Below are 53,965 nucleotides of genomic sequence, written 5' to 3' on the forward strand. Positions count from 1 at the left end.
GCGAAGGAGTCGATTTGGATCACGACGCCATATTTGATTCCGCCTCCCGAATTGCTCGCGCTGTTAGAAGTCGCCGGCCGGCGTGGCATCGATGTGCGAATCGTCGTCCCCGGAAAAGGAGACGAATGGTTCAGCTTCCATGCGACCGAATATTATTTCGAACAACTGCTCAAACGGAACATTCGGATTTATAAATACAATCGCCATTTCATCCATGCAAAAACCGTCCTCATCGATGGCAAGATTGCGCTCGTCGGGACGGCTAACTTTGATTTTAGGAGCATGTATTTGAACCACGAGATGACAATCGCCCAGTATGAGACGTCGTCCATCCAACAGCTGCAAGAAGCGTTCTTGAAAGACTTTGATGAGTCGATTCTCATCGACTGGTCAATGCTTCGCAAGAAATCGAGCGGCAAGCGTTTCATCGAAGCGTTCTGTCATATCTTCTCACCACTCCTTTGAGACAAACGCCAAACCGCATACAGGACGATGAGCAACGCGATGAGACCGAGTTGCCAGCCCGCGGCCACGTGTAAGACCGCCGCGACCGCGAGCGCCTCGATCAACAATGCCGGCACTTTCCCAATCGTGCTCGCTACGGCGAAGGACGGGAGCGACATTCGGCTGAACGCGGCCGACAGCGTGACGAGTCCGGACGGTACGAACGGCATCAGCCTCAGCCCGAGGACAAGAAACCATGCCTCAACGCCATCTGCTTCGCGGAGCCGTTTCAAACGCTCCCCATCCGGTGACGTGAACCGGTGGAGCGCTTTGCGATAAAGAATAAAACTGAGCACAGCACCCACGGCCTCGCCGACGATAGAGACGGCGACACCCGGTCCAAATCCTAGCAGTTGCACGTTCAGTGCCGTCAAAAATGCGCTCGGTAATATACCGGCGACGGCGATGAGTGTATTCAATATAAGGCTGATGACAATGAACAACGGGAGCGGTAACACTTCCCATTCCATACAATTCCCTCACTTCAAGTGAAAAGGCTGGCCCGTCAATGACGGGTCAGCCTTCTGTTTATTTTGCTTCGACTTCATCCCACGCGTCTTCGTCGACAGGTGGAAGGTGTTTCTCTTCAAGTTTCGAGACAACGACCGCGCATGTCGCGTCGCCGGTAATGTTGACCGACGTCCGGAGCATGTCGAGAATACGGTCGACACCGATGATCAAGGCGATCCCTTCGACCGGTAAGTTGACCGACTGCAAGACGAGCGCGAGCATGATGAGCCCGACACCAGGTACACCCGCCGTCCCGATTGAGGCGAGTACTGCTGTAATGACGACCGTCACGAGTTCGGTCATCGTCAAATCAGCCGCGAATACTTGGGCGATAAAAATCGTCGCGACCCCTTGCATGATCGCCGTCCCGTCCATGTTCACCGTCGCGCCGAGCGGCTGAACGAATGAGGAAATGGAACGCGGCACGCCGAGTTTCTTCTGGGCGAGTTCCATCGATACAGGGAGCGTCGCGTTCGAAGACGACGTCGAAAACGCGAGCGTGATCGCTTCGTAGAAGTTTTTAAAGAAGAAGACCGGACTCATCTTCCCGAGCAGGACGAGCGCCCCGCCGTAGACGAGTACCGAGTGTAAAAATAGCGTCAAGACGACCGCGAACATATACCACGCCATCGCTTTGACAGCATCGAAACCGATCCCTCCGATGGCCGAGGCGATCAAAGCGAACGCGCCGTATGGGGCGAGCTTCATGACCAAGTGAATCAAGTGCATCATGATGCGGTCGCCTTGTTTGACGAAACGGCGCCACGTTTTGGCCCGTTCGCCGAGAGCGATCATCGCAAATCCGATGAGAGCCGCAAAGACGATGATTTGAAGCATGTTGCCTTCAGCGAGCGCTTGAATCGGGTTCGTCGGAATCATGTTGACGAATGTCTGCACGATGTTTGACGACTCTTCAGCCGCACCCGATTCGAATTCAAGGTTTGCCGTTTGGAAGTCACCACGTTCTCCCGGTTTGATGACCGAAGCGACACCCATCGCCAAGATGATGGCGAGCGCTGTCGTCGTCAAGAAGAAGAGGAGCGCCTTCGATCCGACCCGCCCGAGCTCTTTCGGGTCCCCGAGACCCATGACGCCGAGAATGATCGAGAAGAAGACGATCGGAACGACCAGCATTTTAATCAAGTTCAAAAATACAGTACCGACTGGGGAAAGGATATACGTATTGACGATGTCATATACGTTACCGGACAGACCGGCGAGCCCTAGCCCGACAAGGACCCCTAAGGCGAGACCAATTAAAATTTTCTTCGTTTCACTCATCGTGTCACCCTTTCTTTTTTGCACAGTGCGTTTAGTATAGCATAATGCTGAATATTCATACAATTACGGTGAAATCACAACATCATAACAAGTTCATGTTCCCATCTTCACTTGAACGAAAACAAAAAAGATTGGAGACCAAAACGGTCCAATCTTTTCACTCGGCATCGAGACGCGCAAGTTCGGTTTGAAGTTCGGTCGATTGCTCCCAAATCTCAGGACGATGTTCTTTCAGAAACGCGGCTAGCACGTTGCGTGACGGAGCGTCCATCATATCGATGAGAATATGGCCTTTGAGCGATTTGTCCATCTGGTTGACGTGGTACGGCAACAGCTTGTATCCGCGCCGCGCCTCGAGGTCGACCGACATATCACACGCCGCGACACCGCCATAATAGAACCCTTCCGGCTTCCGACCGACCGTGACCCAGACGATCCAATACGGTTTCCCGTTCGGCACCGCTTCTGGATCCGTCAAAAACTTGATACGTTTCTCAATCGCCGATTTGGCATGCATGGCCCCCATATCGATGACCGCGGTCCCCGCCTCGACATCGATGATGACGGGAGACATATTGTTCAAACTGAGCGAACCGACCCCAAAACCACCGTGGCCATCGGTCGAATCGTCAGCGACGATGTTAAAATTAATCTCTTTCATAGACTTCCCTCCCTCTCTACTGTACACAAAGACGAGGGAATGTGGCAATCCGGAACGTCAGCACCATTCAATCCGAAACGTCGTCCCCGGTCCGATGGCACGGATGAGCGGCCGGTCTGCCTCGATGACCCGGCCGAGAACGTTGACTCGTGCATCAGGCGGAAGATCCCGTTTCGTCACTTGCATCTCGCCGGCATAGCGCCCGTAATCCGCATTATCGACCGTGATCGTCCCAAGCGGACGCGGTCTCGCATCCATCGGTTCAAGCAAGCGGTCCCCAGGTCGGCCGTAAGCCCGAGACTCGACCGAACGGACGACGTCACGCGCCGGGTCCATCCGGTTCGTCTGGACGCGATAGAAGGCGGCCTCAATCGTCGTCTCCGCTTCGGCCCGGAGGACGAGCATCCCGTCGGCGTTTGAAGCGAACTGTTCAATCGTCTCGTCAGCAAGTCCCGGATCACCGATTAAAATGCGATCGACCGAATCGGCGAGGTCCAAGTAACAAGCAAACGTCGAAAACGTTCGATGGTCTTCGAGCGTCGGCAACCGTTCAAACAGCGGTCCGCGGAGTGACCCATCTCCCGGGATGAACGCTTGAACGCTCAATCCTTGGCGTTTCAACCAATCGTTCTTGTCGTCGAACCAGTTTCGATCAAGCCCCGTCTCTGGGTGCGGATAGAAGTTGTGCCATGCCTCGACGTTGTCCGTCACGAGACCGTGCCGCCTCATCTCCGCGAGCTCACTTTCTGTGAGCGTGCTCGCGTTCAAGGCGACCGTCATCCGCGTCGACAAGTCGGCGACTTGTTTTGGGGTCACGCCGTAATCGACGCGCAGTCCGGTCACACCCCACTCGACGAGCGTGTGGGCATCATCCCACGTTTTGCCGAGCGCGGCAAGCGACGTTGGCGCAATATCGGCGAACAGCTCCATGTCGAGTTCACGTGCGAGTATGCCGAGCTGTCGCAATCGTTCCGTATAAACGGATGGGTCGTCCTCTGGAATATGTAGGGACGTGAACATCGACGTAAAGCCAATCTCACGCATGCGTCCGACCCATGCCTTGAAGTTTGACGTGAGCGGTTCGCTCAAATATACCGATAATCCTTTCATCAGAAAACCTCCTCATTAAATGAAAAGGCGACTCCAAAGAGCCGCCTCGGTTGTTAAATTCCGTCCGCCATCTCTTCTTTGAATCCGAAGAAATATGTGAAGACGAAGCCTGCCGTGTACGAAATGACAAGACCTGCGATGTACGTCAAGTACATGCCGTTGTCGATGAGCGGTGTGAGCGAGAGACCCGAGACCCCAATCCCGAGTGCTGCCGTCTTCATCGTCGCTTGGAATGCGCCTCCGACCGCTGCTCCCATACAAGCCGTCAAGAACGGACGACCGAGCGGAAGCGTGACCCCGTAGAGGAGCGGCTCACCGATGCCAAGGAATCCGACCGGGATCGCCCCTTTGATGATGTTACGGAGGCGTTGGTTGCGCGTCTTCACAAAGATGGCAAGTGCTGCCCCGACTTGTCCGGCCCCGGCCATCGCCAAGATCGGCAAGAGTGCCGTGTTACCGACCGTGTTGAGCAACTCCAAGTGAATCGGTGTGAGTCCGTGGTGCAATCCGACCATGACGAGCGGCAAGAAGAATCCAGCAAGAACAGCCCCTGCGACCGGTCCACCGACTTCGAGCACGGCGTTAAGACCTTGCATGATACCGTCCGATAAGACGCCTGCGACCGGCATGATCGCATAGAGCGCCGTGAAACCGACGACGAGCACCGTGAGAAGCGGTGTGAAGATGATATCAACCGCTGTCGGCATGAAGCGACGGACATGTTTCTCGATGTACGTCATGAGCCAAGCGGCAAAGATGACCCCGAACAGTCCACCCCGCCCAACGACGAGCGGTTCCCCATAAATGGTGATGTCCGCGAGCACCGGGTTGAAGAGAATCCCCCCGGCGATGGCACCGAGTACCGGCGTCCCGCCGAACTCTTTTGCCGTATTCCAACCGACGAGAATGGCGAGATAGGCGAATACCGTACTACCGAGCAATAAGAGGATTTGCATCCACGTTTCCGTCGGGTCAACCCCGGCGTTCTTCGCGAAGTTGGCTCCTCCGTTAATGATACCTGAAGCGACAAGTCCTGGAATGAGCGGAATGAAAATATTCCCTAAGCGACGTAAGAAGCGCTTGAACGGCGACTTCTGTTTGTCTTTCACTTTTTGTCGTTCGATGGCGGCCCGTTCGTCCGGCGTCAAGTTCGCGTCGACCGATTCTTCTCCGATGGCGAGCCCCGTCTCGCGGCTGAGATGGTCCGCCACGCGGTTGACCGTCCCCGGGCCAACGACGATTTGCAACGTCTCATCATCGATGACACCCATGACACCATCGATTTGTTTCAAGGCGGCAAAATCCGCTTTCGTCGGATCCTTGAGCGCCAAACGCACACGTGTCATACAGTGCGCGAGTTGACGAATGTTGTCTTTTCCCCCGACATGCTCGAGTATCACATGCGCAAGAACCTCTTCTTTCTTCATCTCGATTCCCCCTTATAATGCGTCACGGACGAATCCGTTCGCACGCTCTAATCGCTCGACTGCCTCCGCATGCGGGACATCGGCTAAAATCATGACGATCGCCGTCTTGACGTGCCCACCGGATGAATCAAAATAACGCGCGGCCGTCTGTTCGTCGACCCCTGTCGCTTCCGCAATCATCCGTTTGGCCCGCACTTCCAACTTCTCGTTCGTCGGCTGCACGTCGACCATCAGGTTTTGATACACTTTCCCTACCCCAATCATCGATGCCGTCGAAATCATGTTGAGGACGAGTTTTTGCGCCGTCCCTGCTTTCAAACGGGTCGAACCGGTCAATACTTCCGGTCCCGTCTCGACCTCGATTTTATACTCGGCATGATCGCTGATTTTTGATCCTTTGTTACATGATAACGCAGCTGTCGTCGCCCCGACTTCACGGGCGTAATCGAGCCCACCGATGACGTACGGTGTCCGGCCGCTCGCGGCGATTCCGACGACCGTGTCCTTCTCGCTCAAGTGAAGCGCTTTCAAATCATTGACTGCCAAATCCTCGCTGTCTTCTGCTCCCTCGACGGCTTTGATGAGCGCACGCTCTCCTCCGGCGATGAGTCCGACGACCATGTCCGGTGATACGCCGAACGTCGGCACACATTCTGCCGCATCCAAGATACCGAGCCGTCCGCTCGTCCCTGCGCCGATATAAATCAAACGCCCGCCTTGTTTGAAGGATTCGATGGCACGCTTCGTCACTTCGGCAATGACCGATAGCTCTTCTTTAATGACGTGGGGGACCGATTGATCTTCCTCGTTCATCACCGCGAGGAACTCCTCGACCGCCATCTCGTCCAAGTGCATCGTTCGTTCATTCCGTCTTTCAGTAGCCAGTTTGTCTAACATCGCCACCATCCTTTCTTCTCTCTGATTTCATTGTACTAACTTGAAATTAAAAGTCAAACTTATTTAAAAAAATAAGGAAGTAAAATTTCATAAATGAAATGAGGATGTTACCCATTCCATAGAAAAAGCCCAGCCCATATCGGACCGAGCCCTTCATTCGACCAGTTTCTTCATCACGTGGACGTGGTCGCCCCGTGCCGTGACGGAATCTTTTTCGTACACATAACCTTGTCGTTCCCAAAAGTGATGTGCCCGTTCATTGTGCGGCAAGACACCGAGCCGAAACACCGTCTGGAAAGGGCGCATATACTCCTGTTCAAGTTGCTCATACAGCCGTTGTGCGACGCCGGTACCATGAAATCGTTCGTCGACGACGAACAGGCCGAGCCAGAGCGATCCGTCGACTGGATGTTCTTTCAACAAATCAGCGACCGCGATGACGTTTCCTTCTTCAAACACGAGGCTGACGGTCCCTTCGGCTTCAAAGTCGGTCAAATTCTCGTCTCGAAACGCTTCAGGCGTCTGTCCGTTCAAGCTCGCGAACGCCGACTGCCGCAACAAGAACGCCGCGACCTTGTCGCGCCACGTCGCATCATAAACGTGAATCATCGGCGCAACTTCACCATCTCGTCACGCGCCTCGGCGTAACGGTCAATCAAACTTTCGCCTTTTCGGTGCAACAGACCCATATAGAGCGTATCGATGATCGTCAACTGGGTCATCCGTGACGCGATGCTCGCGATCCGGAAGTCACGTTCGACGCTCGGCGTGCAAAGACGGACGTCCGCCTCCCGATAGAGCGGAGATTTATCGAGGTCCGTGATGGCGACGACCGGCACCCCTTTCTTCTTGGCGAAGCGGACGAGTTCGAGCACATCTTTCGTCCGACCCGACGTGCTGATGGCGACAAAGACGTCGTTCGGTCCGAGATGCGGGATGAGTGACAACATGTAATGGAAGTCTTGCGACGTCTGGGCCGCATAGCCAAGTTTCGTGAATTTGTACTGGGCGTCGTACGCCGCCGTCGACGAGCCGCCGACCCCATAAAACACGACCCGATTCGCTCGGGCGAACGTATCGATCGCATGCTCGAGCTCGCGTTTGTCCATCGCCTCGGCGCACGCCTCGATCGCCATCTTGTTCACATGAATGACTTTTTGAAACGAATCGTACGGTGTGTCTTTCTGCTGTAACACGTTGAAGTCGGTGAGTGTCGTCTCGGTGATGGCCAAGTCTTTGACGAGGGCGAGCTTGAACGCCTTGAAGCTGTCGATGCCGACGACGCGGGCGAACCGGACGATACTCGCCTCTGACACATCCGTCTTTTGAGCAAGTTCTTTCGTCGTCATGTTCGGAACGAGCGTCGAGTGGGTCAAAATATAGTCTGCGATTTTCTTCTCGACAGACGTCATCTCACTTTTAGCGAGTTCGATTTTTTTGAGTAAGGATTCCATCGGGTCATCCCCTTCCTACTTCTAGTTTCTGTTTCCATGATAGCGGATTCTTTCTGCACAAGCCAACTTGGATATGAAAAAGGCCAAGCCGAAGCTTGACCTGATCGTTATAAGTTTTTGGCATTGAACGTATCGCCGCCTTGAATCGTCCCGTTTTGGAACCCTTTATCGAACCAACGTTTTCGTTGCTCGGACGTCCCGTGCGTGAACGAGTCTGGCGTCACATAACCACGAGCCTGTTTTTGAAGCGTGTCATCCCCGATTTGGTGTGCTGCGTTCAGTGCCTCTTCGACGTCGCCGGCTTCGAGATACCCTAGCCCTTGGGCGTGGTGGGCCCAGACGCCCGCGTAATAATCGGCCTGGAGTTCGAAACGGACCAAATATTTGTTGAACTGTGTCTCACTCATCTCGTTGCGGAGCGGCATAATCTTATCCGACGTACCGAGTAGCGTCTGGACATGATGGCCGACTTCATGGGCAACGACATATGCCATCGCAAAATCTCCTGGAGCATTGAAGCGCTGACTGAGCTCATCATAAAAACTTAAATCAATGTATAGCTTTTGGTCACCTGGACAGTAAAATGGTCCGACCGCCGACCCCGCGATCCCGCACGCCGATTGGACTTGACCTTTGTACAGAACGAGTGTCGGTTCTCGATACGTCAGGCCGTTTTTTGCAAACAAATCGGTCCACACTTCCTCGGTATCACGAAGTACAACTGATACGAAATCCGCCATTTCTTCTTCACGTGCCGACCCCTCGTATGTTCCGACCGATTGCGGTTCCCCGATTCCGATATTATTGACGATGTCTGCCGGACTGCCTCCATTGAGCAATGTGAAGACGATAACTAGAATGAGACCGAAGCCCCCACCGACTCCTGCGATGCCTTTTCCTCCAACACGTTGCCCTCGTCGATCTTCGACGTTTCGACTTGCTTGTCTACCCTTCCATTTCATCCGTCTGTTCCTCCTACAACTAGTCTGTCCTTGTTTTATACCCCGTTTTCGATCGTTTCGCACCTGTATTTTTAAACCAAGCCTCGCACTCAATCGATTTTCTGCTTTCCACTCGCCCCACCTTTCACTAGAATGAAAGGGAACGAACTAAAAGGAGGAAATGTTATGCCATACGTAACTGTTAAAATGCTCCCAGGCCGCACGGTCGAACAAAAACGTGCCTTGATTGAAAAAGTGACGGACGCCGTCTCCGAGACGACGAACGCCCCGAAAGAAAACATCACCGTCTTTATCGAAGAGATGGACGCAACGCACTACGGCCAAGCCGGCGTTATGCACGCGGACAAGAAGTAATCGAAACGACCGCCCTTCCAAATCGGAGGGCGGTCGTTGTTTAGTCTTCTAAATTCACTTCAAACCGCTCGCTCGGGACGGTCGGTTTAATGAGGTGACGCGTCGCGCGCCAAATGTGATAGCCGATTCGGTCGAGCCAGAGGAGCGCCTGCACCTTTTGAATCGTTTGGTCCATCTCGAGTTGATTGGCCGCCGTCTCCTCGAGCAGTTCGGCCCGGTGCGCCTTCCGATACTCGGCGAGCTGTTTCGAGGCTGTCTTCCACTGCCGAGACTCTTCCGGTGGTGTATGATGATTGAGCGTGTCGACCATGTCGAGCTCATGCAGGACGAGCTGACGCGCGACCAGAAAATCTGTATCGCGGAGCGCATCAACCGGTTCGACTTCCCGCATGACGAATAGCCACCGCTCCAAGTGATCGATTGTATGGAGGAGTGACAGATGTTGGCCATAGTCGTTGCGTCCTCGCCCTTCTTCCAATTGAATCGTGCTCAAAAAGACACGGACGTCCCCGAGCGTCTTCTCCACGAGTTGGAGCTCGTCGTCGCGCTTTCGTCCTTCCGCTAGCAACAGTTTCGTCTCTTTGGCGAGATAGCGCTCGATTTCAATCAACGAGCGTCGGGCCGCTTCGAGCGCGACCGTCGGGATGCGAGCCATGTTCGGGTTCAAGAACCGGGTCAGCTTCTCAGCCCGGCTCGGGACCCACTTCAGCAACCGACGGCTGAACGCCTCGTGGAACGGCAAAAACGTGAACACACCGAGCAAATGGAACGAGGTTTGGAACAAGGCGAGCCGCAACAGTTCATTCCAATTGAGACGGTCGGCCACACCGTTGACGACGCCGAACAAGAGCGGGAAGGTTAGCCAGCCGATGAGTAAAATCGAGCCGTGGACGAGCACGTGCGCCAAGACGATGCGGCGGGCCGACTTCCAGCCTCCGATTGACCCGAGCACGACGACGAGACTTGTACCGGCACTTTGCCCTAAGACGAGCAGACACGCTTGGGCAAGGGTGACCGTATCGGTCGCGAGCGCCGTCATCGTCAAGACAAGACCGATGCTTGAAGACTGCAATAAAACAGTCATCAACAGACCCGTACCGAGAAGCGCAAGTTGGTGGAGCGGTGTGTCCGCTTCCCAACTGGCGAACGAGAACGTGACAACTTCCCGCATCGCCTCTTGGAGCGTTCCGATGCCGACAAAAATGAGGCCAAGTCCGACCGTGAGCATGCCGATGCGTTTGACGCGCCGGCCAATCAAGCGCAGCGCCATGCCGACCCCGATGAGCGGGAGCAACAGCTCGCGGATATCGACGTTGTAACCTAAGAGCGCCACGATCCATCCGGTCGTCGCGCTACCCGCGTTCGCTCCGATGACGAGTGTGAGCGCTTGGGTGAACGTCAGCAGGCCGGCACTGACAAAACTGATTGTCATGAGCGTCGTCACGGTCGAGGACTGAAACAACGTCGTCATCGTCGCTCCGAGAAAGGCACCCGAAACAGGTCCTTCAGCCAAGCGATTCAACCGTTGCCGGAGCCGTTCCCCGGCCATGCTTTTCAACGTATCCGTCAATAACATCATTCCGAGCAGGAAGATGCCGACTCCCCCGACCAATGTGCCGATCCCCATGGTGTCACTTCCTTTTCAACGATTCAATCGCCTCGTAACGTTGACAACATCCATGTTTTTTCTGATGCGTGATCTTTCAAGTTGAGCAGTACGTCCTCCGGATAATAGATTTTCTCGTCGGACTGTCGTGAGTTTAAAATCGATTGGACGAGCATCGACACTTCCGAAATTTCCCGGCGGTCGCCGTCATTCATCTTGAGATAGATGCCTTCGTATGTCCCGTGCCCTTTATACAAATCGTATGGCAATTGGCTGAGCTGATCCTCGAGCAAGTAGTAGCGGATCGGTAAACCGATTGCCTCCATCGTTGAACGCAAGCGGTCCATATAGCGGACGCGGTTCGCTTCCGGGAAGTTTTTATACTTCAACAAACGACGGTTGACGAAGCGGCTCGCAAGGTCGGCCAAAATCGGGTCTGCCTCATCCATCCATTCCTGAAAATAGAAATAGACGATCGTCTCATCGAGCTTCAAATAATGCTCGAGCGTCATGTCTTCATGGTTAAAAATCGGCAAGAAATGCTTTGGGGTCATCTCGAAAGAATAACCCGATTCGTATAGTTCTTGCGCCCGTTCGAGCACGGCTTTGAGTAATAAATCGCTCGATCGCGTCGCCGGATGCAAGTAGACTTGCCAATACATTTGATAGCGACGCATGATATAGTCCTCAATCGTATGCATCCCCGACTGTTTGACGACGACTTGATCTTCATCGGGACGCAACACTCGCAACATCCGCTCAAGATCGAACTTCCCATAACTGACACCGGCGAAATGGGCGTCGCGGAGCAGATAGTCCATCCGATCGACGTCGAGTTGCGAACTGAGGATATTGACGAGCAAGCGGTTCGGGTGCGTCTTATTGATGATGGCCGCTACTTCTTCCGGGAAACCAACGCCCATCTCCGACAGCACTTTGTTCACTTCCGTGTCGCCAAGGATGATTCGTTCGGTCCATACCTCGTGACGGACGGCGAAGACGTGCTCGAACGCGTGTGAGAACGGACCGTGGCCGACATCGTGCAGGAGCGCCGCTGCGAGCAACAGCTCCCGGTTGCGGTCGTCCCACTCTGGATACTCGTGAAATTGGTCAATCAGCTGCCGGGCGATCTCATAGACGCCAAGCGAATGATGGAACCGGGTATGTTCGGCGCCATGGAACGTCAGAAATGATGTCCCGAGCTGTTTGATGCGCCGTAAGCGTTGAAACTCTTTCGTGTTGATCAATTCCCAGACGAGATGATCGTAGACATATATATAGCGGTGAACCGGATCTTTGAACACTTTCGATCCTGACAATTGACCTCGTGACGTATACATGACGTTGCCCCCTACGTTTCATTAATGATTGGATTCGACTTCTAGCACGTTGTTCCTCCCATGTTATAATGGGAAGGAAATTATTTATTGAAAAGGAATTATGTATATGACCCATCCATTATTACGACAACCGACCTACCGTGTCATTGACCAGTCTTCGCTCGGTCCGGCGTTCCAAGCCGAGCAATCGTTCGCGACGGACGACACGCTCTGTGCGTCGACCGCAACGTCTGGTGCCGTCCTCAGGGCCTGGGTTCATCTAAACACGGTCGTGCTCGGCATTCAAGACGCCCGCCTGCCTCACTTGTCAGACGGTATCCGTTTTCTACATGAACATGGATTCCGTCCCGTCGTGCGAAATTCAGGAGGGCTTGCCGTCGTCTTGGATGAAGACGTATTGAACTTATCCCTGATTTTACCTGAAAAAGACGGGATTCAAATCGATAGCGGCTACGAGGCGATGACGTCGCTCATCCAACTCATGTTTCAAGACGTGACGACAGACATTGTCGCTGGCGAAATCGTTGGGTCTTACTGCCCCGGCAGTTTCGACTTATCCATCGGTGGCAAGAAGTTCGCGGGCATCTCACAGCGCCGTGTCCGTGGCGGTGTCGCCGTCCAAATTTATTTGAGCGTTCGCAAGAGCGGGAGCGAACGCGCCGCCCTCATCCGTGATTTTTATGAGCGCGCCATCCAAGGCGAAGCGACAAAGTTCACCTACCCGGCCATCGTCCCTGAGACGATGGCGTCACTCGAGGACTTGCTCGGTATCCCGCTCACCGTCGATGACGTGTTGCGCCGCGCCTACACCGTCCTTAGTGACGTGAGCCGGCTCATACCTGGCACTCTCGATGCGGAAGAGCAAGCGACGCTCGTGACCCAGCTCGACCGGATGTGGAAGCGCAATGAACCGATCCGTGAGATTGAACAACAATTAATAGAGGAGTGACCGCATGTTTAAAATCATAACCGATACCGGCGCCGATTTGACCCAAGACCAGATCGTCGAGTACGGTCTCGAAATGCTACCGCTCGGTGTCGTCATCGACAACGACGAATTTTTAGACGGTGAGACGATTCAACCAAAAGACGTGTACGACGCGATGCGTGCCGGGAAGACGCCGAAAACGTTCCAAATCGAGGCGGCCCGCCTCGAACAATGTTTCCGTCAACATCTCGAATCGGAAATCCCGTTCCTGTACCTCGCCTTCTCCGGTGAGCTTTCAGGCACCTATCAGACGGCCGTCATGGTCGGCAACCTACTTAAAGAAGAATACCCGAACAGCACGTTCCATATTCTTGATACGCGTGCCGCGTCCGTCGGCCAAGGACTGTTCGTCAAGACGGTCGCTGAATATGGCCAAGATCATACGTATGAAGAGACGATCGCCTACGCGACGTCGCTCGTCGGCAAAATCCGTCATTTGTTCATGGTCGAATCGCTCGAGTATTTGATGCGCGGAGGTCGTGTCTCAAAAGCGAGCGCGTTCATCGGGGATTTGTTGACGATTCTACCGCTTTTGACAGTCGAAGACGGCAAGCTCGTCCCAATCGAGAAGGTGCGCGGTCACAAGAAAGTGTTACGCCGCATCGTCGAATGGATGACCGAGTCGAAACCGCTCGTCGAGGGTGGGCACGTCTTCATCGGCCACGGCGATGATCCAGTCAAAGCCGACCAATTCGAGGCGTTGTTACGGGAACATGTGAACCCGGCGCACGTCACGAAAACGATTGTCGGTTCGGCCATCGGGGCGCACACAGGCCCGGGTCTTCTTGTCGTCGGCTATTTTGAAGCATGACGAAACGACGCGTTTGGCTCACGATCGGATTACTCCTGATTATTGGAGCATATGCGTTGTTTCACATCGATGAAGCCAATAAACGACGGTTTCTTCAGAATTATTTGCAGGAACATCATGCACTTTCTGATTCGTCTTATTCATCGCATGCCAGTATTACTCAATTCGGTACCATGTTCCATGTCACGTTAGTTGATGAACCGGACATCATGTACGACTTTTTTGTCAAACGACGCGATGGTGTCATGCATGTCGTTTACAGTTTTAATTTGGAACAAGGACACGGTCTCCGTGACCGCGAGTTCGAAACCGTCAACTACGCCATCCTTGATACGTTATTCAAATGAAAAACCGCGAGCACCCTCATGGGGCGCTCGCGGTTTTTTGTTCATTTATTCCAGTTGCGGAATCCGTCACCGAATTCAAGGTGGAGATCGTCGCCGAACACGCCGTTCTCGAACGTGGGTACGTCGACCGGGAGTTTGCCCGTCGGTTTGACTTCGCCGAAGATGGCGCGAATGCCGGCCGGGAGGTTCGGTCCTGCCGATTTGGCATTGCCCGCCTCTGAGTCCGGTCCGTTCGGGTCACCTTTGAAGCCGTAGATGATGAGCTGGGCCGGTGCGTCCGGCTGAACCGCCACATCGTAAGGGTTACGCAGGCTGAGCAAGACTGACTTCTTGCCCGTCTCGTTCGCGTAACGGAACACTTCGGCCGGCACGTAGTTGTCAGCCGACGTCGATTTCAGCTTGGCGCTGTTGTTCACGTTCGAGCCGACGATGATATAGTCGGCCGCATCGAGTTTCGCTTTCAAGTCTGGGTTTTGATCTAAGTGTTTCGTCGATGCCGTATAGTTCGCGGCGATGACGTTCACGTCTTTCATGTTGCCGGCGTTTTTCTCAAGTGACTTGATCGTTTTGATCATGCTGTCCGTCTGATCTTTCGCCGGCGACAAGACGAGGACCGTCTCACCCTTTTTCGGTTTGAACGGAAGCGTCTTGTCGTCATTTTTCACGAGCGTGACGGCCGCCTCGGCGATTTCACGTTCTTTCGCTTTATGCTCGGCACTGCCGACGACCGCATTCGCCTCGGCGAGTTTCGCCTCGAGCGTTGTCGTGTCGACCGACTCTTGCCAAATGCCGCGTTCCGCTTTGAGCGTCAAAATCCGCTCGACCGCTGCATCAATCTTCTCTTCTGACAGGCGTCCGTCCTCGACAGCGCCCATGACGTCTTCAAAAATCGTCTCGAGCTTCACGACGTCCGCGTTCGACCGTAAAATCGTCGGCATGAGCGCGATATCAACGCCCGCATCGAACGTCTTGATGACCGCTTCCGCTTCCGTGAAGTTGTCGGCGATCGCCTGCATGTTCAAAGCGTCCGTGATGACGATCCCGTCGTAGCCCATCTCTTCCCGTAACACGCCCGTGATGACGTCGTCCGAGAGCGTCGCCGGAAGCGGGAACGTGCCGCGCGGCGAGTTCACGACCTCATCCTCGATTTGTGGCATCCCGATGTGTGCCGTCATGATCATGTCGATGCCTTCGGTGATGGCTCGTTTGAACGGTAACAACTCGAGACCGCGCAAGTCTTCGAGCGACTTGTCGACAATCGGGAGTCCGTAATGCGAGTCGACCGCCGTGTCACCGTGACCCGGGAAATGCTTCGCTGTCGCGGCGACGCCCTGGTCTTGAATGCCTTGTATCATCGCCGAGCCGAGCTCGCCGACGAGTTCTGGGTCACTCGAAAACGAGCGTACGCCGATGACCGGGTTGGCCGGGTTGTTGTTGACGTCTAGCACCGGACCGAAGTTGACGTTCACCCCGAGCGCGTTCAACTCCGAACCGATAATATTCCCCGCGTCGTATGCATACTGGCTGCTCCGTGTCGCCCCGAGCGCCATGTTGCCCGGCAAGTTCGTGCCCGTTCCGAGCCGTGTCACGATTCCACCCTCTTGGTCGATCGTGATGAAGAGCGGTACGTCGTTGCTTGCGTCTTGTTTTACGACTTCTTGGAGGTCGTGGACGAGTTTCGTCGTCTGTTCGGTCTCGGTCACGTTTTCCGCGAACAAGATGACACCCCGAGGTCAAACCGATCGATGACGCGTGCTACATCTGTCGCGAGCGCCGTATGGTTCGCCCCGTTCCATAATCGGAAGTCTGGCATGATCATTTGGCCGAGCTTTTGTTCAAGCGTCATCGAATCGAGCTTGGCGTCGACACGCTGCTCGATCGACGGGACCGGTGTCTCCTCCGCCACAACCGCGTTCGCCAGCGGGGCCGATGAGACGAGTAGCGCTGTCGTCAGTCCGAGTGTTGCCGTCCAGTTCAGTGCCTTGTTCATATTCCTTCACTCCTTTTTGAAAGTTTCCCCGACCCCCAAACAAAAAGGCACGGAGGAAGAAGCGTTGCCTCACCAACGCTCGTTCGCCCCATGCCTGATCGTATCAGTTACATATGGTCCTTATTCAGGTGGTCAACGTCAGTATAACAACTCAAAAAAGGAGAGACAACACTATCAATGAAAGCGTAACTATTTTGACATATACAATCTGTTTTGACACACGCCTGATCTGTATCGGCAAAGCCAATAATTTCGCTGGTTCGAATTCGACTCCATCTTTGGTAAACTCTTTTTGTTAGGGGTTAACTTTCAAAAAGGGGGAAATCATCTTGGCACGAGGGGAACTGCAACGAAAGCCAGAATGGCTAAAAATTAAACTGAACACGAACGAGACGTATACCGGTCTCAAAAAGATGATGCGTGAGAAAAATTTGCATACGGTCTGTGAAGAAGCGAAATGTCCGAACATCCACGAATGTTGGGCTGTCCGCCGCACGGCGACGTTCATGATTCTTGGGAGCATCTGCACCCGCGCCTGCCGCTTCTGCGCCGTCACGACAGGCAAACCGAACGAGCTCGACTGGGAAGAGCCGAAACGCGTCGCCGAATCGGTACGTCTCATGAATTTGAAGCACGTCGTCATCACGGCCGTCGCCCGCGACGACTTGAACGATTACGGGGCGACGGTATTTGCCGAGACGGTCCGAACTGTCCGTAGCATGAACACGGAGACATCGATCGAGGTGCTCCCGTCCGATATGATGGGTGACTTCTCGGCGCTCCAGACGCTCATCGACGCCGGTCCAGACATCATGAACCACAACTTGGAGACGGTCCGCCGCTTGACGCCGAGAGTCCGCGCCAAAGCAACGTACGACCGGACGCTTGAATTTTTAAAGCGGTCGAAAGAACTGAACTCGGACATCCCGACGAAGTCGTCGATCATGGTCGGACTCGGCGAGACGCGCGAAGAGTTGATTGAGGCGATGGACGACCTGCGGGCCCATCACGTCGATATCTTGACGCTCGGCCAATACTTGCAGCCGACGAAGAAGCATCTTGACGTCGAGCGCTACTACCATCCAGATGAGTTCGCCGAGTTAAAAGAGCTCGCATTGGCGAAAGGCTTCTCCCATTGTGAGGCCGGACCGCTCGTTCGTTCCTCGTATCACGCGGACGAACAAGTCCACAAGGCGCGTCGTCATACGATGCTGCCAATCGACTAAGAGAAAGAAGAGACCGATATGACTGGAACGACATGGCATTTGCTTCACACTGACCCGCTGTCCCCGGCCGAGAATATGGCCATCGATGAGGCCATCGCCGGCTGGGTCGCGCGCGGTGACGTAAAACCGACACTTCGCTTTTACGCCTGGGCCCCGCACGCCATCAGTGTCGGGCGCTTCCAACGAGCGACGCGCGACCTCGACCGGGACGCGCTCGCTTTAAATGGCATCCCGGTCGTCCGCCGTTTGACCGGGGGACGGGCCGTCCTACACGCGGACGAGCTGACGTATAGCGTCATTCTCCCTGAGACGATGCCGTCTTTGCCGACGAACGTCATCGAGAGCTATCGCCTCTTGACCGAAGGGATACGTCGCGGCTATCACGCGCTCGGCGTCCCGGCCGAATTCTCGGTACCATTGACCGAGGCCGACCGCGAGGCACTCCGAAAGCCGAAGTCGGCCGTCTGCTTCGACGCCGCCTCGTACTATGAGCTCGCCGTCGACGGGAAAAAAATCGCCGGGAGCGCCCAAGTACGCCATCAAGGCGCCGTTTTGCAACATGGGTCGATTCCATTGTCGATTGACGATGACGTCCTGTTCGACTGCTTCAATCTCGAGGCCGATGCGAAGGCGGAAGCGAAAGCCCGCTTTGGTGACAAGGCCGTCTCCTTGAACAAGACGCTCGGCCGACCGGTCTCCTTCAATGAGGTCGCCGCGGCGTTCACTGACGGATTCCGCGACGCGTTCGATTTGACGTTCGAACCGCTGACGTTCACCGAGGCGCAACAACAAGAGATTCAGGAGCTCGTCGCCAAGTATGAGAGTGATGAGTGGGTCTGGAAACGCTAAAAACGAGTCGCGAGACTCGTTTTTTGATATAAAGGTTTCGAAAAGAGATGGTCATCTTCTACTTAATCTTTTGAATCGTTCAGTCAACCAAAACAAAAACGGATGGCTTGTGCCATCCGCCTAGTCAATCATTCCGTTCCAATTGTTTTCGCTTCACGAGAAAACCGAGATATGGGAGACCGGTGAAGACGAGTCCAATCACCACCAGTGTTTGGACAATCCAGATGATCGCCTCGGCTGTACCCGACCAATTTAGTTGAAGTAACAGCATCAGCCCAATTGAAATGACCAAGCAGATGAGCGCACCCCGCCCCATCGCCCGTTCGATTTGCCCATATTTCTCTTGGGTCGTCTGACGATCCGTATAAAGCGGCGTCGCGTCCGGACTGCCTTTGAACACATGAATCTCATCGCCGGACGACGTGACATGTTCCCATCCGCTCGCGGCGAACAGTTCGAAGTAATCCTCGTCCGGCCGTTGGCGGTAATCGAGACTGTAGCGCACGTCCATCGGCTCCCCTTCGACGAGCGTATAGCCGAGTGGAGCGAACTTCTCTAAATGCCAGCCACGAGCTGCCATCTCCCCTAGCTTCTTCATTTCCCGTTCTTCGGCGAACGCCAGTCCCCAACTCGACATATATTTCCGTTTCATCGGTGTCCCTCCTCTTCTAAAATGAAGCGTGCATCATCAACGATTGCTTGCCGGCGTTTCAAATCCTCGATCACGAGTGCACGGCCTTGGGTCGTGATCACATAGCGTTTCTGCTTGCCGTCCCCGTCAATCGGTTCGATGAGTTGTGCGTTCACAAGCTTTTTGATAATCGTATACATCGACGCCGGGCCAATCTTGATTCGCCCGTTCGTCAACTCCTCGACGAACTGCATAATCAAGTAGCCGTGACGCGCCTCGGTCAAGGCGAGGAGAATGTAGAACATGCTGTCAGTCAATTCCCCGAGCTCAATCGTGTCATTACGTGGCATCTCGCCACCTCCTATATCATTCATTGATATATCTTACTCTAAATATATATCGTTTGATGATATATGTCAATGAATGATACAAAAAAAGCCGCAGACAGTTCGTCTGCGACCTCGTTAACTAGTGACGTAATCTAAATCGTGCAAAATATACGCCAAGAAGAACAACATGCTCGGGTTCTCGTAGCGCATCTGCACTTTACGAAGCTGCTCCCGATATGTGACCTCGTACTCAGCCCCGTTCATCTTCCGCTCCATGTTCATCTTGATGAGCGCGTCGAGCTTGTCCATCATATCGACGAGCATGCCCTCATACGTATCATCTTTTGAATCGGCCATATAGCGGCGGAACGCGGGCTGCATATAGTCCGGAAGGAGCGATAATAGCGCTTCGCTCTCGGCCCGCTCATACGCCTCGAACGCAGCCCCGGTCTCAGCGGTCGAATGTTTCACCGGGCCGAGCACGTCCCCGGTCACCCCTTCGACGAGGTCGTGGCAGAGAAGACGGGCCGTCAGTTCGACGACATCGACGTCGATGTCATATTTCTCGCGCTCCAACAACCCACTAAACATGCCGAGCGCGGCAGCCCTGAAGCCGTGGATGGCATCATTGTCGTCAATTGTATTGAAGCGGCCTTTCCAACGCCGGACGCTGTCCATCCGCATGACGTTCTCAATGAACGCCGCCACGTCGGTCTCCGCCTCGACTTGTTCATAGAGCCAACGGACCGATTCGAGCGGATGTTCGCGCAATGCCGCTTTCATCTCTTCCAATTTCGCGACGAAATGGGGCGAGCCGTGTCCGACTTCCCGACGGACGAATAGCATCGCATCGAACGAGTCGATCCCATCGACGAGCCGTCCCTCGAATGAGTCGTCCTCCGCCTCGACGAGGAAACGATAAAAATGTGGCCGGAGCGACTGCGACAGCAACTCGACGAGGCCGAGACTCGCCGTCCGCTCCATCCGTTCGATATGTTCTTTGAGCGTCGGCTCTTTTTTCGTCCGGTGCATAATCGGGCCGGTCTGCACTTCGTTCATATCATGAAATAGTGCCTTACCAAGCACGTCGAGCAGGTTGACGTCATGTCCCCTGTTTTCTTCATAGTACGCCGCGATCAAGCTGAAGACGGCGACGCGGAAACTGTGGCTTGCCGCGTTGTCATGATAATGCGGCGCATATTCGTCCCAGCGTTGTACGTTTTGCATGCGTGTCATCTTGCGGATAAACGTTCCGTTATGCATCAAATTCCTCCTTGGTTCAGTCGTTCCCACGAGTCGTCATGACAGACGATATAGAGCATGTCGTTCGCCTGAAGCGGTGTATCGAGCACCGTCGCGTAATCGAGACGGTCGTTGACAGCGATTAATGTGACGCCTTGGCGTAACAGTTCTTCGGTAGCGGTCCGGACCGTCGTCCATTCCGGTTTCGGCGCGAGCGCTTGGATATTGCCGCCCGACTGTTTGCTGAGCAACTGACGGAAAATCGATGTCGTCCCCGGCTGCAGCGTCGCTTTCGCCATGAGGAGTGACACCGAGTCGTTCGCAAGAATAAAGTCGTCGATTCGGACGTGTTTGAATTTCGAGATGTTCCGTTCCTCGCACACCTCGACGACCGTATGCAAATCGACGCCACGTTCAGACGATAGCGCTTCGACCGCTGACGCGATGAGCAATGATTTTCCGTCAGCGAGAAGTGTCTCCGTGATGCGGGCATCCGCGAAGATGGCGATGCGGCGCGCCTTTAAAATATTGGCCTGCAAGAGTACCGCCTCGTCCGACGCATCCCCGTGGACGAAGTGGACGTGATCATGGTCGTACGGTTCTTCCTTCAACTGATCAATCAAGACGATCTCAGCCTTTGGCTCATAGACGAGCACTTCATCAATCGCTTTTTTCGTCTTCGGCGACCAGCCGATATAGACGTAATGTCCTTCTCCTCGATACACTAACTTCCCCTCCTGTTTTAACCGTTGAAACGTCGCACCGACTTCAACGAGTTTTCCAATCAACGCCCCGATAATCCCAATCCCGAACAGGAACAAGAATATCCCGAGCCAGCGTCCCGCGACCGATGTCGGAAAAAAGTCACCGTATCCGACGGTCGTGAGCGTCGTCATCGTCCACCAAAACGAGTCGAACATCGACGGGAACGTCTCGGGCTCGAGCACAAACCCGAGGACGGTACCGGTCAAGATGATGCCTAGCGATGCCAAGACGACGTTCAAAAACGATAATTTCGATAATCCGCGCCAGACACGAAAAAAGATATGCACAGAAAATTCCCTCCTTTTCCTATATACTAGAGACAACTTACTTGATTTACGAAACCACGTTACGTTCGGTTCCGTATAGAAAGAAAAAAGAAAGGACGACGTCATGAACTCAATCGTTTTAGAATATCGACTTTATAAAAATGAGCTTTCCTTCGAGCCACTCTACCATTATACATCGCTCGGCCTCGATGAAGTACTCGCCCGCCGCGAATGCGAATTTTTCGTCAAGGACGGCATGACCTACAAACAGCGCTCCTCGGCGCTCGAAGGCGAGCAATACTTCTTGATTTACGTCGACCGCTACACGGAAGGCCCCGTCGACAAACACGAGACGAGCGACATCAAAGTTGAGATTCGCACGCTCGACGACCGCTTCGACAATCCGATGCTCGAGGCGTATTACGTCGACCGCCATCTCGACGCGCTCGCCATGCTCGGCAGCCAGTACTTGTACGTCGCCGGCAAAGAATATGAACGTGACTCGGCCGAGGCGGACGAAGATCGTGGCGTCTATGTCATTTACGTCACCCCTACAGGTTATACATTGGAGGAATCAACATGAAGACAAGCAAAAAAATCTTGAGCGGTCTGTCAGCCGCGGTATTAACCGCTTCACTCGCGGCGTGTGGCACCGACGAAACCGAACAAGCAACGTTACCGGAAGAACCGACGGGCTATGAGTGCGACGATTGGGACTGGGATGATGAGACGGAGTCATATTACTGTGACGACGAGCGCTCCCCTCACTTCGGGAGCTTCTTCTTACTCGGTAGCTTGTTCAATTCAAAGAGTGCATTGAAGAACTCCTCGTCTTATAAGAATTACCGTTCGAATGGCGGCGCCAGCAGCATCACCCCGAACAAATCAAACTCAAGTTCCAAATCGGGACTCGGGAGCGGCTCACGAGGCGGCTTCGGGGGATGAAACGGGACGCATTATTCGGCCAAATCCCTTTCTTTTGGCCTGACTTGAACGACGAGGAATACGCCCTTTACGACTGTCTCACCATGTCCACGGACGCGGTGAGGCAGATTCGGGCGGCGACGCGTGACGTCGATACGATTTTCCGCAAGACGAACCGGCTGTTGCGAACGCTCCCGGACGATACGCTCCGCTTGCTCGGTTATCCCGAGGCGAGCTTGCCGTTCCTTCGGGACAAGGCGCTGCCGCAAGAGACGGTGATTGGCCGCTATGACTGGATTGTCAAAGACGGCACCATCAAATTGATGGAGTTCAATGCCGACACACCGACGTTCATCAAGGAACTGTTCGACGTGAACGGCTATGTGACGACAGAATTCGGACTCGATGACCCGAACGCGACGTCGACCGACGAGCTCAAGACTGAACTTCGAAAAGCCGTCATCGCGGCGTGGCAGCGACTCGGCCGGGACGGGACACCGAAAATCGTCTTCACGGCCCACGATGACAACATCGAGGACAAATGGACGACGCGTTTCCTCCAAGAGACGCTCGACTTGCCGTCGGAGTTCGTCCCGCTCGACCGTTTGCTCGTCGATACGGACGGCGTGTTCACACCGTCCGGGGAGCGGATTGACGTCTTGTATCGTCAGACGTACCCGATTGAACATCTGATCAACGACCGGGCACCCGATGGCGATTTAATCGGCATCCGCCTGCTCGAACTGAACGCGGCCAAACACGTCTCGCTCCTCAATCCGCTCTCGGCGTTTCTCATGCAGTCTAAAGGCGTCCAAGCGCTCATTTGGGAACTGTATGAGGCTGATACATATTTCGACGAAGCGGAACGTTCCGTCATCGAAACTTATTTTTTACCGACGTATCTCGAGCCTGATCCGTTTATCGGCCAGAGCGCGTACGTGCAAAAGCCCGCTTTCGGCCGGGAAGGCGACTCCGTCATCCTCTACGACCAAGCCGGTGTCCCGTTCCATAAAGAGACACTCCAGACGTACGCGAACGAGACGGCGGTGTATCAACAGTTCATCGAGCTACCGACCCGTCTGACGAACACGGTCAACGGTCCGCTCGAGACGCACTACATGGTCGGCTGTTTTTGCTTGAACGGCCATCCGTCCGCTCTCGGCGTCCGCGCCGGCAGCATGATTACGAACAACCAGTCTTACTACTTAGCCATCGGCACAACAAAGGAGAATAACTTATGACGTTCATCACGCTCGATTCCATCTTGAGCTTCCTCGCTCACCTCGGCACAGGGTTTGGCCTGATTTTAGCCGGACTTGTCGTCTTCGCCCTTACGACGAAGTATTCGGAACGTAAATTGATTAAAGAAGGTAACGTCGCCGTCGCACTTAAACTTTGGGGGAAAGCGATCGGACTCGCCATCGTCATCTACACGGTGTGGGCGAACAGCGTTAACTTGCTCGATGCCTTCATCTGGGGACTCGTCGGGATTCTCGCTCAAGTGCTCGCCTTCTGGACGTTTGAATACGTCCTGACGCCAGGCGTGAACTTAGAGAAAGAAGTCGAGAACGGCAACCTCGCCATCGGGATTAGCCTTTTCTCCGCCTCACTCGTCGTCGGCATCATCGTCGCCGCGAGCTTGACGTACTAATCAAACAGCCCATGCGCTCAGGATTGAGGCATGGGCTGTTGCTATAAAGGAGGGACGAAATGTCTGCACGTGGATTTTTAATCTTGCTACTGGGAATGCTCACCGTCATCACCATTTCCGTTACCGCCGGAATCCAATCGTATAACGATGTACAAGAAAAGCAAGCATCCGAACAGGTACAACAAGAATTGAACGACCAGATGACTGCCCAAGGGTGGTCTGCTTACAGATTATATGAGCGGGAAAGCCCATACCGGGCATAGCCCGCCTTTAGGCATGGGATGAACGTGAGTTCGGATGTGAAAAACATCCGACATTCGGGTATATATATCCCATAGACAAGTACAAGTCTCTAAAACGCCCGTGTCCATCGCTCCTTGAGAATCGTATCCGGTTCGGTCACGAAACCATGTGACCGGTAAAACGATGCCTGTCGTCACGTAAAAGACGCTAAAACATCAGGTGGGCACACCTGCAACGACCTGTGATGGATGGTAACAGTCCATCAGCCTGAGAACCTATAGGGTCTGTCTCAGGAGGGGTGATGGCATACCCTCGTCTGAAGGCTTGAGCAAAACAGAAATGGACTGCGCTCGCACAAGCACTTCAGAATCCCACGGTTTCAATCGTGGGAGTGTCAAGAATACCATAAATTAGAAGGATCGACCGTCACGCTATTCACGAACGCAGACGACACGATTCTCGGTCTAGGCATCATGAAAACGAACGGTGAGTTTAGTAGCTCGACCCGTGACACAATTGAAGAAACACCATTCGACTGGGCTCATCTTGGCAATGGAACAGACGAATACCTTGGGGTTCGGTTGAACAATCAACCCGAAGACGTCGTGTACTTGCGGTTACAGAATTCCGATTGGAGTAAAACCTACATGGTCAACAATCCTCGAGACGAAGGATATATCAGGACTTACTTGATTACTCTAGAGAAGACGCTACTTGGCGACTGGACAATCGAAACGCTCGACCGCGACAAAAACGTGATCCACGCTGAGCAACTATAAAAACCGCAAACCGATAACCGGTCTGCGGTGATAAGACGACTGTTTTCGCAGTCGTCTTTTCTTATGCTTTGGCGAGTACGGCCGATGGACCGAAGAACTCGTAACGGGCTTGTGGAATCGTTTGAACGACCGTCTCCATCATCGCGGTCGGGCCACACGTGTAGACGTCGTGTCCGTCGACATCGAGTGCTTCGAGTTGTTTTGCACTCATGCAGCCTGATACGTCATCGACGTGCGTGATGAGCTGGACACCAGCGTTCACGAGTTCGTCGAGCTCTTCACCGAGCGGACGGAGGTTTGTGCTACGGACCGCATGCAATAACGTGACCGAACGGCCTTGGTCGAGTGCCGTTTTCGCCATGTTGAAGAGCGGTGTGATACCGATGCCGCCAGCGATGAGTGTGAGCGGACGATCCGATGCTTCGAGCACGAATTCGCCAGCTGGGGCACTCACTGGAATCTCCGTACCGACCGTCTGCTCATGGAGCCAGTTTGAGACGAGACCTTCCGCTTTTGGTGCGATCCAGTAGCCGTCTGCTGTCGTCTCGACGACGCTATATTGACGATGGTGCAAGATGTCTTCCCCAGCGATACGGGCTTGGACCGAGATATATTGACCTGGGATGGCCTTCCCGACGACGCCATCGTTCGCTTTGATCCGGAATCGTTTCACTTCCGGCGTGTCTTCAATCACTTCAGCGACCGTGAACGGTTTGAAACCGATCCATGGCGCATCGGCATACATCTGTTTCTCGAGCGAGATGAAGACGTCGGCGATGACACCATATGCTTTCGCCCACGCGTCAATGATGTCCGGCGTGGCTGCTTCACCGAGCACGTCTTGAATCGCGCCGAGTAAGTTCTCACCGACGATCGGATAATGTTCCGGACGGATGTTCAAGCTCTTATGTTTATGAAGCGCCGGTTGGATGGCCGGAAGAATCGCTTCGAGACGATCGATATGGACGGCTGCCGCGTAGACAGCGTTGGCGAGCGCCTCTGGCTGACGACCGCGTTTTTGGTTCGTATGGTTGAAGAAGTGGCGGACTTCTGGGTTGTTTTCGAACATGCGTTTATAGAAGTGACTCGTGATGGCAACACCGTGGTCTTTCAGGACCGGTGCGGTCGCTTTGACGATATCCATCGTTTGTTGATCTAACATATTGTTTCCCCCTTTTTGAAAGTACACGTCCATTATGTGAGGTAAGTCACTTCAAAAGCAATATATTAAATACTTATTTAGACACAAGTTTAAATTTCCGCCTTGAATCCGCCACGCTTTTTTCACATCTTCCATCGTCGCGCTTTCGTCAGATGTCTTGTACAATGAACGGATGAAGAGGTGAAACATCATGCGGCTCACGCAAACGTGCGATTACGCACTTCGAACACTCATGTATAGCGCCACGTTCTCCCATCGTCTCGTGACGATTCAAGAAGTGGCGGATCAATATCAGATTTCAAAGAACCACGTCATGAAAGTCGTCTATGAGCTCGGCAAGCACGGTTATCTCGAATCGGTGCGCGGCCGTGGCGGCGGCTTCCGGCTCGCCCGACCGATGGAGGACATCAACGTCGGCGACGTCGTCCGGACGATGGAACCGTTCGAGCTCGTCGAATGTTTCGGCGAAGGACGATGTGTCATCGCGCCCGCATGCGACTTGCGGAGCGTGTTGAACGAGGCGATGCTCGCCTTCCTGCACGTGCTCGACCGCTACACAATCGCCGACCTCGTCGCCAACCGGACGAACGAACTCGCCATGTTGCTAGGCATACAAAACCCGACGGACTGAATAGTCCGTCGGGTTTTGTATGTCGGTATGATGTTTGCATGTCATCCCCACCAACGCTTCATAATTTTCTTCACGTATAACTCAGGAGAAGTATATTCCAGGAAATGATATAAACAATTGTTCAAATCAATCTCGAGGCTTTCATCAAGTTCATTCCCGTCCTCATCGTACAACTCGAAGTGTCCATACTTCCAGTCATCATATGCGTCTTGAAGCAAATCGTGATAAGATATCCAATCCCTTCCGAAATTTGAGATGAAAGTCGGTTTCCATTGATTAATATGGATGTTGTGCAACAACTCCTCAAATGGAGACGAGTACCATTCTTTTTCTCCAAGGTTTTTTACGATGGTTTGAAACACTTCCTTCGTCATCGGCTCAACGCCCCCAGAATAGTCATAGCTGACTTTATTGAATTGGTAGGGGTGTGGAAACGACTCTACTGTTTTGACCCATTGATACGGAGGATATTTCTCGATGATGTCCCCTAATAGTTTAGAAATGACCAAATTGACCTCCTGCTCGTCCAATCGTTTCATCCTCTCACTTATGTTAGCCGTGTAACCAATTATAGCGGTTTCAACTTCGCCTCGATTTCAGCTCGTCGCGGCTCGAGAAACGGCGGCAGCGCCAAGCGTTCCCCGAGTGACTCGACCGGCTCATCGGTCGCAAAGCCCGGCCCGTCCGTCGCGAGTTCCACTAAAATCCCGCTCGGCTCACGGAAATAAATCGATTTGAAATAATAACGGTCGATCAGGCCCGAATGACTGATGCCGAATGAATCGAGCCGCTCGACCCAACGCGCCATCTCCAAATCATCCTCGACGCGGATCGCGATGTGGTGGACACTGCCTCGTCCTGGACGCTCCGACGGTAAATCTGGACGGTCGACGAGATGAATCTCGGTCGCCACACCCCCGTCCCCCGTCTCGAACACACGAACCGATTGACCGTTCCGTTCGAACTCGGACGTGAACCGATAACCAAGCACGTCCGTTAGTACCCGCTCCGTCTTCTCAATTCGCCGCACCGTCCACTCGCTAAATCCGAGGCCGAAGACGGCGACGTCTGCCGGCACCGGTCCGTTTTTCCGCGGCGTCCCTGACCCGCCCTCGACGAGACAGAGCCGTTGCCCCTCCTCGTCCTCGAAGTAAAGCGTCGGACGACCGAGCACTTCCTCGACCGGATCATGGAGTACACCGAATTCGAAAAATCGCTCAAGCCAGTACGACAATGCCCCGTCCGGCACCCGAAGCGCTGTCCGCGAGATGCTGCTCGACCCTTTATACGTTTGCCCGAGAAAAGGCAGCTCGAAGAACGTCAAATCCGTCCCCGGTGTCCCCGATTCATCTGCGTAAAACAAGTGATACATCGATGGATCGTCTTGGTTGACCGTCTTTTTGACAAGTCGCATCCCGAGTACCTCCGTATAGAATCGCAAGTTCTTCAACGCGTCCCCTGTCATCGCCGATACGTGATGTTGTCCTAAAATCGCCTTCATCCGACTTCTCCCCTTTCAACTTTGATTATATTGTACCATCCACAAATAAGTAAAGTTAGCTTTACATTAAGTAAAGTTTACTTTACACTGAAGATAGAAACAAGAAATGAGGTGGCGGCATGCCATTAATCAATCGCGTCAAAGAGTTGCGGGCCCGGCATCAATTGACCCAAGGCGACTTGGCAGCCAAAGTCGGTGTGACGAGACAGACGATCATCTCGCTCGAAAAAGGGAGCTACACGCCGTCGCTTCTGCTGGCGATGCAAATCGCCCGCGTGTTCGAGGAACCGGTCGAATCTATTTTCACAATCGAGGAGGAAACAAATTGAAACACGTCGTCATCCAATCCATCTCCAGCATCATCTTGTACGTCCTGATGGCATTTCTGTTCAGTTCGTTCTTGTCTGACGTGTCGACCGTCATCGAGACCGACCGATTCGAAATTGAGTTTAACTTATTGCCGCTCTTGCTGTTAGTCGGCTTCTTTATCATTTGGACAATCTATTCGTTCAAGACACGCCCGAACCAAAACTTAAGCTTTGGCCAATGGTCGGTCCGGATGACAGAATTTAGCGAAGTCGACGAACGCGAGCAGATCATCACGGCGAAAGCGACGAAAGCCGCCTACGTCTCGTTCGGGATTACTGTGCCGCTCCTCATGGCGTCATTCATGTTTTATCCGCTGTTCGAGAACGCGTTCCCCGCTTATCCGATTTACGCACTCGCCTCGACACTGATCATCTCGACACTCGTTTATATGACGACTTGGATCCGCGCCTATACCCATTAAGGAATTCACATCGAATTCCTTTTTTTGTGTCGATTTTTCGTCGAGTCGTTCCCTACGATTGCGAATTCAGTCACGTCGTGCTTATATATAACTAAACGGTTATATACTAAATGTATTGAAGGGGTCTTTCATCGTGAAAACCATCGATTTGACGACCGGTCAGGTTCAACGCGTCATCGTGGCGCTTGCCCTCCCGCTCGTCGGCAGTTCGCTTTTACAGTTCACGTATAGTCTCGTCGATATGTTCTGGGTCGGTGCGCTCGGTAGCGACGCCGTCGCCAGCATCGGCGCGGCCAGCTTTTATATCATGCTCGGTCAGGCGATTCAATCCCTTATCGTCGTCGGCGCCGGCATCAAAGTGTCGCAAGCCGTCGGACGGCGGGATCAGGCGTTGATTCAGCGCTACGTCCGGGCCGGGAGGCGGATGAACCTTGGTCTCGGCCTGTTATTCGTCACCGTCCTCGCCGCGTTCGGCCAGGCGCTTATCGGCTTTTTGAACATGGACGCACCGGCTGTCGAGCAGTTGGCGTACAGTTATTTGCTCGTCAGTGCACCGATGCTCATCTTTTCGTTTTTCAACTTGTTGTTCGCCCGACTGTTCAGCGCTTATGGCAATACGACGACGGCGATGCGCATCAACGCGACCGGGGTCACGCTCAATATGATTCTGTCGCCGCTCTTCATCTATCCACTCGGACTCGGCGTCGTCGGAGCCGGTCTGGCGACGCTCGTCGCGAACGTCGTCATGTTCGGCTTCTTCTGGCATCGGGCCCGCGTCTTGTTCGATTGGGAGGAGACGGTTGAACCGAATCGCACAGACTATAGAGAAATTCTTCGCCTCGGCTTCCCGATGGCGACCCAGCGCGTCTTGTTCACCGTCATCAGTATTTTCCTCGCCCGCATGATCGGTTCATACGGGACCGAGGCAATCGCGGCCCAGCGCATCGGGCTTCAAGTCGAGTCGATCGCCTATATGATGATCGGCGGATTGAACGGTGCCATCGCGAGTTACACGGGGCAAAATCTCGGCGCCCGCAAAGTGGACCGGGTCCATGAGGGGTATCGGGTGACGACGCGGCTCGGCATCTTGTATACCGGGTTGATCACACTCGTCTTCCTCTTCGTTCCAAACGTCCTGATCGGGCTGTTCGTCGATGACCCGACAACGATTGACATCGGTGCGAACTATTTACGGATCATCGGGATTTCGCTCATCTTCGCCTCACTTGAGATGATTGGGAACGGCTACTTCTCCGGACTCGGGCTACCGAAAATTCCGGCGACGATTTCCATTGTCTTCACCGTCGCCCGCATCCCGCTCGCGCTTGCCCTCGAGCCTTATCTCGGTATCGATGCCATCTGGTGGAGCATCGCCCTCTCGAGCATCATCAAAGGGCTCGTCTCTGCCCTCTATGTCCGACTAATGAAAAAGGAAGTGAGTTCCCTTGCAGAAGCAATTTAATCAACTAACTAAACAATTGTTGCACGGGCGCTTCGCCATCGAGCGTGAAATGCTCCGCGTGACACCCGATGGCACGCTCGCCGCTACGAAGCACCCGACAGCACTCGGAGACAAAGCGACGCACCCATATATTACGACCGACTTCTCGGAAAGTCAGATCGAGCTGATCACACCGACGTTCCCGACCGTCGAGGCGGCGCACGACTTCCTACAGACGCTGTATGATATCACGGCACTGAATATCGGTGACGAACGGCTTTGGCCGCAATCGATGCCGTGCGCGCTTCCTGACGGCGGGGTCATCCCGCTCGCGGATTTCGGCAATTCAGGACTCGAGGCCGGCCGCTATCGGGAACACCTGCTCCAAAAATACGGGGCGAAAAAACAGCTCATCTCGGGCATCCATTTCAACTTCTCGTTCGCAGACGAGTTGATTGCCGCCCTCTATGAAGGATCGCCGGAACGCTACGACCGTTTCAAGAACGACCTTTATTTAAAACTCGTCCGCAACTATTTACGGACGCGTTGGCTCGTCGTCTATCTGTTAGGCGGGACACCGGCTGTCCATACGAGCTATGAAGAACGTTGCGTCAGTCAAATGCAGGCACTCAGCGAGGACGTGTATTCGAATACGACGGCGTTGTCGTACCGCAATAGTGACTGCGGCTACACGAATGTCGAGCCGCTCTATCCGGACTATTCAACGCTCTCGGACTATACCGCGAGCGTGCGCCGCTTCATCGCCCAAGGTGACATCGCCAACCCGAACGAGCTCTACTCTCCGATTCGGTTGAAGACGTCACGAGGAGGCAATGACTTGGAACGACTCGAGACGAACGGCATCGATTACATCGAGATTCGCAATATCGATTTGAACCCGTTCGAGAAGACCGGTATCGCCCTGTCCGATTTGAAGTTCTTGCACGTCTTCTTGCTCTACTTGACGTTGAAAGACGAGACACGATTTGTGGATTGGCAGGCCGAGGCGTTCCACAACCAACAACGCGTCGCGAAACAAGGTCTATCGCCAACACTCATGTTGTACCGCGATGGAGAGACGTTGGCGCTCCAGACGTACGCTCGTGATTTGCTCGACGAGATTGAAGCGTTCAATGACCGATACGCACTCGGGTTCGACGACGTCTTTGCCTCTGTCCGTAATCGGATCGACCATGTCGAGGCGACTTACGCATCACGCCTCACCTCCGCCATGATGACGGACGGCTATACAAAGTGGTCACTCCGACAAGCGGAACTATTCTATCAAGACGCCTACGCCAATCGGTTCCGGATGCACGGCTACACGGACATGGAGCTATCGACACAGATTTTGATGAAAGCAGCCCTGAAACGTGGGTATGCGGTCGATGTCATCGACCGTGATGACCAATTTCTACGCATCCGACACGGCAACCAGACCGAGTACGTCAAACAGGCAACGAAAACGTCGAAAGACAACTATGTGTCGGTACTCATGATGGAAAACAAGACGGTGACGAAACACGTGCTCGCCGAACACGGCATCCGTGTTCCGGGAGGAATCGAACTCCGCAGTGAAGCCGATTTACAGGACGCCTGGACTATGTTCGCGAATGAACCAATCGTCTTGAAACCAAAATCGACGAACTTCGGGATCGGCATTCACATCTTCAAGGACGGGACGACGTTCGAGGAGGCGCTCGAGGCGTTTCGTCACGCTCTTGCGTTTGACGACGTCGTCCTGCTCGAGACGTTCCTACCCGGGAAAGAATATCGTTTCCTCGTCATCGGTGACGAGGTCGCAGGCATTTTACACCGTGTCCCGGCGAACGTGACCGGGGACGGCGTATCGACGATTCGTGAACTCGTCGCAAAAAAGAATGAGGATCCGCTCCGCGGGAAAGGCTATAAGACACCGCTCGAAAAAATTGACATCGATGACATCGTCGTCGCGTTCCTGCGTCCACAAGGCAAGACGCCGGACAGTGTCCTCGCCGATGGCGAACTCGTCTTCCTTCGTGAGAACTCGAACATCAGCACGGGCGGTGACAGTATCGACTATACAGACCAGATTTCCGATTCATACAAACGGATCGCGGTCGAGTCAGCCCGAGCGATTGGCGCGACGATTTGCGGCGTCGACATGATGATTCCGTCGCTCGCGCGTGAAGGTGATTACGGCATCATCGAGCTGAACTTCAATCCCGCCATCCATATCCACTCCTTCCCTTACGAAGGCAAGGAACGACCGATTGGCGAGACCGTGCTCGATTTGTTATTTGACGGAAAAGGTTGAACAAATCCCTGAATCGGGAATAGAGACTACATTGATTAGATATATGTATCTTCTGTCTCGAGAAAGGGGTCTTTCCAATGGAAAAAGTAAAGTCTCAAATCGAAGGCAAAACATTAGTCGTCGAACGCAGTTTTAACGCGCCGCGTGCGCTCGTGTTCGAGGCATTCTCAACACCGGCCCACCTCGAAGCATGGTGGGGACCGGACGGATGGAAGACAGAGGTTCGTACATTCGAGTTCGAACCAGGTGGCACATGGCATTACAAAATGACGTGTGTCGACAAGGAGCAGGGTGACTATTACGGTATGGAGTCATGGGGGAAATCGACGTTCCTCGAAATCGACCCGCACCGAAAAATCGTCTATATGGACGCATTCTCGGACGCGGACGGACACGTCAATCCTGAACTTCCCGTCATGACGATCACGAACGAGTTTGTCGACATCCCGAACGGCACACTGTTCATCAGCCGCTCCGAATTCACGGACGCCGAGTCGCTCCAGCAAGTCGTCGAGATGGGGGCCGTCGAAGGCTTCTCTTCGCAACTCGAACGGCTCGACGCCATCATATCGCATTAAAAACAAGCACCGCATCTCTCTTGTTGAGATGCGGTGCTTGTTTGGCGTCAAAATAAGAAATAGCTGACAATCAAGATCAACGTGAAAATAAACACCATCCCGATGGCGAGCGCGACGAGGCTCATCTTCGCCGATTTGAACTGCTGAGAGTTGATGGTATGGACCTTTTTCAAATACGACCGGGTCCCGACGAGGATCGTCGCAATCCCGAAGATGATCGACAAGATGCCGATGGCCGTAATCAATTGGTGCTCGGCCCCGCTCAAATTCTCACTTCGATAGTAGTGGAAATTCGTCACGAGAAAGCCGATCCCGATGACGGTGATCGCCGTCCGAATCCAGGCGAGGAACGTCCGCTCGTTGGCGAGATGTTGCTGGATGTACTGCGAATCGACCGTCTTTTCTAAATCAAGTTTCATCATATCCTCTCCTTCTCATTCACTCAGTCAATCAAGTGGTTCTTCAGCGCGAACTGGACGAGCTCATGCCGATGCTTCATATGAAGCTTGGTCATGATTCGACTTTTATGATTCTCGACCGTTTTGGGGCTAATGCCGAGTTTCTCTCCAATCTCGATATTGCCGTAACCGAGCGTCGTCAAACGTACAATCTCGGTCTCGCGTCGTGTCAATAGCGGCGACTCTTTCTTATGCACGGCCATTTTTTCAACGTACGCTTCAGGTAACGATGTCGCATAGTATCGTTTACCTGCCATCACTTGTTTGATCCCGTGCACGAGCTGACTCGGATCGCTGTTCTTAGACAAATAACCCGGGACGCCGAGTTCGAGCGCCCGCTTAATATAAAGTTCCTCATCGTGCATCGTCAGCAAAACCACTTTCGCCGTCGGCACTTCTTCCGCTAATGCATTTGCTGTTAAAAAGCCATCAAGCCCGTTCGGCATCGTGATGTCGAGCAAGACGATATCCGGCATCGTCCGAATCGCTTCTTGGACGGCAGCTGTGCCGTCCTCGGCTTCACCGACCACTTCGACGTCGCGATATGAGCGAAACATCAACTTTAATCCGCGACGGACTAGCTCATGGTCATCGACGATCAACACTTTAATCGGATTCATGGCGACCTCGCTCGATCGGGACCGACACCGAGATGTCCGTCCCTCTGTTGACTACGGAATGAAGAGTAAACGTTCCATGGATTGTCTTGGCGCGCTCTTCCATATGTCGAAGCCCTAATCCTTTATCCACTTTATCAGCTTGGAAACCAGCACCATCATCCTTGACCATGAGTTCGATGTGGCCGTCATTTTCAACAATCCGGCACGTCACTGTTCGCGGATGCGCATACTTCATGCTATTGACGAGCGCTTCTTGAACAATACGGTACAGATTGATTTCAAGGAGGTGATCATAGCGGGAAGCGAGATGGATATTCGAATCGAACGTCACGTGTGGATATCGAGTCGCAAAACTGTCCAGCAATACTTTTAACGCGGAAGCGAGTCCGAATTGATCGAGCTCAATCGGGCGCAATTGTTTAGAATACCCTTTCACATTATCGACTAAGCGGCTCACTTCAGCCAGCACGGACTCAATGTATGCTTTCTTCTCAGGGTCCGATACATCGGACTGGAGTGCGCCTAATGCGAGGGCGATGCTGAAGAGGGATTGACCGACCCCGTCATGAAGCTCTCGGGATAATCGTTCATGCTCTTCTTCCCGCGCTTGAATCAACTCTCGGACCATCTGTTCCCGTAGCGCGTGTGCTTCTCGCCGCTTTCGCTCTGTAAAATCACGGAGCACGAGAACATAATACGTCGAACCCGAAATTGGATCGTTGAGGATGCGCGCCGTGTTCATTTCTACGTCAACCATTTTTCCGGAGTATGTCGGCATCTCTGATGTGAAGTATGGAGAACGTTCGTAATGAATCAAATAACATCTTTCTTCGCCGGGTTCGATGTTCCGATGTTGGCAAAATGAACAATAAGGCACCGGTTCGTCAAGGCGCCAACCGGTCAACTGCTCGGCCGCAGCGTTCATCGTGATGATTTGACGGTTGTGGTCCATGACGATGATGCCGTCTTTCAAGACATTTAAAATCTGTCCTTCAAAATCGTGGAGCCCCACGTCGTCTCCCCCTTTCAAGAACTTACTTCTCCCTCTATCATACCCCTAGGGGTAATCAAGTGCCAACTTTTCTGTCCTCTCGTCTCTACAGCAACAACAAAAAAGGGCATGCTTCATGCACGCCCTTCGCTGACAAGTTCAGATGATTATTTACTTCACACTCGAGCGCTCCGCCAGCACCTCGATTGTCGCCTGCATGTACTTCAATCCATGCTGAACAGACGGCTCTTTCATCCAGCGCATAAGTGAGAATAGTGAAATGTGGCGATTGTCTCGTTCGACCCGTAGCTGTACCTCCTCGACAAGCGCACGTGTCGTCTCCGCTTTTTCTTTGATTGGCGTCACATACTCGTCGACACGTTGTCCAATGAGGTCTCGTGTTTTAGGATCATTATACACGTCCTGACCGAACGCAAAGATGTTCTCCAGTTGATTCGTCACTTGTAGAAGCATCGGTAACTTTTCGACGAGTTTGAGCGCCGCTTCAAGTGTCTCAATTTGAATGTTCGAGGAATCCAGCAACAGATCAACTTTGTCTTTTACTTGTTGGTCGTTCATCGTCGCCATGCCAAAATCGACAGCGTCTTCGAGACGGCGAAGCGATTTCTCAATTTCTGGTAATCGCTCAGCGAGGGAGACGAGCGCTTGCTCGACATCCGGTCGTGTCAACGCAGACTCTAATGTCTGTTCATTCAGTGACGTTCGTTCCATGTTCTTCTCCCCCTCCCTCACATCGTTCCTTTCAGCATGCCGTTCCAATACATGATTGGCAGAAAGTTTTTTTTCAGGATGTACATGCTGTGACGCTCTTTCGCTTGATTGAATGGCATGGACTCTTGCGGAACTTTCTCATAATCGAACTCAGCCAAAATGAGCTTATTGTATCCTGTCACAATCGGGCACGACGAGTAGCCATCGTACGTGAAAGTCGGAACTCGGTCGGACATGAGCGCCATCACATTTTGCGCGACGACCGGGGCTTGTTTTCGGATTGCGGCCCCCGTCTTCGACGTCGGTAGATTAGTACAATCGCCGAGTCCGAAAATATTGTTATATCGTTTATGTTGCAGCGTATGCATGTCGACATCAATCCAACCGCCAGCATCGGCCAATTCACTTTCGCGGATAAACGCCGGGGCTTGCATCGGTGGTGTGACGTGAATCATATCGTAACGGATGTCGAACGTTTCCCCGCTATCCAAATTCTCGAAGACGGCAAGTTTGTCATCGGCTTGAATCTCAATCAGATTGACGCGGAAATGTGTCTCAATCTGTTTTCGGTCCAGTACTTTTTCAAGGGCCGTCCGGTATTTTGTCACATCAAAGATGGCTGGGTTGGCCGAACCGAAGACGACTTTACTATTATGACGAATTCCGGTTTTTGCGAAATAGTCTTCTGCCAAATACATAATTTTTTGCGGTGCGCCTCCACACTTCACAGGAGATGCGGGATGGGTGAACAGTGCTGTCCCACCGTCGAATCCTTTCAGCGTCTCCCACGTGTAATCCACATGTTCGTATGAGTAGTTGCTACATACTTGTTTCGTTCCGAGAGCCGCTTCTAATCCTTTAATCCGACCCCAATCGATTTCGATACCGGAAGCGACAATCAAATAATCGTATTGGATCGAACCGTTCGTGGCCGTCTCAACGTGATTCGTTTCCGGTTCGAAGCGCACGACTTTGTCTTGCAGCCATCTTGCTCCTTTCGGAATCAATGTGTCCATCTCACGTTCGGACTCTTCTTTTTTCGCCGCACCTGCTCCGACAAGTGTCCAAAGCGGTTGATAGTAATGCTTCGCAGCAGGGTCAATCACTAACACTTCATCTGCCAAGTGTTGCTTCTCCCGTAGCAAACGGGCGGCGACACTAATCCCTCCGGTCCCTGCCCCAACAATCACGACTCGATAATGTTTACGCATCACGTAACTCCCCTTCCGTCTATTACTTGTTCGACCAAAATATGTCGAAGACGTGAACTTCCTCACGCCTTCAGCATATTTGAAAGCGTATACATTTTATATAGGGGAAGTCCCTCATTTTTCAACAAGGCTAGGGATTACTAGGAATTCTTTGATGTCGATAGCGACAGGATTCACTTGTTCAACGTTTGTTTTTGTGATAAAAATCACGGGAAAAACCCTCGTATAGCGTGAAATAGAGGATGACTACAAACGTAGGGGAATTCCCTCATTTGATTTGAAACGTATTGACCACCATATACCTAAGGGGGTATAAAGAGGTCATCTTATTTGTAGGAGGACCTCTCTTCAATGAAACACTTATCTTATCATCCGCTCCATTTTTTAGCCGCCCTTGGCAATGGTGGCCTCGCTGTCTCATTTTTCATGTATTTCATGTTCTTGATTCCTCATCCGGACTCGCCTCTGCCACATTTCGACCATTTACGTGCTACGTTCGAACGCGGGGGTGTTTCGCAGATTCTCGTCGCCCTCGTCTCTGTGATGATTATTGGCCTCTCGATCAACCACTTTCGTCTGCTCGCTTGGAACGTCCGGTCCTTCCAAGCGTATAAGCGAACGCCGGCATACCAGGTCTTGAAAGGAACTCCAGGTGAGGTCGCCGTCATGGCTGAACCTCTTACGTATGCGATGAGTGTCAACGTATTGTTCATCCTCGGTGCTTTATTTGTTCCTGGACTATGGGCAAACGTACAATCACTCTTTCCATACGCGCTGGTTGCCTTTCTAATGATCGGGGTGTATGCACTCGTCCGTTACACCCAATATATCTCGCACATATTGGTCAACGGCAAATTTCCTGTCGACAACCTCAATCAGTTCGGTCAATTTTTAGGTGCGTTTGCTTTCGTCATGATTGCCGTCGGTTTGGCCAGTCCTGCCGCCATGTCAACGACACCATGGGTTTCTGTTACCGCGGCAGTCACGTCCCTGTTCTTTTTGACCCTCGTCGGAGGAATCTTGTTCTTTTTCGGAGGCATGAGCTTACGAGCGGTATTATCAAAAGGACTTGCTAAATCAAGTGCACCGACTATCTGGCAACTCATTCCCATCTTTACGTTATTCGGAATCACGTTCGTTCGTCTCTACTCGATGGTTTCCCATCGTATACTCGAGACAGAGGTGAACACCGCCCTTCTTTTCATCGTGCTCGGTCTCTTGTTCATGGCAAGTACCGCCGTCGGACTCATCGGATGGCGCGTCTTGAACCGCCTCGATTATTTCAATGAACAACCCGACGGTGCTGCCAGTTTCGGACTCATCTGCCCTGGAGTCGCCTACGTCGTCCTCGGTATGTTTTTCGTTCACTGGGGGCTCGTCCAAAACGGTTTTCTCGTGGCACATAGTCTGACCCATTATGCAGTCTTGTCCCCGCTTATCTTCGTTCAAGCGAAGACCATCCAATGGCTTATCAAACTATCGATGAAACATTTGGCGTCTCAAGCGAGCAAATCAAAACTCGAAGCCGCGTAAACAACTTAAAACGCCTGCTCGCAAGACGTTCGTCTCGCGAGCGGGCGTTTTTCTAGTTAAGAAAGAAACGTTCGAAATAGCTCGTCAAGCTGCGACGGCTCAATCTTCCCATACGCATCCCCGATACTGATTTCGGTCGAACAATAGCCGTCATGCGGCACGAGATAACCTGTAATGCCGATTCTGGTTGCATCTTGAACGGCTCGAATCTGTGCCGCGACCTCCTTCACGTCTCCTTCAAGATGAAGATGGAACATATTCGTCACTGGCACGTCCGGTGTCGTCCACACCCCGTCAAGCGCATTGAACCGGTGCGCGAGAGCTTTGGCTTGTTCGACATACGTCCCCATCTTGTCTTTCCGTAGCTCATAGTAATAGTCGGCTGGGATGATGTATGGATATAGTCCAATCAAATCACCGCCGTACCGACGTTTCCATATTCTCGCCTCGTCACAGAACGGTTTAGGTCCGGCCAAGATAGCCCCGGCAATACCGCCGATTCCTTTATAGAACGAGACGTAGACGCTATCGAATAGCGCGCATACGTCCTCCGCCGTCTTCCCATAATACGGGAGCGTCTCGAGGAGGCGTGCTCCGTCGAGATGCAGACGAATCCCCCGCTCCTGGCACAAATGACTAATCGCCTCAAGTTCAGCAAATGACGGTAAGTAACCGCCGAGTTCCCGTTGTGGCAACTCAATCAACAGGCAGGCGACATCCGGTAACGCCTTCACTTCGTCGAGCGTCATCAACCGGTCGTCATCCCCAAGCAAAATCGGTTCGAGGTGATGCAACTCCTTCAACCCGTCCTGTTCGTGAATCTCCAAGTGACAGAGCGGATGATAGGCGACGTTTCGATTTCCGGTCTCGTCCGCCCAAATCCGTAAGGCGATTTGTTGTGCCATCGTGCCGCTCGGGAAGAAAATCGCATCCTCCATACCCAGTTCTTGCGCCATTTTTTGCTCGAACCGCATGATGACCTCGCCCGTCCCATAGTGGTCGCTCACCTGATTCGGGTCGACCTCAGCGAACGCCTGTTGCAAGACGCCGACAGTTCGTTCCCCGTGACCGCTCAGTTGATGCGACGTCTGTTGATACGATGTGCGTAAATCCATGTCATCCCCTCCACAACAAGCCCCCTGTCCGTAGACAGGAGGCTCTCAAGTTAGTCGTGCATGCGGACGATTAATTTGCCGCGCACTTTGCGTGTTTGTAGCTGTTCCAAACCATCTTTTAATCGTTCGAACGGCAAGACGTCCGTGACGAGGTCGTTCAATTCACCCGCCTCGAGTAGCTTCATCATCTCTTCGGCCATATACGACAAGTTACGGATGGCCCGCTCGTTCTCACTCGCATGGGCCGCACCGAGGGCAACTTCATGAATCGACGGCGACAGCGTGAACCCTTTCATGTTCGACATGTCAGGTGGACCGGCGATATAAGCGAGCTGTCCACTGAACGCGAGCCGGTCGAGGTCCGCCGTCGCCACATCGCGTCCGACCGTGTTCAAAATCAGGTCGACACCGCGACCGTCTGTCAGTTCCATGATTTTCTCCGTCACGTCCTCGACGTTGTAGTCGATGGCGACATCGGCACCGAGTGATGTGACCCAGTCAAAGTTTTCCGGCGATGCCGTCGTGAACACTTTAAGCCCAAGTTTTTTGGCGAGTTGAATCGCGTAACCACCGACTCCTCCCGCTCCGGCGTGGACGAGAATCGTCTCTTTGTCGCGCGTGTTCAACTTCTGCATGATAGCCTCATACGCTGTCATGCCGGCACAGAGGATGGCCGCAGCGGCCTCGTCGCTCACTTCCGGCGGAACGACGGCGCAAGCACGCGCATCGACGACCGCATACTCGGCGAAGCCGCCGTTGTTTCCAAGACTCGTATGGACGGCGACACGTGAACCGGTAATGATATTGGCGATGCTCGAACCGACTTCGACGACTTCCCCGACCAGGTCGACGCCGAGAATGTGTGGGTACGACCAGTTCGGGTTGCCGTTCGTGCCGACTTTATAGTCGACCGGGTTCAACGCGACCGCTTCGACTTTGATGAGCAGTTCGCCCGCATCTGGTGTCGGCCGCTCCACCTCACCGATGTGTAGATGTTCTAATCCAGGTTGATCAAGTAGCCAAGCCTTCATGCTCAATACGCTCCTTCCGAATACGTCAGTTCATAGGAATGCGAGTAGATTTCGACGAGGTTGCCGAACGGGTCTTCACAATACACCATCCGGTACGGTTTATCGCCCGGGTAATATTCCCGGATTGGCATCCGTTGTTTTCCGCCATGGGCGACGATTTTCTCAACGAGCCCTTCGATGTCCGGGTCTTGAACACAATAGTGGAAAATACCCGTCTTCCAAAACTCGAAATTATTCTCCGGCTTCTCATTGTTTGGGAACTCGAACAGCTCGATGCCAATCTTATCACCCGTCGACATGTGGGCGATTCTGAAGCTGCCCCAGCCCGGTCCGAATACGTCCGAGCACATGACACCGATCGGCGAGTCGTCCTCGACGACTTCCGATGGTTGCATGATGGTGTTCCAGCCCATCACGTCCTCATAAAATTTAACTGCTTCGGTCACACTCGGGACCGATAGCCCGATATGTGAGAATGTACGTGGATATGTCACTGTCATCCGCTCCTTTTTGTTTGCTCAATTTGATGGATAACGATACGATACCTTCATCGAAGCAATAAAAAAAGTACGCACATTCAAGTAACTACCCGAAAGCGAGGCGAATTGAACATGACGACCCCGTTCCCCGTCAATAAGGCGCTCGACATCATCGGCGGTAAATGGCGGCCTCAAGTGTACTGTACGCTCGAGAACGGCCCGCGCCGCTTCTCGGAGATTCAGCGCGCCATCCCTGACGTCAGCCGTAAAGTGTTGACCGACCAACTCCGTGAACTCGAACAACTTGGCATGGTCCGCCGCATCGACTATTCGACCGAGAAACAGCTTCACGTCGAATACTCGCTCACCGAGGACGCACTCAGCCTACAACCAGCCATGAAGGCGCTCTGCTCTTGGGGCGAGACACACGACGAATAAACCCGCGCCGAATCCGGCGCGGGTTTTGTCATGCGGCGAATAGACTGATGAGGTTTCCATCCGGGTCGATGACGATGGCATAACGTTGTCCCCAAAACGCATCCCACGGTTCGCGATGTGAGGCATAGCCGTGCCCGACAATCGCTTCATAGCACGCATCCAGTTCATCCCGACTGTCGCACAACAAGGCGAGTTCGATCCGGTGCCCCGTCGCCGGTTTCCATTCCCCATACACCGACTCCGCCACTTCGACCGTATCGAAGGCGAGCCGGACACCGCCGTCATCGATTTCGACGTGCGCTTCCCCATCCATCGCTTCCGGGATCGATAGGCCGAGCAAACGGTAAAAATCGAGCGCCCGTTTCATGTCTTCGACGACGATGCCAATCATATCTAGCTTGATTCCCATGTGATCACCTCATTTTCCAAGTTGGTGGTGCTATGATGAGTGTAGCACTACATCCTGCTCGTGAAACGAGGAAATTCAAATGACCCATCAATTCGCTGTCCTGACCCAGCCACAGGCGGAAACAATCGCCTACACATGGCACTACGAAGGCGATTATGCGTTTTACAATATGGCGGCCGACAAAAACGATTTAGCCGAATTTTTAGACGTCGGACAGCGCGGACAGTCGGTGTTCGCCATCACGTCTGACGGTGCACTCGTCGGGTTCGTGAGCGTCGCGCAAACGGATGCTGAAACGGTCGATATCGGTCTCGGCATGAAGCCCGATTTGACCGGGAACGGGAGCGGACGGACGTTCGTCACATCGATTCTCGACTTCGTCAAAGCGACGTACTCACCTCATCGCATCACCTTGTCCGTCGCCGCCTTCAACGTGCGGGCAATCCGTGTCTATGAGTCGTGCGGGTTCACGCAGACCGGTTCGTTTCAACAACCGACGAACGGGAGCACGTTCACTTTCATCCAAATGGAACGTCAAGAAAGTCCTCAGAACCAACCGTTCTGAGGACTTTTCCTATGTGAGCTGCTTCTTTTGGATGTATGACAAGCCGAGCGCCGCTATCAAAATTGTGCCTTTGACGATGTCTTGGGCGTAATATGGCACGTCCCACATCGTCAGTCCGTTCAGCAAAATCCCAATCAAGATGGCACCGATCAACGTACCGACGACGTTCGGTCGTCCGGTCCCGAAGACGGCGTAGCCGATATAGGCGGCCGCGACGGCGTCCATCAACAGCGGTGCCCCGGCCGATACTTGTCCGGTACCGATGCGTGACGCCAAGATGATGCCGCCGATGGCCGCGAACAGACCGCTCAACACGTACGCGTACAGTTTGATCCGTGTGACGGCGATGCCGGAGCGGCGGGCCGCCTCGACGTTCGAGCCGACGTAATAAAACTCGCGTCCCGTCTTCGAATACGTCAAAAATAGATGCGCCCCGGCGAAGAAGAGAATCATCAAGATGGCGACGAACGGGACAGGACCAATCGAACCTTGGCCGATGAAAAGGAACGACGGGATAAAACGTCCCGGTGCCGTCCCTCCTTCAATCGGCATGTTGTCGTAGATTGAAAAACCTTTCGTATACGTCAATTGGACCCCGTTGATGACGTACATGATGGCCAGCGTCGCGAGCAAATCCGGTAACCGGAACTTGATCGTCACGAGCGCGTTCAACAGCCCGACGAGCACGCCGAGGGCAATCGGGACGAGCAAAGCGACGAGCAGTTCTTGACTATGTAACACGAGACTCGACGCCGCCCCGATTGTCGCGAGGCTCGCCGTCGAGCCGACCGATAAGTCGAATCCGCCGACGATGAGCGAGAACGTCACCCCGAGGGCGAGAAGCGAGACGATTGACACGGACTTGATGATGTCGCTGAAGTTCGCGTACGTCAAAAATTGGTCGTTCGTCACGCCGAAGACGGCGATGAGTGCGAGAATCGCGAACAACGTCCCGTATTGACCGATGCCACTGAAGCGTTTCGTGCGTTGTTTGATGACGAGTTGGGCCATGTTAAACCCCTCCTTTCTGTTGCCAACGGCCGCGGTCGAGCCAAAGCGTCCGGTTGGCGATCAATTCTAGTTCATGCGGTTCACTCGACGTAAAGATGACAGTCTTTCCACTTTTCGCGAGGCGGGTGACGAGTTCATAAATATCCCGTTTCGCCGTCACGTCGACGCCTTTCGTCGGTTCGTCGAGCAGATAGACGTCCCGGTCCTCGAGGAGCCATTTGCTGAGGACAACTTTTTGTTGATTCCCCCCGCTCAGCTCTCGGACCGGTTGCCCGACCTGGTCGTATTTCACACGGAGCGAGGCCAAGACGCGCGTGACTGCGTTCGCCTTCCCTTCGATCGCGAGGACGTTCCGTTCAATCGAATCGTCGAGGAAGAGTCCCTGTTTCCGGCGTTCTTCCGGTACGAGGGCGAACCCGGACCGGACCGCCTGACGCGGTTCGCGAATCTTGATTGGTTTCCCGTCCAACGTCATCTGTTGTTCAACGCCGGAGAGACCGAATAGCGCCTCGATCAACTCCGTCTTCCCGCTCCCGGTGACACCGCCGATGCCGACGACTTCGCCTTTATACGCCGTGAACGGCAAACTCGTCCCGAACGCGGGTAACGTGAGCTCTGCCTGAATCCGCATCTCGGTTTCCGGAACGGCTTTCTCTACCGCTTCTGCCATGTCAGATCCGCTCAAATACGTATGGATATCCCGTTCTGACAACGCCTGAAACGGCCCTTCATAGGCGATACGGCCATCCCTGAGGAACGTCGTCGTCGTGGTGACGCGCGACAGTTCGTCCGACCGATGCGTGATGAGAAGAATGCCGACACCTTCCTCTGCGAGCGACTGCAATAACGTGAGCAGTGACGTCGCATCTTCCGTCGACAAGGCGGCCGTCGGTTCGTCGAGCAAGAGGTAGGCCGCATCACTCGCGAGCGCCCGGGCAATCAAGACACGTTGTTTGACGCTGAGCGGGAATCGTCCGACCGGTTCGGTCACGTCAATCTCTAGTCCGACACGTTCCAAGTAGGTGGCCGCTCGCTGTTTTAGTTCACGAGGACGAATCCGTTCGACCGCCTGCCACGGCACGACGTTTTCGTAAATCGGTAAATCGAGATAGAGGGCGTCATCAACTTCTTGCGACACCGTGATGATCCCACGGCGTATCGCCTCGGCCGGTGTGAATGTGACCGGTGTCTCGTCGAGCTCGATCGTCCCGGATGTGGGGATGATGGCGCCACTCAACAGCTTCACGAGCGTGCTCTTCCCGGCCCCGTTCAACCCAAGCAAGCCATGAATCTCGCCACGGCGGAGCATGAAGCTGACGTCGTCGAGCACCGTGACATCACCATAGCGTTTCGTGACGCGTTCAAGCCGTAACATCAGTCCGTCCCTTTCATCCAGTCCGACCAGGCCGCGTCTGATGCGCCCCAGTTCGGGACGTATTGACCGAGGTCGTCCATCGTTACTTTCTCGTCCGGCAAGACGTCGCGGTCGACGAGATATGGGTCGACCGAATGAATCGACGGCGTCTCTTCACCAGCTAATTTTTGATACGCGTAACGGACTTGAATCCGTCCGATTTCAGCCGGATCGGTCGCCGCCGTCACTTTCCACGGGCTACCGTCCTCTTGCATGAGCTGCAAATCTTCATCGCTCAAATCAATCCCATAGACGGCGATCTCATCGCGTCCGGCCTGTTTGATGGCACGGCTCGCACCCTTAGCGAACTCGTCCCACATCGCGAACACGGCATCAATCTCACCTTCCGGATACTTCTTCAAAATTGCTTCCATCTGGCTCTGTGTGTCGAGCGCCGTATTGTTCGTCGCCGAACCAAACTTGGCGACTTCTGTGATACCCGGGTAACGCTTCAAGAACGCATCATAAATCGTGTGGCGACGTTCCATCGGTGTGAAGCCACCAACCCAAATCGTGACGATTTTGCCTTCACCGTCCAAATCTTCGGCGAGTGCCTTGAGTGAACGCCAAGCGAGCGAATAGTCGTCTTGGTCGATGACGGTCACGCCTTCGTTCGTCAAATCGTTGTCGAACGCGACGACTTTGATGCCTTTATCGAGCGCGCGTTGGACCGGTTCTTTCAACGCATCGGCACGGCCATGGTCGATCAAGATGACATCGACGCCTTGCGTCGTCGCCGTATCGACATAGCTCGCCATCTTCGACAGGTCGTTGTCGGCATTGTACACTTTCACGTTGCCGCCGAACGATTCGACTTGTTCCGTCACCCCGTTGATATACTGCGACGAGAACGTCCCGATCGACATCTGCATGATCAGGGCTACATCGATATCTTTCGGAAGTGTGGCATTCGAGACCGAGACGGGTTTCGTCTCCGGCGTCTTCTCAGCCGGCTTCGATGGGGCCGCTTGTTCGTTCGTGCAACCGACGAGCGCCAAGACGAATGTGAATAGTAAAATTAATAGTTTTTTAGACATGAATTGTTCCTCCTACATGATGTGTGATGGCAGTCTCTGTCGGCTCGAACACACCCGCCTCGGTGATGAGTCCGGTGATGAGGTCCGGTGGGGTGACGTCGAACGCCGGATTGAAGACGGTGATGCCGACGGGTGCCGTCGGTTGACCACCGATATGTGTCACTTCTGACGGGTTCCGCTCCTCGATTTCAATCGTGTCATCCGCCGTCAAATCGAACGTCGAATGCGGCGCCGCGACATAGAACGGAATGCCGTAATGCTTGGCGAGGACGGCGAGCTGCAACGTCCCAATTTTATTGGCGACGTGACCCGTCCGTGTGATACGGTCAGCTCCAACGATGATGGCGTCGACTCGTTTTGACTGAATCGTCCAAGCCGCCATATTGTCGGTGATGAGCGTCACGTCGATATCGGCCCGGTCGAGTTCCCAGACAGTGAGGCGTGCCCCTTGCAGGAGCGGCCGCGTCTCACAGGCGAAGACGTTGAAAGATACGCACTGTTCTTTTCCGACGTAAAACGGCGCGAGCGCTGTGCCGTATCGCGATGTCGCAATGGCACCGGCGTTGCAGATCGTCAACACGTTCCCCCCGGCCGGTAACACCGTCAGTGCATGCTCACCGATGGCCCGATACGTATCGACGTCCCGGTCATACAACGCGATAGCGCGTCGTTTGATTTCCTCGGCAATCGCTTCAAAGTCGTCCCCGACATTTAAATCAAGGAGCGACTCGATCACATTTTGCAGATTGACCGCCGTCGGCCGGGTCGCGATCAAGCGGCGTCCGACGAGGTCGAGCCGACGCGTGAAGTCCGGATCGTCAACTAACCGGCCCGCCTCTTTGGCGAGGACGAACGCCCCAAAGTAAGCGATGGCCGGGGCGCCCCGGACTTGAAGCGTCTCGATGGCATGTTCGGCCTGTTCGAGCGTTTCGATTGTCACGTACCGCTCTTCATGCGGCAACAACGTCTGATCTAATACGATGAGTTCGTCCGTCTGCGGATGGAAACGGATATTTTGGACCTTCATACGCGCACCCCCGACAAAAGCGTCACCAAGTCGTCAATCGATTCGACGCTGTGGCGTTCTTTAATGAGCGCCGTCCCGAGAGCGAGTGCGTCACGTTTTCGTTCGAGCCGCGTCGCTTCCGGCAACGTCTCGAGATCGGCGACACCGGCGAGTCCGACGGCACGGCGAATGAGTTCGCAACCGGCATAGCCGATCGTGTCGCTGAAGATTGTCCGCAACAATTCGTCGACGAAACCGTCCGTATTGAACGGCTCGACAGCGCGCTCAAAGTTGGCCCGGAACGTCTTCTCGAACGTCTCCCACACCGTCAAGACGTCCGTGAAACGTTCGAAGCGTTTGAGCGGGTCATGGAACGTCGACAGCGTCAAATGGGCGATAATTTGGCCCAAATCAAAGCCGAACGGTCCGTAAAATGCGAACTCTGGATCGATGATTTTCGTCTCTTGTTGGGTCGCGAAGATGCTGCCTGTATGTAGGTCACCGTGCAGAAGCGCCTCATGTTTCGTGATAAATCCGACTTTCAGTTTCGTCACCTCGACCTTGAGCGCCTGGTCTTGCCAGAGGCGTTCGACATCTTCTCGAAGCGCCGCCTCGATGTTGTTCGACTCCGCGTCTTTGAACGGGTCGGTGAAGATGAGCTTCTCGGTGATGTCACACAGTTCCGGGTTGTAATAGTCACGTTCAATCCGCTTCTTCGCGATCGGGCCGGCCGCATAATCCGACGTCGCGAACAGCGTCTCGCCTAAAAATTCACCGACATGACGCGCGAGTTCCGGATAGCTCTCCCCTTTCAAATAACCGGTGCGGACAATCTCATAATCAGACAGATCTTCTAAAATCGTGTAGGCGAGCGTCCGGTCGCTACCGAGGACGTCCGGGACGAAACGCGGCGCCACGTTCGCAAACTCACGGAGTGCCAACTGTTCAATCCATGCCCGTTCGAGTGTAAGCGGCCAGCTCTCACCGACGACTTTAGCGTATGGGAGCGCCTGTTTGACGATTAGGCGCTGTTCGCCTTGGCGAATCCGAAACACGAGATTCAAATTGCCGTCCCCGATTTCCTCACACTCGGCGATTCCGTCTTGCAAGTATCCTAATTGACGGACGTGCTCGACGACGGTCTGTTCTGTAAATGGTTGATATGACATGATGTTTTCCCCTTCCTGTACGTTGCCCACAAAAAAAGCCCCTTTCTCCGCGAGAAAGAGGCACAGCCAAAATGGTTGTTCCTCTCATCTGTCAGACATTCGTCTGGTGGATGTAGCACCGTGCCTAGTGGTCGGTTGCTGCGGCGTCATCGGGCCAATTCCCTCTGCCAACTCGCGATAAGAGTGGTTTATTCGATTCGGTGAACTTATGTGATGAATATTACGGACTCGACGTCACAATTGTCAACGTCATTTTCCCCGTGCCACTTCGTCTTTTTTTGTGCATATATGGAAACAATTCCACGAAATATTTTTTTTGGAAAAAAAGGAATTGACGACGCGACGAATCTGTGTAAAAATTCAATTAAATTTCACAACTTCAAATCACATTCTTATCAAGAGCAGACGGAGGGACGAGCCCGATGATGTCGCAGCAACCGACCAGAGATGGCACGGTGCTAATTCTTGCAGCGAAAGCTGAGAGATAAGAGTTCATTTTTTATGATGACCTCTTGCCTCGGCATGGGGTCATTTTTTGTTTGCCTGGAAGGAGGAACCATATGAGTATCACTGCCACATATGAAATCAAACGGACGGATGCGGTCGCAAGTATTGCCGACAAAATCGCCCTCGAGCTGACCGTCGGCACATGGACCGAGCTACGTCATTTAGAGCAAGAGCAGTTACAGGCGTACCGGGGTGAGGTCGTATCGACCACCCATACGGAGACGACGAGCCGGTTCACGATCCGCTATCCGTTACATAATGTCAGCCCTGACTTTTCATCCATCTTGACGACGACGTTCGGGAAACTATCCCTCGACGATTCGATTCGGTTAATCGATGTGACGTTGCCCGAAACGCTCGCCCCTCATTTCAAAGGCGCCAAGTTCGGCGTCGACGGGATTCGCGAGTTGCTCGGTGTCCATGACCGTCCGCTCGTCATGAGCATCTTCAAAGGCGTCATCGGGCGTGACCTCGCGTTTCTCGAGCAGCAACTCCGCGATCAGTTCGCCGGCGGCATCGATATCGTCAAAGACGACGAAATTTTATACGACAATCCGCTCACGCCGTCGCTCGAACGGGCCCGGATCGGAGCGGCCGTCATTCAAGCGCACTTTGAGGCGACCGGGAAGCGTGTCCTCTACGCCATCACGCTGAGCGGTCCCGTTTTCGGTCTTCGCGACCAGGCGCTCCGGCTGATTGAGGCCGGTGCGACGGCGCTCCTATTCAACGTCTATACGTACGGTCTTGACGCACTGCGCGAACTTGCGAACGACCCAGACATCCGTGTGCCGATTTTAGCTCACCCGGCCTTTGCCGGCGCCTTGACCGGGTCCATCAGTCATTCGCTCTTACTCGGTAAACTCCCACGTCTCGCCGGGGCCGATTTGACGCTCTTCCCATCTCCGTACGGTTCGCTCGCGACACCGCGGGACGAGGCGTTCGCGATTCGTGACCTGAGCGCCGAACCGCATTGGTCGAAACCGATTTTACCGGTCCCGTCCGCCGGGATTCATCCGGGACTCGTCGCTGAGATCATTCGTGATTACGGGACTGATGTCGTCATCAACGCCGGCGGTGGCATTCATGGACACCCGGACGGCGCAGCCGCTGGGGCTCGCGCTTTCCGCCAAGCCATCACTCACGCCCTCGGTCAAACCGAAGGACAGACGAACGAACTCGATACCGCGTTAAAGGCGTGGGCGTCACGATGACGGTCCATATCCTCTGCGACTTCGACGGGACGATCACGGCGGAAGACAATATTATCGCGCTGATGAAGGCGTTCGCCCCGCCCGCTTGGGTCGAGTTGAAAGATGCGGTCCTCGAGCAACGGATCTCGATTCGCTCCGGGGTCGGTCAAATGTTTCAACTATTGCCGAGCGCAGATGCCCCGGCTTACCGTGATTATTTGTTGGAGCGAATCACGCTCCGTCAAGGGTTCCCGTCATTTTTAGAACAAGTTCGGGCAAACGGTTGGAAGTTTGACGTCGTCAGCGGCGGGATGGATTTTTTCGTCCATCCGATTTTAGAAGGTCACGTCGATCCCGAACACATCTACTGCAACGTCGCCGACTTCTCCGCTGAGACGGTAACCGTCGCTTGGCCGCACGCTTGCGACGAACAATGTACGAACGATTGCGGTTGTTGCAAACCGACGCTCGCTCGTCGCATCGTCAATCCCGCCGACCGCTTAATCATCATCGGTGACTCGGTGACCGATTTCGAGGTCGCGAAGCGTGCCGACTTTGTCTATGCCCGCGGGCAACTCATCACGCTCTGTGAAGCAGCAGGCATCCGTTACGCCTCATTCGAGACGTTCGACGACATCACTCATCATTTGAAGGAGGTGGCCATATGAGCCTCACAGCACGTTGGCTCGAACTGGCCGACATTAAAGACGAACTCGCCGCCCGCGACTGGTTCCCCGGAACGAGTGGGAATTTGGCGATTCGCGTGTCCGACGACCCGCTCGAATTTCTCGTCACGGCGAGCGGACGCGATAAACGGAAACGAACGCCGGACGACTTTGTTCACGTCGACGCGGCCGGACGCTTGATTGGAGAACAAACGGGAAAACCATCCGCTGAGACGTTGCTCCACGTCGAAGTGTTCAATCGGACGGATGCGACTTGTTCGCTCCACGTCCATACGGTCGACAATAATGTCATCTCCGAGCTCCATGCCGCCACCGGCGAAGTCGTCTTTACCGGCCAAGAGATCATCAAGGCGCTCGGCTTCTGGGACGAGGATGCGGTCGTCCGCGTGCCGATTATCGAGAACCATGCGGACATCCCGGCACTCGCGGCCACCTTCGCCCCCCATATCCACGCAAACGCCGGCGCCGTCCTCATCCGCAATCATGGCATCACCGTCTGGGGCGAGACCCCGGCCGCGGCCAAACGCTATTTAGAGGCTTACGAGTTCTTGTTCAGCTATACGTTAAAACTACGCGCCCTAGGCGTCCATTCATAAGGAGGAACCAACCATGGCAACTATCTATTTCCAACAAACCGAAGAACGTTACGTCAATCAAACTGAAGTGAGTGCCTTTTTAGAGTCACGCGGTATTTTGTACGAGCAGTGGGACATCACAAAGCTCCCAGAAAACCTGCAAGAGAACTATCAGTTGACGGATGAGGACAAACAAGCAATCTTGTCGACGTTCCGTGACGAGATTCGCGACGTATCGGAGCGTCGCGGCTACGAGACGGCAGACGTCATCTCATTGTCGGATGCGACGCCGAACTTGGACGAACTGCTCGTCAACTTCCAAAAAGAGCACCACCACTCGGATGACGAGGTTCGCTTCATCGTCAGTGGCCACGGCGTCTTCGCCATCGACGACGCCGAGCGTGGCTATTTCAATATCGAACTCAACCCGGGCGACCTCATTTCGGTCCCGGTGAACACACGTCACTATTTCACACTCCAGGATGATCGTAAAGTCGTCGCCGTCCGCATCTTTGTGACGACGGAGGGCTGGGTGCCGATTTACGAGAAACAGGACGTGACTGCATAAAAAATGAGGTTAGGAAATAACTAGACAATTTGAAAAGTTTTTAACAAAAAGAGGCCACCTGGACGAATGATTCGTTCCAGATTGCCTCTTTTATCGATTTACGCAGTCATGTCCCAGTTACAAAAACACACTACATTATCTATTTTTTGATTTCCTCAAAATTATATTAATATTTCTTGTAATATTTTTTGGTCACATTGTAGTATCGAAGCACAAAAATCAACTTTAACCCACCAATGTGGATTGGACTTTTCATTTATATACGTTATCTTTACGTGAACGTCTGCATCGTTGTCAATTAACATACAAATATACTTACTATAGTATCTTGGTACATATCCTAATTTAGTTCCATGCTGTGTGTAAATTGCTATAGCCCAGGAATCATGTTGATTCCCTGGTTCCTTTTCCAATATCAATGGAGTATCATAGTTAATCTTCTTCTCAAACTGATGAAGATTGTTTTGATGTCGCATACCTTGAATGTAAAAGCTTGTTTGGATTTCACTCTCTTGTTTCGTAATGGGCTCTTCTAATGAATAAGTATCATTAGCTATCTTGCCACGAGTAGCTTTTAGGATATCCATTTTGTCTGCAGCTTCGTCTAATCCCAGATCACGTAAAATCATAATATAATCATGTCGATTTTTAGATGGGATGCGTTGATCGAAGGCTGTAAAAAGATTTATTGATTTATACACTTCATCTAAATTCGGGAATAGTGGGTGAGGTTTGTATCCATGGTTTATTGCTTCTGTGAACTACTCACCACTTGCTTGCTTCGCAACCTGAAGTGGGAGCTTCTTGGGAAGATCGTACTTTTACTAGCTACGATTATGGACCAAGCTCGTCGGGCAGTCCCTGCCCTGAAGACATGATATCCTCGGCGAGGCGCAACAGGTTGAGGCTCGCGTTGACGTCGCGGTCGTGGTGCGCGCCGCATGTCCACTCCCGGATATGCAGGCCCTTCCTGCCGCCGTTCTCGCCGCAGGCCGAACAGACCTGGGTCGAGGCGAACCACGGGTCGGCCTTGATCAGCGTCCGCCCATAGAACTTACATTTATATTCGAGTTGGCGGACGAACTCGCCCCACCCGGCGTCCCCGATCGCTTTCGCCAGGCGGCGGTCCTGCATCATCTCCCTCGGTCTCAACGTCTCGACCACGACGACTTGGTTCTCGTCGACGATGCGTCGCGACAGCTTGTGGAGGAAGTCGTGCCGGCGGTTCCTGACCTGCTCGTGTGTCTTCGCGAGGAGGAGCCGGGCCTTCTCGCGGTTCCTGCTGCCCGGTTTCTTGCGGGCGAGCGCGCGTTGCGCCCGTTTCAGCCGCGCCTCGGCCTGTCGCAGGTTGCGCGGGTTCGCGATCTTCTCCGTGAAAAGCGTGTCGTCCGTCATCGTGGCGAAGTGCACGAGGCCGAGGTCGATCCCGACCGTGTGCCCGGCCGGGACCCACGGCTCGTCGTCCTGCCCGACGAGGAGCGACACGAAGAACTTGCCCGTCCTCGTCATCGACACGGTCGCCGAGCGGATCTCGCCGTCGAAGTCGCGATGCTGTGTGAACCGGATGAACCCGACCTTCGGCAGACGGACTTTTCCCGCCTCGATGCGGATCGTGCCGTGCTGGTTGTTCGTCGTGTAGGACGCGCGCGATTTCCGTCTCGACTTGAACACCGG

General features: G+C 53.7%; 62 protein-coding genes and 2 riboswitches (1 of these 64 cut by a window edge). Of the genes, 26 read left to right on the top strand and 36 right to left on the bottom strand.

Annotated features, from left to right (window positions below):
* On the top strand, positions 1-465 hold the 3' portion of the coding sequence (cls, locus tag KNP02_RS04315; protein ID WP_214708384.1) for a cardiolipin synthase. The gene continues 1,065 nt to the left of window position 1, outside the view; only the last 465 of its 1,530 coding nucleotides appear in the window; its start codon lies off the left edge, out of view; its stop codon occupies positions 463-465.
* Here cls and KNP02_RS04320 read toward each other — a convergent pair.
* From KNP02_RS04320 to ypfJ, 9 genes are all read right to left on the bottom strand, one after another.
* The gene (locus KNP02_RS04320; RefSeq protein WP_214708382.1) at positions 441-974 is read right to left on the bottom strand and encodes a TVP38/TMEM64 family protein; all 534 of its coding nucleotides are present in this window, start codon (positions 972-974) and stop codon (positions 441-443) included. The genes cls and KNP02_RS04320 overlap by 25 nt on opposite strands.
* A gap of 58 nt (positions 975-1,032) precedes the next feature.
* Positions 1,033-2,295: a dicarboxylate/amino acid:cation symporter gene (locus KNP02_RS04325; RefSeq protein WP_138858736.1), complete on the bottom strand. Its 1,263-nt coding sequence runs from the start codon at positions 2,293-2,295 to the stop codon at positions 1,033-1,035.
* Positions 2,296-2,452: 157 nt separating this feature from the next.
* Positions 2,453-2,956 (bottom strand): YwhD family protein, encoded by a 504-nt coding sequence (locus KNP02_RS04330; RefSeq protein ID WP_214708380.1) that lies wholly within the window; start codon positions 2,954-2,956, stop codon positions 2,453-2,455.
* 57 nt (positions 2,957-3,013) lie between these two features.
* Complete coding sequence (locus tag KNP02_RS04335) at positions 3,014-4,066, bottom strand: DUF871 domain-containing protein (RefSeq protein WP_214708378.1); 1,053 nt, start codon at positions 4,064-4,066, stop codon at positions 3,014-3,016.
* Positions 4,067-4,119: 53 nt separating this feature from the next.
* Positions 4,120-5,493: a PTS transporter subunit EIIC gene (locus KNP02_RS04340; RefSeq protein WP_214708375.1), complete on the bottom strand. Its 1,374-nt coding sequence runs from the start codon at positions 5,491-5,493 to the stop codon at positions 4,120-4,122.
* A 12-nt stretch (positions 5,494-5,505) separates the two neighbouring features.
* Entirely contained in the window at positions 5,506-6,399 is an 894-nt protein-coding gene (murQ, locus tag KNP02_RS04345; protein WP_214708373.1) for an N-acetylmuramic acid 6-phosphate etherase, read from the bottom strand.
* 144 nt (positions 6,400-6,543) lie between these two features.
* Positions 6,544-6,999 carry a GNAT family N-acetyltransferase gene (locus tag KNP02_RS04350; RefSeq protein WP_034779353.1) on the bottom strand — a complete coding sequence of 152 codons (456 nt, stop codon included), beginning with the start codon at positions 6,997-6,999 and terminating at the stop codon, positions 6,544-6,546.
* Positions 6,996-7,844: a MurR/RpiR family transcriptional regulator gene (locus tag KNP02_RS04355; RefSeq protein ID WP_034779356.1), complete on the bottom strand. Its 849-nt coding sequence runs from the start codon at positions 7,842-7,844 to the stop codon at positions 6,996-6,998. The genes KNP02_RS04350 and KNP02_RS04355 overlap by 4 nt, the downstream gene beginning before the upstream one ends.
* A gap of 107 nt (positions 7,845-7,951) precedes the next feature.
* Complete coding sequence (ypfJ, locus tag KNP02_RS04360; RefSeq protein WP_214708371.1) at positions 7,952-8,806, bottom strand: KPN_02809 family neutral zinc metallopeptidase; 855 nt, start codon at positions 8,804-8,806, stop codon at positions 7,952-7,954.
* A gap of 165 nt (positions 8,807-8,971) precedes the next feature.
* On the opposite strand from ypfJ, the gene KNP02_RS04365 reads away from it, so the two are divergent.
* The gene (locus tag KNP02_RS04365) at positions 8,972-9,160 is read left to right on the top strand and encodes a 2-hydroxymuconate tautomerase (RefSeq protein WP_012727443.1); all 189 of its coding nucleotides are present in this window, start codon (positions 8,972-8,974) and stop codon (positions 9,158-9,160) included.
* Positions 9,161-9,200: 40 nt separating this feature from the next.
* Here KNP02_RS04365 and KNP02_RS04370 read toward each other — a convergent pair whose 3' ends face one another.
* The gene (locus KNP02_RS04370; protein ID WP_214708369.1) at positions 9,201-10,787 is read right to left on the bottom strand and encodes a Na/Pi cotransporter family protein; all 1,587 of its coding nucleotides are present in this window, start codon (positions 10,785-10,787) and stop codon (positions 9,201-9,203) included.
* 23 nt (positions 10,788-10,810) lie between these two features.
* The gene (locus KNP02_RS04375) at positions 10,811-12,106 is read right to left on the bottom strand and encodes an HD domain-containing protein (RefSeq protein ID WP_214708367.1); all 1,296 of its coding nucleotides are present in this window, start codon (positions 12,104-12,106) and stop codon (positions 10,811-10,813) included.
* A 100-nt stretch (positions 12,107-12,206) separates the two neighbouring features.
* Between KNP02_RS04375 and KNP02_RS04380 the strand changes: the two genes are divergently transcribed.
* Genes KNP02_RS04380 through KNP02_RS04390 form a run of 3 tightly spaced genes read left to right on the top strand, consistent with a single transcriptional unit; the run spans position 12,207 to position 14,252 of the window.
* Positions 12,207-13,055 (top strand): lipoate--protein ligase family protein, encoded by an 849-nt coding sequence (locus KNP02_RS04380; RefSeq protein ID WP_214708365.1) that lies wholly within the window; start codon positions 12,207-12,209, stop codon positions 13,053-13,055.
* A 4-nt stretch (positions 13,056-13,059) separates the two neighbouring features.
* A complete protein-coding gene (locus KNP02_RS04385) occupies positions 13,060-13,905 on the top strand; it encodes a DegV family protein (RefSeq protein WP_214708364.1) in 846 nt (281 codons plus the stop codon).
* A gap of 56 nt (positions 13,906-13,961) precedes the next feature.
* On the top strand, positions 13,962-14,252 hold the full coding sequence (locus KNP02_RS04390) for a hypothetical protein (RefSeq protein WP_214751457.1): 291 nt from the start codon (positions 13,962-13,964) through the stop codon (positions 14,250-14,252).
* Positions 14,253-14,293: 41 nt separating this feature from the next.
* Here the strand turns inward: KNP02_RS04390 and KNP02_RS04395 are convergent, their stop codons facing one another.
* Together KNP02_RS04395 and KNP02_RS14840 are read right to left on the bottom strand one after the other, a co-directional pair.
* A complete protein-coding gene (locus tag KNP02_RS04395; RefSeq protein WP_251129199.1) occupies positions 14,294-15,970 on the bottom strand; it encodes a glycoside hydrolase family 3 protein in 1,677 nt (558 codons plus the stop codon).
* Positions 15,952-16,242: a hypothetical protein gene (locus KNP02_RS14840; protein WP_251129200.1), complete on the bottom strand. Its 291-nt coding sequence runs from the start codon at positions 16,240-16,242 to the stop codon at positions 15,952-15,954. The genes KNP02_RS04395 and KNP02_RS14840 overlap by 19 nt, the downstream gene beginning before the upstream one ends.
* 326 nt (positions 16,243-16,568) lie before the next feature.
* Between KNP02_RS14840 and lipA the strand changes: the two genes are divergently transcribed.
* Both lipA and KNP02_RS04405 read left to right on the top strand, forming a co-directional pair.
* Positions 16,569-17,468: a lipoyl synthase gene (gene lipA, locus KNP02_RS04400; protein WP_353047327.1), complete on the top strand. Its 900-nt coding sequence runs from the start codon at positions 16,569-16,571 to the stop codon at positions 17,466-17,468.
* An 18-nt stretch (positions 17,469-17,486) separates the two neighbouring features.
* On the top strand, positions 17,487-18,317 hold the full coding sequence (locus tag KNP02_RS04405; RefSeq protein ID WP_214708358.1) for a lipoate--protein ligase family protein: 831 nt from the start codon (positions 17,487-17,489) through the stop codon (positions 18,315-18,317).
* A 124-nt stretch (positions 18,318-18,441) separates the two neighbouring features.
* Here the strand turns inward: KNP02_RS04405 and KNP02_RS04410 are convergent, their stop codons facing one another.
* The 4 genes from KNP02_RS04410 to KNP02_RS04425 all read right to left on the bottom strand — a co-directional run bounded on the left by KNP02_RS04410 (position 18,442) and on the right by KNP02_RS04425 (position 21,571).
* Positions 18,442-18,969, bottom strand: coding sequence for a DUF2812 domain-containing protein (locus KNP02_RS04410; RefSeq protein ID WP_214708356.1), 528 nt, complete (start codon positions 18,967-18,969; stop codon positions 18,442-18,444).
* Positions 18,966-19,298, bottom strand: coding sequence for a PadR family transcriptional regulator (locus KNP02_RS04415; protein ID WP_214708354.1), 333 nt, complete (start codon positions 19,296-19,298; stop codon positions 18,966-18,968). The genes KNP02_RS04410 and KNP02_RS04415 overlap by 4 nt, the downstream gene beginning before the upstream one ends.
* A 114-nt stretch (positions 19,299-19,412) precedes the next feature.
* Positions 19,413-20,540 (bottom strand): YfbR-like 5'-deoxynucleotidase, encoded by a 1,128-nt coding sequence (locus tag KNP02_RS04420; protein ID WP_214708352.1) that lies wholly within the window; start codon positions 20,538-20,540, stop codon positions 19,413-19,415.
* The gene (locus tag KNP02_RS04425) at positions 20,540-21,571 is read right to left on the bottom strand and encodes an ion channel (RefSeq protein ID WP_214708350.1); all 1,032 of its coding nucleotides are present in this window, start codon (positions 21,569-21,571) and stop codon (positions 20,540-20,542) included. The genes KNP02_RS04420 and KNP02_RS04425 overlap by 1 nt, the downstream gene beginning before the upstream one ends.
* Positions 21,572-21,674: 103 nt before the next feature.
* Here KNP02_RS04425 and KNP02_RS04430 point away from each other — a divergent pair, with 103 nt between their 5' ends.
* The 6 genes from KNP02_RS04430 to KNP02_RS14975 all read left to right on the top strand — a co-directional run bounded on the left by KNP02_RS04430 (position 21,675) and on the right by KNP02_RS14975 (position 25,147).
* Positions 21,675-22,133: a hypothetical protein gene (locus tag KNP02_RS04430; protein WP_214708348.1), complete on the top strand. Its 459-nt coding sequence runs from the start codon at positions 21,675-21,677 to the stop codon at positions 22,131-22,133.
* Positions 22,130-22,495: a hypothetical protein gene (locus KNP02_RS04435; RefSeq protein WP_214708346.1), complete on the top strand. Its 366-nt coding sequence runs from the start codon at positions 22,130-22,132 to the stop codon at positions 22,493-22,495. The genes KNP02_RS04430 and KNP02_RS04435 overlap by 4 nt, the downstream gene beginning before the upstream one ends.
* The gene (locus tag KNP02_RS04440) at positions 22,492-23,715 is read left to right on the top strand and encodes a glutathionylspermidine synthase family protein (protein WP_214708344.1); all 1,224 of its coding nucleotides are present in this window, start codon (positions 22,492-22,494) and stop codon (positions 23,713-23,715) included. Before KNP02_RS04435 ends, KNP02_RS04440 begins: the two co-directional genes overlap by 4 nt.
* Positions 23,712-24,125: a DUF350 domain-containing protein gene (locus KNP02_RS04445; RefSeq protein WP_021066039.1), complete on the top strand. Its 414-nt coding sequence runs from the start codon at positions 23,712-23,714 to the stop codon at positions 24,123-24,125. The genes KNP02_RS04440 and KNP02_RS04445 overlap by 4 nt, the downstream gene beginning before the upstream one ends.
* A 59-nt stretch (positions 24,126-24,184) precedes the next feature.
* The gene (locus KNP02_RS04450; protein ID WP_214751459.1) at positions 24,185-24,388 is read left to right on the top strand and encodes a hypothetical protein; all 204 of its coding nucleotides are present in this window, start codon (positions 24,185-24,187) and stop codon (positions 24,386-24,388) included.
* 627 nt (positions 24,389-25,015) lie between these two features.
* Positions 25,016-25,147 carry a hypothetical protein gene (locus KNP02_RS14975; RefSeq protein ID WP_256442100.1) on the top strand — a complete coding sequence of 44 codons (132 nt, stop codon included), beginning with the start codon at positions 25,016-25,018 and terminating at the stop codon, positions 25,145-25,147.
* Positions 25,148-25,208: 61 nt separating this feature from the next.
* On the opposite strand, the gene KNP02_RS04455 is transcribed toward KNP02_RS14975, so the two are convergent.
* Positions 25,209-26,309, bottom strand: coding sequence for a globin domain-containing protein (locus KNP02_RS04455; protein WP_214710074.1), 1,101 nt, complete (start codon positions 26,307-26,309; stop codon positions 25,209-25,211).
* A 190-nt stretch (positions 26,310-26,499) separates the two neighbouring features.
* On the opposite strand from KNP02_RS04455, the gene KNP02_RS04460 reads away from it, so the two are divergent.
* Entirely contained in the window at positions 26,500-26,940 is a 441-nt protein-coding gene (locus KNP02_RS04460) for an RrF2 family transcriptional regulator (RefSeq protein ID WP_021066036.1), read from the top strand.
* 41 nt (positions 26,941-26,981) lie between these two features.
* Here the strand turns inward: KNP02_RS04460 and KNP02_RS04465 are convergent, their stop codons facing one another.
* Together KNP02_RS04465 and KNP02_RS04470 are read right to left on the bottom strand one after the other, a co-directional pair.
* The gene (locus tag KNP02_RS04465) at positions 26,982-27,479 is read right to left on the bottom strand and encodes a hypothetical protein (protein ID WP_214710072.1); all 498 of its coding nucleotides are present in this window, start codon (positions 27,477-27,479) and stop codon (positions 26,982-26,984) included.
* A gap of 29 nt (positions 27,480-27,508) precedes the next feature.
* On the bottom strand, positions 27,509-28,441 hold the full coding sequence (locus KNP02_RS04470) for a ring-cleaving dioxygenase (RefSeq protein WP_214710070.1): 933 nt from the start codon (positions 28,439-28,441) through the stop codon (positions 27,509-27,511).
* Between the two features lie 119 nt (positions 28,442-28,560).
* Between KNP02_RS04470 and KNP02_RS04475 the strand changes: the two genes are divergently transcribed.
* The 5 genes from KNP02_RS04475 (at position 28,561) to KNP02_RS04495 (ending at position 33,546) form a co-directional block, all read left to right on the top strand.
* Positions 28,561-28,770, top strand: a complete 210-nt coding sequence (locus KNP02_RS04475; RefSeq protein ID WP_021066034.1) for a helix-turn-helix transcriptional regulator — start codon at positions 28,561-28,563, stop codon at positions 28,768-28,770.
* Entirely contained in the window at positions 28,767-29,231 is a 465-nt protein-coding gene (locus tag KNP02_RS04480) for a hypothetical protein (protein ID WP_214710068.1), read from the top strand. Before KNP02_RS04475 ends, KNP02_RS04480 begins: the two co-directional genes overlap by 4 nt.
* A 133-nt stretch (positions 29,232-29,364) precedes the next feature.
* Positions 29,365-30,693: an MATE family efflux transporter gene (locus tag KNP02_RS04485; RefSeq protein ID WP_214710066.1), complete on the top strand. Its 1,329-nt coding sequence runs from the start codon at positions 29,365-29,367 to the stop codon at positions 30,691-30,693.
* The gene (gene gshAB, locus KNP02_RS04490; protein WP_214710064.1) at positions 30,677-32,968 is read left to right on the top strand and encodes a bifunctional glutamate--cysteine ligase GshA/glutathione synthetase GshB; all 2,292 of its coding nucleotides are present in this window, start codon (positions 30,677-30,679) and stop codon (positions 32,966-32,968) included. Before KNP02_RS04485 ends, gshAB begins: the two co-directional genes overlap by 17 nt.
* A 77-nt stretch (positions 32,969-33,045) precedes the next feature.
* The gene (locus KNP02_RS04495; RefSeq protein ID WP_214710062.1) at positions 33,046-33,546 is read left to right on the top strand and encodes an SRPBCC family protein; all 501 of its coding nucleotides are present in this window, start codon (positions 33,046-33,048) and stop codon (positions 33,544-33,546) included.
* 47 nt (positions 33,547-33,593) lie between these two features.
* Here the strand turns inward: KNP02_RS04495 and KNP02_RS04500 are convergent, their stop codons facing one another.
* The 5 genes from KNP02_RS04500 to KNP02_RS04520 form a co-directional block, all read right to left on the bottom strand.
* Entirely contained in the window at positions 33,594-33,965 is a 372-nt protein-coding gene (locus KNP02_RS04500; protein WP_021066029.1) for a YidH family protein, read from the bottom strand.
* Between the two features lie 23 nt (positions 33,966-33,988).
* Entirely contained in the window at positions 33,989-34,624 is a 636-nt protein-coding gene (locus tag KNP02_RS04505; protein ID WP_251129201.1) for a response regulator, read from the bottom strand.
* Entirely contained in the window at positions 34,611-35,636 is a 1,026-nt protein-coding gene (locus KNP02_RS04510; protein ID WP_214710060.1) for a PAS domain-containing sensor histidine kinase, read from the bottom strand. The genes KNP02_RS04505 and KNP02_RS04510 overlap by 14 nt, the downstream gene beginning before the upstream one ends.
* 150 nt (positions 35,637-35,786) lie before the next feature.
* Positions 35,787-36,347 (bottom strand): hypothetical protein, encoded by a 561-nt coding sequence (locus tag KNP02_RS04515; protein ID WP_214710058.1) that lies wholly within the window; start codon positions 36,345-36,347, stop codon positions 35,787-35,789.
* A 17-nt stretch (positions 36,348-36,364) separates the two neighbouring features.
* Complete coding sequence (locus tag KNP02_RS04520) at positions 36,365-37,558, bottom strand: FAD/NAD(P)-binding oxidoreductase (RefSeq protein WP_214710056.1); 1,194 nt, start codon at positions 37,556-37,558, stop codon at positions 36,365-36,367.
* 351 nt (positions 37,559-37,909) lie between these two features.
* Between KNP02_RS04520 and KNP02_RS04525 the strand changes: the two genes are divergently transcribed.
* Entirely contained in the window at positions 37,910-39,091 is a 1,182-nt protein-coding gene (locus KNP02_RS04525; RefSeq protein WP_214710054.1) for a TsoY family (seleno)protein, read from the top strand.
* 56 nt (positions 39,092-39,147) lie between these two features.
* Here the strand turns inward: KNP02_RS04525 and KNP02_RS04530 are convergent, their stop codons facing one another.
* From KNP02_RS04530 to KNP02_RS04540, 3 genes are read right to left on the bottom strand one after another with little or no spacing between them, the layout of a single operon-like run.
* The gene (locus KNP02_RS04530) at positions 39,148-40,206 is read right to left on the bottom strand and encodes a threonine aldolase family protein (RefSeq protein WP_214710052.1); all 1,059 of its coding nucleotides are present in this window, start codon (positions 40,204-40,206) and stop codon (positions 39,148-39,150) included.
* 50 nt (positions 40,207-40,256) lie between these two features.
* Positions 40,257-41,237, bottom strand: coding sequence for a zinc-binding dehydrogenase (locus KNP02_RS04535; RefSeq protein WP_214710050.1), 981 nt, complete (start codon positions 41,235-41,237; stop codon positions 40,257-40,259).
* A gap of 2 nt (positions 41,238-41,239) precedes the next feature.
* Positions 41,240-41,731 carry a lactoylglutathione lyase family protein gene (locus tag KNP02_RS04540; protein ID WP_214710048.1) on the bottom strand — a complete coding sequence of 164 codons (492 nt, stop codon included), beginning with the start codon at positions 41,729-41,731 and terminating at the stop codon, positions 41,240-41,242.
* Between the two features lie 117 nt (positions 41,732-41,848).
* Between KNP02_RS04540 and KNP02_RS04545 the strand changes: the two genes are divergently transcribed.
* Positions 41,849-42,154 (top strand): winged helix-turn-helix transcriptional regulator, encoded by a 306-nt coding sequence (locus KNP02_RS04545; protein WP_138858700.1) that lies wholly within the window; start codon positions 41,849-41,851, stop codon positions 42,152-42,154.
* A 28-nt stretch (positions 42,155-42,182) separates the two neighbouring features.
* Here KNP02_RS04545 and KNP02_RS04550 read toward each other — a convergent pair whose 3' ends face one another.
* The gene (locus KNP02_RS04550) at positions 42,183-42,563 is read right to left on the bottom strand and encodes a VOC family protein (RefSeq protein ID WP_214710046.1); all 381 of its coding nucleotides are present in this window, start codon (positions 42,561-42,563) and stop codon (positions 42,183-42,185) included.
* A 79-nt stretch (positions 42,564-42,642) separates the two neighbouring features.
* On the opposite strand from KNP02_RS04550, the gene KNP02_RS04555 reads away from it, so the two are divergent.
* Complete coding sequence (locus KNP02_RS04555) at positions 42,643-43,128, top strand: GNAT family N-acetyltransferase (RefSeq protein ID WP_214710044.1); 486 nt, start codon at positions 42,643-42,645, stop codon at positions 43,126-43,128.
* Positions 43,129-43,137: 9 nt separating this feature from the next.
* Here KNP02_RS04555 and KNP02_RS04560 read toward each other — a convergent pair whose 3' ends face one another.
* The 5 genes from KNP02_RS04560 to mtnK are packed head-to-tail and all read right to left on the bottom strand — an operon-like array spanning position 43,138 to position 48,765.
* Positions 43,138-44,139 carry an ABC transporter permease gene (locus KNP02_RS04560; RefSeq protein WP_114165249.1) on the bottom strand — a complete coding sequence of 334 codons (1,002 nt, stop codon included), beginning with the start codon at positions 44,137-44,139 and terminating at the stop codon, positions 43,138-43,140.
* Position 44,140: 1 nt separating this feature from the next.
* Positions 44,141-45,514 (bottom strand): sugar ABC transporter ATP-binding protein, encoded by a 1,374-nt coding sequence (locus KNP02_RS04565; RefSeq protein ID WP_214710042.1) that lies wholly within the window; start codon positions 45,512-45,514, stop codon positions 44,141-44,143.
* Positions 45,514-46,590, bottom strand: coding sequence for a sugar ABC transporter substrate-binding protein (locus tag KNP02_RS04570; RefSeq protein ID WP_138858696.1), 1,077 nt, complete (start codon positions 46,588-46,590; stop codon positions 45,514-45,516). The genes KNP02_RS04565 and KNP02_RS04570 overlap by 1 nt, the downstream gene beginning before the upstream one ends.
* Complete coding sequence (gene mtnA, locus KNP02_RS04575) at positions 46,583-47,617, bottom strand: S-methyl-5-thioribose-1-phosphate isomerase (RefSeq protein WP_214710040.1); 1,035 nt, start codon at positions 47,615-47,617, stop codon at positions 46,583-46,585. Before mtnA ends, KNP02_RS04570 begins: the two co-directional genes overlap by 8 nt.
* The gene (mtnK, locus tag KNP02_RS04580) at positions 47,614-48,765 is read right to left on the bottom strand and encodes an S-methyl-5-thioribose kinase (protein WP_214710038.1); all 1,152 of its coding nucleotides are present in this window, start codon (positions 48,763-48,765) and stop codon (positions 47,614-47,616) included. Before mtnK ends, mtnA begins: the two co-directional genes overlap by 4 nt.
* 81 nt (positions 48,766-48,846) lie before the next feature.
* Positions 48,847-48,949, bottom strand: a riboswitch (SAM riboswitch).
* Between the two features lie 205 nt (positions 48,950-49,154).
* Positions 49,155-49,256: riboswitch (SAM riboswitch) on the top strand.
* Between the two features lie 69 nt (positions 49,257-49,325).
* Here mtnK and KNP02_RS04585 point away from each other — a divergent pair.
* The 4 genes from KNP02_RS04585 to KNP02_RS04600 are packed head-to-tail and all read left to right on the top strand — an operon-like array spanning position 49,326 to position 52,291.
* Complete coding sequence (locus KNP02_RS04585; RefSeq protein WP_214710036.1) at positions 49,326-50,483, top strand: 2,3-diketo-5-methylthiopentyl-1-phosphate enolase; 1,158 nt, start codon at positions 49,326-49,328, stop codon at positions 50,481-50,483.
* A complete protein-coding gene (locus KNP02_RS04590; protein ID WP_214710033.1) occupies positions 50,480-51,130 on the top strand; it encodes a 2-hydroxy-3-keto-5-methylthiopentenyl-1-phosphate phosphatase in 651 nt (216 codons plus the stop codon). Before KNP02_RS04585 ends, KNP02_RS04590 begins: the two co-directional genes overlap by 4 nt.
* Positions 51,127-51,744: a methylthioribulose 1-phosphate dehydratase gene (locus KNP02_RS04595; protein WP_214710031.1), complete on the top strand. Its 618-nt coding sequence runs from the start codon at positions 51,127-51,129 to the stop codon at positions 51,742-51,744. The genes KNP02_RS04590 and KNP02_RS04595 overlap by 4 nt, the downstream gene beginning before the upstream one ends.
* Positions 51,745-51,757: 13 nt before the next feature.
* Positions 51,758-52,291: a 1,2-dihydroxy-3-keto-5-methylthiopentene dioxygenase gene (locus tag KNP02_RS04600; RefSeq protein WP_214710029.1), complete on the top strand. Its 534-nt coding sequence runs from the start codon at positions 51,758-51,760 to the stop codon at positions 52,289-52,291.
* Between the two features lie 161 nt (positions 52,292-52,452).
* On the opposite strand, the gene KNP02_RS04605 is transcribed toward KNP02_RS04600, so the two are convergent.
* Positions 52,453-52,920, bottom strand: coding sequence for an HIRAN domain-containing protein (locus KNP02_RS04605; RefSeq protein WP_214710027.1), 468 nt, complete (start codon positions 52,918-52,920; stop codon positions 52,453-52,455).
* A gap of 205 nt (positions 52,921-53,125) precedes the next feature.
* A partial coding sequence (locus KNP02_RS04610; protein ID WP_214751462.1) for an RNA-guided endonuclease InsQ/TnpB family protein occupies positions 53,126-53,965 on the bottom strand: 840 nt, incomplete at its 5' end.

The organism is Exiguobacterium sp. s40, from assembly GCF_018617905.1.
Lineage (GTDB): Bacteria > Bacillota > Bacilli > Exiguobacteriales > Exiguobacteriaceae > Exiguobacterium > Exiguobacterium mexicanum_A.

Excerpts from the sequence above, each read along its gene's own strand:
- KNP02_RS04370 (WP_214708369.1), bottom strand. The coding sequence starts at position 10,787 with ATGGGGATCGGCACATTGGTCGGGGGAGTCGGCATCTTCCTGCTCGGA.
- KNP02_RS04320 (WP_214708382.1), bottom strand. The coding sequence starts at position 974 with ATGGAATGGGAAGTGTTACCGCTCCCGTTGTTCATTGTCATCAGCCTT.
- KNP02_RS14840 (WP_251129200.1), bottom strand. The coding sequence starts at position 16,242 with ATGAACAAGGCACTGAACTGGACGGCAACACTCGGACTGACGACAGCG.
- KNP02_RS04600 (WP_214710029.1), top strand. The coding sequence starts at position 51,758 with ATGGCAACTATCTATTTCCAACAAACCGAAGAACGTTACGTCAATCAA.
- KNP02_RS04325 (WP_138858736.1), bottom strand. The coding sequence starts at position 2,295 with ATGAGTGAAACGAAGAAAATTTTAATTGGTCTCGCCTTAGGGGTCCTT.
- KNP02_RS04520 (WP_214710056.1), bottom strand. The coding sequence starts at position 37,558 with ATGCGTAAACATTATCGAGTCGTGATTGTTGGGGCAGGGACCGGAGGG.
- KNP02_RS04500 (WP_021066029.1), bottom strand. The coding sequence starts at position 33,965 with ATGAAACTTGATTTAGAAAAGACGGTCGATTCGCAGTACATCCAGCAA.
- KNP02_RS04435 (WP_214708346.1), top strand. The coding sequence starts at position 22,130 with ATGAAGACAAGCAAAAAAATCTTGAGCGGTCTGTCAGCCGCGGTATTA.
- KNP02_RS04495 (WP_214710062.1), top strand. The coding sequence starts at position 33,046 with ATGGAAAAAGTAAAGTCTCAAATCGAAGGCAAAACATTAGTCGTCGAA.
- KNP02_RS04350 (WP_034779353.1), bottom strand. The coding sequence starts at position 6,999 with ATGATTCACGTTTATGATGCGACGTGGCGCGACAAGGTCGCGGCGTTC.
- KNP02_RS04335 (WP_214708378.1), bottom strand. The coding sequence starts at position 4,066 with ATGAAAGGATTATCGGTATATTTGAGCGAACCGCTCACGTCAAACTTC.
- KNP02_RS04365 (WP_012727443.1), top strand. The coding sequence starts at position 8,972 with ATGCCATACGTAACTGTTAAAATGCTCCCAGGCCGCACGGTCGAACAA.
- KNP02_RS04605 (WP_214710027.1), bottom strand. The coding sequence starts at position 52,920 with ATGATTTTACGTGATCTGGGATTAGACGAAGCTGCAGACAAAATGGAT.
- KNP02_RS04440 (WP_214708344.1), top strand. The coding sequence starts at position 22,492 with ATGAAACGGGACGCATTATTCGGCCAAATCCCTTTCTTTTGGCCTGAC.
- murQ (WP_214708373.1), bottom strand. The coding sequence starts at position 6,399 with ATGGTGGCGATGTTAGACAAACTGGCTACTGAAAGACGGAATGAACGA.
- KNP02_RS04340 (WP_214708375.1), bottom strand. The coding sequence starts at position 5,493 with ATGAAGAAAGAAGAGGTTCTTGCGCATGTGATACTCGAGCATGTCGGG.
- KNP02_RS04410 (WP_214708356.1), bottom strand. The coding sequence starts at position 18,969 with ATGAAACGGAAATATATGTCGAGTTGGGGACTGGCGTTCGCCGAAGAA.
- KNP02_RS04555 (WP_214710044.1), top strand. The coding sequence starts at position 42,643 with ATGACCCATCAATTCGCTGTCCTGACCCAGCCACAGGCGGAAACAATC.
- KNP02_RS04455 (WP_214710074.1), bottom strand. The coding sequence starts at position 26,309 with ATGTTAGATCAACAAACGATGGATATCGTCAAAGCGACCGCACCGGTC.
- KNP02_RS04505 (WP_251129201.1), bottom strand. The coding sequence starts at position 34,624 with ATGAATCCGATTAAAGTGTTGATCGTCGATGACCATGAGCTAGTCCGT.
- KNP02_RS04515 (WP_214710058.1), bottom strand. The coding sequence starts at position 36,347 with ATGGAACGAACGTCACTGAATGAACAGACATTAGAGTCTGCGTTGACA.
- mtnA (WP_214710040.1), bottom strand. The coding sequence starts at position 47,617 with ATGAAGGTCCAAAATATCCGTTTCCATCCGCAGACGGACGAACTCATC.
- KNP02_RS04590 (WP_214710033.1), top strand. The coding sequence starts at position 50,480 with ATGACGGTCCATATCCTCTGCGACTTCGACGGGACGATCACGGCGGAA.
- KNP02_RS04525 (WP_214710054.1), top strand. The coding sequence starts at position 37,910 with ATGAAACACTTATCTTATCATCCGCTCCATTTTTTAGCCGCCCTTGGC.
- KNP02_RS04465 (WP_214710072.1), bottom strand. The coding sequence starts at position 27,479 with ATGAAACGATTGGACGAGCAGGAGGTCAATTTGGTCATTTCTAAACTA.
- KNP02_RS04570 (WP_138858696.1), bottom strand. The coding sequence starts at position 46,590 with ATGTCTAAAAAACTATTAATTTTACTATTCACATTCGTCTTGGCGCTC.
- mtnK (WP_214710038.1), bottom strand. The coding sequence starts at position 48,765 with ATGTCATATCAACCATTTACAGAACAGACCGTCGTCGAGCACGTCCGT.
- KNP02_RS04460 (WP_021066036.1), top strand. The coding sequence starts at position 26,500 with ATGCGGCTCACGCAAACGTGCGATTACGCACTTCGAACACTCATGTAT.
- KNP02_RS04560 (WP_114165249.1), bottom strand. The coding sequence starts at position 44,139 with ATGGCCCAACTCGTCATCAAACAACGCACGAAACGCTTCAGTGGCATC.
- KNP02_RS04530 (WP_214710052.1), bottom strand. The coding sequence starts at position 40,206 with ATGGATTTACGCACATCGTATCAACAGACGTCGCATCAACTGAGCGGT.
- ypfJ (WP_214708371.1), bottom strand. The coding sequence starts at position 8,806 with ATGAAATGGAAGGGTAGACAAGCAAGTCGAAACGTCGAAGATCGACGA.
- KNP02_RS04470 (WP_214710070.1), bottom strand. The coding sequence starts at position 28,441 with ATGAAGGCGATTTTAGGACAACATCACGTATCGGCGATGACAGGGGAC.
- KNP02_RS04385 (WP_214708364.1), top strand. The coding sequence starts at position 13,060 with ATGTTTAAAATCATAACCGATACCGGCGCCGATTTGACCCAAGACCAG.
- KNP02_RS04375 (WP_214708367.1), bottom strand. The coding sequence starts at position 12,106 with ATGTATACGTCACGAGGTCAATTGTCAGGATCGAAAGTGTTCAAAGAT.
- KNP02_RS04550 (WP_214710046.1), bottom strand. The coding sequence starts at position 42,563 with ATGGGAATCAAGCTAGATATGATTGGCATCGTCGTCGAAGACATGAAA.
- KNP02_RS04535 (WP_214710050.1), bottom strand. The coding sequence starts at position 41,237 with ATGAAGGCTTGGCTACTTGATCAACCTGGATTAGAACATCTACACATC.
- KNP02_RS04420 (WP_214708352.1), bottom strand. The coding sequence starts at position 20,540 with ATGCATAACGGAACGTTTATCCGCAAGATGACACGCATGCAAAACGTA.
- KNP02_RS04545 (WP_138858700.1), top strand. The coding sequence starts at position 41,849 with ATGACGACCCCGTTCCCCGTCAATAAGGCGCTCGACATCATCGGCGGT.
- KNP02_RS04405 (WP_214708358.1), top strand. The coding sequence starts at position 17,487 with ATGACTGGAACGACATGGCATTTGCTTCACACTGACCCGCTGTCCCCG.
- KNP02_RS04355 (WP_034779356.1), bottom strand. The coding sequence starts at position 7,844 with ATGGAATCCTTACTCAAAAAAATCGAACTCGCTAAAAGTGAGATGACG.
- KNP02_RS04445 (WP_021066039.1), top strand. The coding sequence starts at position 23,712 with ATGACGTTCATCACGCTCGATTCCATCTTGAGCTTCCTCGCTCACCTC.
- KNP02_RS14975 (WP_256442100.1), top strand. The coding sequence starts at position 25,016 with ATGGTCAACAATCCTCGAGACGAAGGATATATCAGGACTTACTTGATT.
- KNP02_RS04450 (WP_214751459.1), top strand. The coding sequence starts at position 24,185 with ATGTCTGCACGTGGATTTTTAATCTTGCTACTGGGAATGCTCACCGTC.
- KNP02_RS04475 (WP_021066034.1), top strand. The coding sequence starts at position 28,561 with ATGCCATTAATCAATCGCGTCAAAGAGTTGCGGGCCCGGCATCAATTG.
- KNP02_RS04595 (WP_214710031.1), top strand. The coding sequence starts at position 51,127 with ATGAGCCTCACAGCACGTTGGCTCGAACTGGCCGACATTAAAGACGAA.
- KNP02_RS04585 (WP_214710036.1), top strand. The coding sequence starts at position 49,326 with ATGAGTATCACTGCCACATATGAAATCAAACGGACGGATGCGGTCGCA.
- KNP02_RS04415 (WP_214708354.1), bottom strand. The coding sequence starts at position 19,298 with ATGCCACGTAATGACACGATTGAGCTCGGGGAATTGACTGACAGCATG.
- KNP02_RS04565 (WP_214710042.1), bottom strand. The coding sequence starts at position 45,514 with ATGTTACGGCTTGAACGCGTCACGAAACGCTATGGTGATGTCACGGTG.
- KNP02_RS04430 (WP_214708348.1), top strand. The coding sequence starts at position 21,675 with ATGAACTCAATCGTTTTAGAATATCGACTTTATAAAAATGAGCTTTCC.
- KNP02_RS04330 (WP_214708380.1), bottom strand. The coding sequence starts at position 2,956 with ATGAAAGAGATTAATTTTAACATCGTCGCTGACGATTCGACCGATGGC.
- KNP02_RS04380 (WP_214708365.1), top strand. The coding sequence starts at position 12,207 with ATGTATATGACCCATCCATTATTACGACAACCGACCTACCGTGTCATT.